We start from the raw sequence: 50,817 nt of genomic DNA, 5'->3' as shown, positions 1-50,817 counted from the left end.
TTGTTGCAACAAACCATTTTGTTGCACTCTCTTATTGGGCTAACCAGCGCCCGGTGGCAAGTGCTGAGGTCATCCATATCTTCTCATGGGGCTAGCCGGCATGGAATCCTTCCGCGTTCCCGCCCAGAGGCGGGCCTCGGCTTTCCATGCCGGCTAGCCCGCATGGGGGCCCCACCGCGGACCCTGTCCTGAGGCTTTGCGAAGGAGCGATGGGTCGGCAAAACCACCTCACCTTCAAAGTCACTTTACTCTCTTTTCATATTTCTCAAATATTTGCAGAAAGTCTTTTCGAGGTAGGGAGAGGCCAAGGGAGAGCCCGCGCCCGGTCGGCCTATGATAGTTTCTGTCATTGCGAACCCAGCAGGGTGAAGCAATCTTCAGTTTTAAAATGTTGGAGATTGCCACGCTCGCCAACGGGGCTCGCTCGCAATGACAGAGACCCTCCTTAGTCCGACCGGGCGCGGGCTCTCCATTGGCCTCTCCCTACCTCGAAAAGACGTGGCTCGATTTGTAGGCGATAAAGGAAAGATTCCTTAACTGGCTAAAATATTCACTAGTAATGGTTTTGACTTTTTGCTTAGGCTAGCTGACTGAGATTGCCACGGCCCCTGCAGGGCCTCGCAATGACAGAGATATAGAGATAAGGAGCACTATGGGCCGATTTATTCATGAATACAAGCGTACGCATTCTTGTGGAGAGCTAACGAGCCAAGACGAAGGTAAAACGGTAGTACTTTTTGGTTGGGTAGACACCCGGCGTGATCATGGCCAGGTGATGTTTGTGGATTTTCGTGATCGGTATGGAATGACTCAAATTGTGTTTAATCCCGAGGTTGATTCTAAAGTGCATGAGTTAGCTAAGCATTTGCGTAGTGAATATGTGATGGGGGTTAAAGGGCGGGTGGCTAAACGGCCTGAAGGTATGGCTAATCCCAAATTAGCTACTGGCGAAATTGAAGTGTTGATTGAAGAGTTTGAGGTGTTTAATCCTGCCAAAAATCCGCCTTTCGAAGTGTTAAATGAATTGAATGTCGCTGAAGACCTGCGTTTAAAATATCGCTATTTAGATTTAAGACGGCCCGTGATGAATCACAACTTAGTATTGCGCCATAAAGTCGCTATGGCCGCTCGCAATTATTTAGCCCGGCATAACTTTTTAGAAATTGAAACTCCCTTCTTAACCAAAAGTACCCCAGAAGGGGCCAGGGATTATTTAGTGCCTTCACGGGTGCATCCAGGCAAATTTTTTGCCCTTCCCCAATCGCCGCAATTGTTCAAGCAATTGTTGATGGTTTCGGGGATGGATCGTTATTTTCAAATAGCCCGCTGTTTTCGCGACGAAGACTTGCGGGCCGACCGTCAACCTGAGTTTACTCAAATCGACATTGAAATGAGTTTTGTCAACCAAGAAGATATTCTTGCCATGATGGAGGGTTTGGTGGCGACGATGTGGCAAGAGGCTTTAGGGGTTCAACTTCAAATTCCCTTTCCTCGTATCAGCTATGATGAAGCCATTGATAAGTATGGTTTAGATGCCCCCGATGTTCGTTATGACCTGACACTTCAAAATATCACTTCGATTTTTAACCAAACTCAATTCAAAGTTTTTGCGGATGTGATTGCCAAACAAGGCATCATTAAGGCCTTAAATTTAAAAGGCAAAGCCGACCTGTCCCGCAGCGAAATTGATGAGCTAACGAAATTGGTTGCGATTTATGGGGCTAAGGGCCTGGCTTACATTAAAGTACTACCTCAAGAATGGCAGTCTCCTATTGTGAAATTTTTTAGTGAAACGGAAAAAAAGCAATTACAAGAAAAGCTAAAACTTGAAGTCGGCGATTTGGTTTTTTTTGTAGCAGATCGTCCTAAGGTCGTTAACGATAGTCTAGGGCAATTACGTAAAAAATTGGCTGAAAAACTTGGGTTGATCGATCCTAAGGTTTTGAGTTTTGTGTGGGTGGTTGATTTTCCCATGTTTGAATATGATGAAAAGATCAAGCGGCATGTTGCCCTGCATCATCCCTTTACCGCTCCCAAAAAAGAATTTTTGGAAACCTTTGCCGAAGCGCCTTTAAAAGCCAAAGCTAATGCTTATGATTTAGTGCTTAATGGCAATGAAATTGGTGGGGGCTCGATTCGTATTCATCAATCTGAAGTGCAGGCTAAGGTGTTTGAGATTTTGGGGATCAGTAAAGAAGAAGCTCAAAGTAAATTTGGATTTTTATTAGAGGCGTTTCAATACGGGGCCCCACCGCATGGCGGGATTGCCTTTGGGTTAGATCGGCTTATCATGCTGATGAGCGGGGCAGAATCGATTCGTGATGTGATTGCCTTTCCTAAAACACAAAAAGCTGCCTGTTTACTTTCTGATGCCCCAAGTGCCGTCGATCCTGAACAGTTAGTAGAGTTACATCTTAAAATTAATCAAAAGGTTTAATCACCCCATGGGGACCTCTAAAAATGGCCCATCTGCAGAGCCTGTCCAGAGCGCAAGCGAAGGATTGCCCACAAAGTCGCGATCCTCACGTATTTTCATATACGCTCCGGTCGCGTCTTTGCGGGCGCCTTGCATCTGGGCCCTTTTTAGAGGTCCCCAAAAATCCAAATTCTTAGAGGTGTCCCAGTGGAATTTGATTTGATCGTCATCGGTGGCGGGGTGAATGGTTGTGGTATAGCCCGAGATGCCGCCATGCGTGGGGTTAAAACCTTGTTGATCGAACGCGATGATTTTGCCTGTGCTGCCAGCGGCAATAATAGTCAGATGATTCATGGTGGGGCTCGTTATTTAACGAGCGATCTTAAAACCACTCAACTTTCTTCGATCGATAGTGGATACATTCAAAAAATCGCGCCGCATTTAATTTTCAGAATTCCCTTCATCTTTCCAATTCTTAAACCAGACCATAAGCGATCGAAATGGAGACTAGCATTACTCGATGCCTATTTTAGAGCCTATGATCGTTTTGGCCGTTGGAAAAATGCCAAACCTCATTTGCGATTGAGCAGGGAAGAAGCCTTAAAATTAGAGCCCGATTTATCCCCTGATATAACGGGTGCAGTAACCTTTGATGAATTTGGCATTGATAGCCCGCGTTTGTCATTGCTCAATGCGCTTTCGGCCCATGAACATGGGGCTACCTTAAAAAATCATACGCAGGTGCTAGGGCTTATTTTAGAAAGCGGTGCCGTAGTTGGGGTAAAAGTAAAAGATTTACTTAAAGGAACCTGTGAAGAATATCGCAGTAAAATTATTTTTAATGCTACCGGCCCCTGGGCCTCGAAGCTTGCTAGGTTGGCGGGTGTAGAGATCAAGGTGCGACCTACGAAGGGGGTGCATATCACCTTTGAGGGGAGGTTTCTCAATACCGCTATTATGACTCAAGCCATTGATGGGAGGACCATCTTTATCATGCCTCATCAAAACACCACGATTTTAGGCACCACCGATGATGATTATTTTGGCGACCCTGGGGATATTCCTATTTTAGAAGACGAAGTGGAATATCTTTTAGAAGGGGTAGAAAGAGTTTTTCCTCGGATTCGGCAAGCCCGCATGTTGCGAGCCTGGGCGGGGGTGAGGCCAACCCTTTACCGCCGTGGGCTATACGAGGATGATCTGTCGCGAGAACATTGGATCATCGATCATGAAACCCAAGATGCAGTGGCAGGCTTGGTGAGTGTCATTGGCGGTAAACTGGCCAGTTATCGAATTTTGGCCGAAGAGGCCACCGACTTGATTTGTCAAAAGCTTAGCCTGCAGGCCGTTTGTCACACCCATGAGGAGCCTCTGCCAGGGGGTGATGCTGCACTTAATATCGAGGCTTTAGCTAAACTTCACGACCTCGATGCTTTAACGGTTGAACGGCTAACCTTTAGACATGGCACCTTGGCAAAAAAAGTTTTGTCGCTTCTGGGAGTGCAGCCTTCGAATGCCAACCGAATCTGTCAGTGCGAACCGGTCATGGCAGCCGAAATACGTTATGCGGTACGTTCTGAATTTTGTCGTAGCTTAGAGGATTTGAGGCGGCGCACTCGTTTTTCCATTGGGGTTTGTGGGGGCAATGATTGTGTTTTTTTAGCGGCAGTCATCTTGGGTGAAGAACTAGGCTGGGAGCCTTTGCGAGTTTTTAAAGAAGTTAATTTATTTTTACAAAATAAATGGAAAGAAACCGTGCCTGTTTTACAAGGTGAACAACTGGCTCAAAGCGAGCTGGCAAGCTTTATGTACTATGGGATGGGATGTATTGACCAAATCTAACTATGGAAAATCATAACGGCCCTTACATTGTGATTATAGGTGGAGGAATAGCAGCCTTTGCAGCCGCGATTGAATTGGCTGAACTGGGTGCCAAGGTTAAACTTGTTAAGGTATCCCCTGGGGCCTCCGGGATTTCGAGTGGGGCCTGGGATATTGCCGATGATCTCAATCGTTCATCTTATGATGCGTGGCAAGACTTAAAACCCATTAGTCACAACATCTTTAATCTCATCAAGAAAAATGAATTTCACCCTTATGCTATTTTAGCTGCGGGGCACGAAAGCAACTCATTTTATCAATATGTTCATCAGGCCGTGGCCAATGCTAGCGACCAACTTCCTTTGCGCATGATGGGAGTAGAAAATCAAAATAAAATTTTTCTTACCCCCATGGGTACTTTAAAATCCACCGCCTGGGTGCAGGCAAGCCAAGGGGGCATTTCTATCAGTGAGCTTAAAGAAGCCAAATTGTTAGTTGCAGGGGTTCGTGGTTATGCCCCATTTCAAGCTAGGTTTATTCGAGATGCCTTAGAAATTTTTTTGGAAAAACAAGCCGACCCACCGATTTCTTTCACCGGTTATTTAGAAATGGAAATGCCGGGTTTTGAAGGGCGAACCAATTTGAGCCCGGCTGAATTAGCCCACTATTTAGATAAAGAAGAAAATTTTGTAAAATTTGGGAAAGCCATTGTTTCTTATTTAGAAGGCAAGGTTTACTCTCATCTCTTGTTGCCACCGATTCTTGGGGTTCAAAATTCCAGGCTTATTGTAGAAGCGCTTAATCAAATAACGGGTTTGCAATGTGCCGAATCATTAGCTTTGCCGGTGAGTATTCCGGGCTTAAGGCTCGAGAATGCTATTAATCGATATATGAATAGCCATAATATCGACATTATTGAAGGCAAAGTGGTAGGTTTTGAACACTTAAGCCGTAGAATTAAATATTTGGATGTTCAGCTAGATGACAGCGTGATTAAAATTCCTGTTAAGGCCGTCATTCTTGCAACGGGTAAATTTATTGGCAATGGTATTCAGCATCAGCAAAAATTTTTAGAACCCATTTTTCATTTACCTCTCTTTTATAAAGACCAACCGGTGCAGGCCTTATCTTCCATGCGCCTTGCCCATGCTCACGTGCAAGAAAGGCAGCCTTTTAATTCGGTAGGGGTTAGAATCAACGCTCAAACTCAACCTTTATCCGAAGATGGGGATGTGGCCTTTGAGAATTTATTTTCAGCCGGGGCAGTGATTGGCGGGGCGGATTTTGCGTTTGAGCGGTGTGGGGCGGGGGTGGCCATTGTCACTGGCCAAGTCGCAGGCAAGAACGCTAAAAACTTTTTATAAATGTCATTGTGAACCCAGTAGGGCTCTATGTCATTGCGAGCGAGCACCGTTTGCGAGCGTGGCAATCTTCCTTTTCGTTCTTCAATTCATCTGCAAATCACCGCACCTAAAAAGTCTTCTTAAAGGGCTGCAAGAGGGCAGCTTGAGAACCCGCACCCGTGAAGCCTACTCGGCCAAAAAAATCCTTTATTTTTGGTTGAATTAGAGTACTCCTCTGTCGTCCTCTAATTCAAAAAAATAATAGGATTTTTTTGACCTCCTACGCCTTCACTCCTGTGCTACAGGTTCTCAAGCTGCCCCCTTGCAGCCCTTTAAGAAGACTTTTTATATCATTTAAATATAGGTTCAGATAAAATTCAAACATACCACATATTGTTCACGGCTGGTGGTGCGGGTGGCTTTGGGGCGTATAATGTGGACTTTTTCAAAATGGGTTTTGAGTTGTTTGCAAAATTCGTCGCTTTCTTTTCCTGGGAAAATTTTAAAAACGAGTGAGCCGCCTTTTTTTAAATATTTTTGGGCGTAGCGGAAAGCGAGTGATGCTAATTCAAATGACAAAAAGGCGTCTTTAAATTGAATGCCGGATAGTTTGGGTGACATGTCTGAAAATATAGAATCTATTTTTCTTGTGCCCAAATATTGGTTTATTTTTTGTTCGATGCTGGGGTGGGTGAGGTCGCCTTGAATAAATTCTAAATTGGTTGGTTTAGTTTGTGACAAGGGTTCTAGATCGCAGGCGATCACGCAACCGAGATTTCCAACGCACTTGGTTAAAAAGACGGTCCAGCCCCCCGGGGCGGCTCCCAGGTCCATCACCCAAAAGTTAGGTTTAACCAGGGGATACCTTTTTAAGAGCTCCTCAATCTTAAAACTGGCTCGGCTGGGGAGGCCTTGTGCTTTGGCCTTTCGGTAGTAATGGTCTTGGCGTTCATAATGAGACATTTTGGGGTGTATAGTCCTAATTTCACTCGATTTCTAGTGTACTTTGGAGACTTTTTACCCCATTTAAAGATTTTAGGGGTATTTTCTGGTTTTTCACAACAAACGTATCCACGCGAAAGATAATATAAAATAGGAAAGTTATTTTTGTTAACGCGCCTTGGCATAAGAATTGCTTTAATAAAACCGCGAGAGGTATGGGGTTTCTAGGGAATTCTAAGCGGGATTATAAAAGTTGAATTTTAAAAGATAAATTGGGAGAATGTATTTATGGTAGCAAATGATGTTAAATGGGCGAAGCCATCTTTACCCATAAGTGATCAAGGACAAATTACTACACTACCGCCTGTGCAACGTGAGGGAGTGGCAATCCCTCCTAAAACGGGTTTTAATAAACCAGTTCCGGGATTTGCAAAATACCAGGGAACAGGGAAAGTTGGTGGAGTATATGGTCCCCAAGCTGCTCCCTTGGTTTTGACTTCCAATGGAGTGAGCGCTGATGTCAAAGGTCATGCGGCACGTTGGGGGGAGAATGGTGTTGATCCTGTAGCTGTTGCCAGCCAAGCCTTTACGGAAGTGATTGGTTTAGATTAATTCTCTTATGGTGCAATTTAAAAACTTAGAAGAATTTGAAATTGCGTTTCGTCGACTCCCTCGAGATAAACAACAACGGGTTCTCGATCGAGCCTACGAATTGGCCTATGCTGGTTTTGATGATAAAGTTTATCGCGTCATGGCCACCGCCATTAAGCATGCCAAAGAAACCGGGATCGAAGGCCACGAAGATATGAATATTACCGATGAAGATTTGAAACGGCTTTCCAGTATTCAAGATACCTACCGACATCAAGAAAAACATAAACCGAAGAAATAAAGCCCCTTTGAAGTAAAACAATCTTTAATGTTTAACCGGTGAGATTGCCACGCCCATTGGGCTCGCAATGACAGCTTTTTCGATTGGTATTCAAGGGCTTATTTGATATTCTACCTATATGGTTGAAATAAAAGGTCCTAAACCCATAGGGGTTGGGCAAGGCCCGTTGCCCCTTGATCCAACGGTAGCCAAAAAAACGGCTAAAGAAATTAGTAAAACGGCCCTTGAAAAAGGCGATGGTTTTGAAGGTAAGCTTCCGCCTCAAATTGGCACTAAACCTAACCAATTTATGGGAGGTGCCTTTAAGGTATTTGGGGATGGGATCTTATTTCCTTCTAATTTACTGGATGTGAGTAATTCTACTAATAATCCAAGATATCTACGTTTGTTAGCAGCGGTGTTGGGGATGGATGACCTGGAGTGGCACTTTAAAACCTTGGCCGAAGAAGACCATCAGGCCTATGTAGAGCGCAAAGCAAAACGCCGCTTAGAACGATTGGAAGAAGAGGAAAGACAGCAAGGTCAAGAAGGGGCTTTTGTTGACGATGAAGAAGAAGGGGAAGAAGAGGGTGAATAAAGTGGGCAGGGACGGGATTGAACCGCCGACACGAGGATTTTCAGTCCTCTGCTCTACCGACTGAGCTACCTGCCCTAAATGAGCTAGGGTTAATAGGAAACAGAACAAGCTCTGTCAATCTAATACTGCTTGGCGGGTTTTATCATGACCCCTGAACCATTATCCCAATCGTAAACATCAACGCTTAAGGCCAAACTATCTTTTGAAATTTTCATAAAGAAAGTATCTTCGCCTTGGTCTTGTTCGGTTCTTTGGAAACCGAGCCCTTCAAAATGTTTCATCATTTTAAGGCTTACGGCAGACACAGCGCCTTTGTAATGCATTTGTAACTTTTCGTTGTTTGATTGGCAAACGGCGGCACCACCGAGCGGCATGCTAAGGGGTTTCCAGTCACTACTCATAGAAATAGACCTGCAAGGGTGCCCAGCACAGGCCGAAAACCCCAGGGCAAAACTCGCCATCAAAAAAAAGTTGATGAGAACTTTCATGCAAACCTCCCAGAAAATAATCTAGCAAATTTTTTGCAAAGAATTAAATTAATTTTTTGAGGCGGTAGACAAATTTCAGTTGTTTCGGTTAAAAATAAATAACTATAGTATTTTAACTTTTTGATAGTATGTTTTCTGTCATCCTCGCGAAAGCGGGGATCCAGTGCTTAGCCCTACTTACAGAACTGGATCCCCGCCTTCGCGGGGATGACAGCCTATTTAAAAGTTAAAACACTATATGAAAATAAAACGATCTTTTCAAAAATTAGGCTTATGTTTTTTGGTGTTCTTGCTTTCGGCTTGTGCGGTTGCAGAGTCTAAGAAGCAAACCATTAGTCAACTTTCTTTATTGTTTGTGGGTGATATCATGCAACATGACCCCCAAATTCAAGCGGCCTATGATCCTAAAACCCAAACTTATTCTTATGATGATAGTTTAAAATACGTAAAATCTATTTTTGAAGCAACGGATGTTGTGATCGGCAACTTAGAACTGACCTTTGGGGGGAAACCCTATAAAGGGTACCCGCAGTTTAGTGCGCCGAGTGAGTTGGCGAGCGGGTTAAAAAATGCTGGGGTTGATTATTTAGTAACTGCCAACAACCATTCTTGTGATCGGGGTAAAAAAGGCATTGAGGGTACTTTAGAGGCGTTGGATAAGGCTAAAATTATTCACACGGGTACTTTTAAAAATCAAAAACAAAGAGAAAAACAATACCCCTTAATCATTGAGAAGAATGGGATTCGTTTGGCGGTGTTGAATTATACTTATGGCACCAATGGCTTGCCCATCCCTGAGCCTAATATTGTTAATCTGATTGACCGCGATCAAATAAAAAAAGACCTGACCCTAGCTAAACTAAAATTGCCTGATAAAATCATCGTGTTTTTTCATTGGGGGGTGGAATATCAGCGTGAGCCTAATCAAGAACAAAAAGATTTGGCTCAATTTTGTTTAGACGAAGGGGCCGATTGGGTGATGGGTTCTCATCCTCATGTGTTGCAGAAAATGGAAAAGTTTAATCACAAAGGTAAAGAAGTATTGGTGGTTAATTCGTTAGGCAATTTTGTTTCGAATCAGCGGGATCGTTATCGAGATGGGGCGGCGATGGTAAAAGTTGTGTTGGAAAAAGTTGGGGGGCTAGCGAAGATCAAGCAGAGTGGCTATTACTTAACCTGGGTTTATGACCCTTATGAAGAGGGTAGGCATCGATTTTATATATTGCCTGTTGCGCAATACGAGAAAGACAAAGAATTTTTTGGGGGGGAGCTTCCCTTTAAGTTTGTTCAGTCAATCAAAGATGCCCGGGAATTATTTTTGAAACAGAATAAAGATATTCATGAATACATTTACAACGCTGAACAAATTGCCTGGCAGCTTGATAAATAGTTTATTTTAAAAAGTTTTTTGAAAAGTCGGCAGAGGCTTCCAGGGGTCCGTGTCGCCCAGGGGTTACGGCCCCTGGGCGCACTCAAAGTCTCGGCTTTCACGGTTATATAGCCATAGAGGTGAAAGCCGGAGTTTACCCTGAGCGAAGCGACAGGGACAAACCCCTTCCAGCCTCAGCCGACTTTTCAAAAAACTTTTTAAAATAAACCTAATAATTTCAATACATTAATAGCATTTGCCTGTTGGGGGTGATTTCGGTATAATTTAAAGAAGGGCCAAACTTAAAAGAAAGGTTTTTTGGGACCTTAATGAAACGAATTTGTGTATTTTGTGGGTCAAACCCGGGGACAAACCCAGCCTACTTAAAAGCTGCTCGTCAAATTGGAACGCTCTTGGCCGAAGAAGGCATAGGGTTGGTTTATGGTGGGGCTAGCATTGGGATGATGGGAGAGGTGGCTGATGCTGCTTTGGAGGTAGGGGGGGAAGTTATTGGGATTATTCCCAAGGTATTGGCGAAAAAAGAAATCGCGCACCCCAATTTATCTGATCTCAAAGTCGTAGAATCAATGCACGCTCGCAAAGCGCTCATGACTGAGCTTTCGGATGGCTTTATTGCCTTGCCGGGCGGGCTTGGTACCTTTGAAGAATTATTTGAAATTCTTACCTGGGCACAACTCGGGCTGCATATCAAACCCTGTGGGTTGTTAAATGTCGCTCATTATTATGACAAGTTAGTGGAATTTTTAAAGCATGCCGTGGGTGAACAGTTCATCAAGAAAAAGCACCATGCCTTACTACTTATTGATAAAGACCCAAAATTGCTGCTGGCTAAATTTGAAAGCTTTCAGGCGCCTAAACTCAAAAAAGTCAGCGGCCTTGTAGGTTAGGTGCTAGAATTAGGCGCCAAAATCTCTGCCCATAACGGTTTTGCGACCGTCATTCTTGGCATTTCCAATGGCCTTTTCAATTGCCTGGGAGACCAGGTTAGAAAGTGCGTCAATGGTGCATTGGCTGGTGTTAAGGCCAGACTGATCACGAACAAATTTTTTCACCCTCGAAACAACAACTAGGGTTTCTGCTGATTCGGCCCCAGTGGTATTTGGATTTTCCATGAAAACTCCTTCCTTCATGAGGTTTAGTAAAAGATGGATACTAATGAAGTAAAGCAGAGATGACAAATAATATTATTAAAATTTTGTAATGCCTCAGCTTTAGGGGTTTAACTTTCCTCAACCCGCGCTCCGCTCCTCGTATTCGCACTTAAAAAACATTGGTTTGTTTGGAAGTTAGTGTATTCCCTCTGGTCATACCCTAACTTCTACAAACCATATGTTTTTTAAGCGCTCATGACTCGTCGCTCTCGCGCAAAGGGTTTCGGAAAGCTAAACCCCTAAAGCTGAGGCATTACAAAATTTTCAAATATCATTATTATCCAATGAATCTTCTCACCCTAGCGGCGTGGAGGATTTCTTCTGGGATTTCTTTTTCTTTGGCTTGTTTCCAATAATGGTAGATATTGCTGGTTAAATTGCGATGAATAAAATGTTCGGAACGGGCAGGGCCTAACTTGACCCCTAAATATTCTTCGATAAAGGCAATGTCTTTTTCAATGGCTTGCCAGGCCATATTTTTTTTGCCCAGAAACTTTAGATTTTCACGATTGAGAAAAAAGCCAGCCGTAACAAAATCGCGCTCCAAACCAGGAATAAATTTTTGAAAATCTTTTTCAAAGCCTCGTTTGATGATTTCTTTTAAACCTCGGCCGGAGCCAATAAACATGGGTGGAATGCCCAATGAATAAAAGACACCGGCAAAAGTTATGGCCCGGGGGAGATTGACTTGCTGACTTCCTACCTTGCGCGAATAACCAAAATGGCCGGTATGAGCGATACGCTCGCGATGGCGTGGAATATAACGGGCAATATCGTTGATCATAGTTGCTAAGCTTTGCACAACCGGGCGGTATTGATCAGAAAAAATTTCACTCAACTTAAAAATGGTTTTTAATTCTGAATTGGTAAAACGTGTCGGGCGACTGCGCGGTAAGGCAGCTTTTAGCCTGTGAATGGCAGCTTTTACGGTTGTTAGGGGGTGATCGTAGATGAAAGCGGATTGTAAAGTTACGGTGCGAATGCCGCCATAAAGTTCTAAGAAACGTTCAATTGTGTAAGGGGATAAACCACCGCGAAAATGGCCACCGCCTACGCCTAGAATAGGAAAGACATGAATTTTTGATTCTTCAGCAAAGCGATAATATTCACTAATGGCGGCTCGTGCCGAAAGGGTGGCGGGAATAAAGCCTGCGTCGAGGGCTGGGTCGGAGCGGGCGATGAAAGGGCGTAAGTATTTAGGCTTAAAACCATACAAAGCTTGGTGCCCTTTTACGTATTGAGTGAGAATTTTGTGCGACTCCATCAGCGTCACACTACCTTCAATTAGGGGGATCATTTCTAAATGATTTTTGGGGATAGATGCCTTTTCAAAAATAGACCGTTCATAAAGAATGCTTTGATTAAATTTTTTCAAAATGGTGAGCAGTTGTTCTGCCTTAGTGGTCATGGGCAAGATCACTTCAAAAAGTGGGGGGCAGTGTACTTTATATTCTTTGGCAATATGAGCGGCCGTGATGATGCTCATGAAGGCACGGGCTACCCGCATGCCTTTTTCGTTCCATAAATTGGGGATACGAAAGGTGAGAAATTTTTCTTTTCCTAATTGATGCTTGCCAAAATATTCGCTGTAAACATTGAACAGGCGATCGATGACCGCTTCGTCGACAAATTTGCCTTCCCAGTCCCACATGTATTCGTCGCATTCTAAATCAGAGAAGACATGGTAACATTCTTCGATTTCATGCAGGGTTGAAATAAAGGGGGCATGGCCCCAATGTGGAGGGTGGGAATTATCGGGGTGTTGAGTGGCCATCACTGCGGGGATTTTTCTCATAAGGCCATTCAATAGTGGATTCTCGAAGAGATGAAAAGAGAAAAGCAGCCAAGGTAAAGACAAGCCAAAACATTGAGGGTTCAAATTCATGAACAGGATTTGCTAGTGAGCATCCACCTGCCGCGCTGGTGGCGTCCATTTGCGAGCCTCCGTCTTCTCCTTCAGTGCCGGGTGTCCCTGGAGTATCAGGGGTTTCAGGGTTATCAGGGGTTTCTGGTGTTTCGGTGGGTTCGGGAGTTGGGGTTGGAGTTGGGCTAGGTGAAGCGTCTATTGTATAGGTTATATTAATACTGGCAGCATTACTCGTATTGTCGTCTTGGTCTCTTGCTGTAAAAGAAAAAGTATTGAGTCCTTCGGTGAGTGTTCCGGAATAGGTCCACGAGCTTTCTCCTGCCGTATATTCAAGGGTTAAGTCTTCTGTGCTGATGACGCTACCATTGAGAAGTATCGTGGTCGTTGTTTTTGCGGTGCGACCGGTGAGGGTAATGCTTGGATTGGTTGTCGAATAATCATTGCCATCATTTGTGGTAATTTCTGGTGCAATAATTCTTACCGAAGAATTTCGAGCAGAACTCATGCCACCATCGGCACCCATATTAATTCGACCACCATGATTGGCGGGTTCACTTCCAACATCGTCATCCCAATCGCCTGCATCAATGGCCGGAGAGCCTTCTTGTAAACGTAAATCAGAATCTGCATCCACAAACAGTGGATCACTTGAAAGCGAGCCGGTTCCAGCACTTGTGCCATCATAGGCTGTGGCAAAGTTATATACTAAGTTATAAGTATTATTAGCGGTGACATTTTCACTACCATTGTAAATCCCGGTTGAATGTGTGCCGCCATCACCCATTAAGGCATTATTTTTTATGGTTAGAGTGTGTTCTGCATAATGAGTCCCTACGCAAATCCCACATGTGTAAATGCTGGCATCCGTGGTACCCAGAGATACACTATTATTGATAATCGTCGTGGCATAATACCTATTGTAAATTCCCGAAAGGCTTCCGTAGCTTCCAGATAAATTCAAATTTGCAATGACGCGATTTTTTGAAAAAGTAGAAGCTTGCCCATAAATACCATAGGTATTTCCATTGGCTGCACTTACAGTAACCTGATTATTGCTGACGGAATCGTCTTGAGACGCGGAACTAGAGTAGATTCCATAGGTATAGGTGCCTCTCGAACTATTCGAACTCACCGTGAGGGTATTGCCCGAAATAGATCCGCTTCCCTTATAGATTCCATAAGTGATGGCTTTACCTTGAATCGTAAGTGTATTGTTGGTGGGATTTCCAGAAGCGCCCGAATTAAAATAAATCCCTGAGGTGTATTCCATCGAGCTGTTGGTAGCTTCGACATTGATGGTGTTGGAATCAATACTAACATTATAACCTAAAGTATTACTGCTATTCAGATACACTCCTGCAATCCCTGAAGTACCACTGGAAGTGACGGTGATGGTGTTGCCACTCAAAGTTAAATCGGTGCCGTCAATATAAATAGCAGCACTGCGATAACTTGACGAACTGCTGGTGGTAAAGTTGAGTTGATTGTTGCGTAAGATTACAGATCCATCGCATTGATTGATAATGTGATTGGCGTAGGTTCTCACTAAATAGATGGCAGAGCCTGTTGCCGTGATCGCACTATTTTCCATTGTTAAATTGGTATTGGAAACAATGAAGGGTGAGACAGAATCGTAGGACATGCTGTTAAAATTGGTCCAATAAATTGCATTATTGTTGGGAGTGCATGCGCTATTGGTAAAGTCGATATATTCCCATGTTCCCGATTGAGGGGTAAAAGTGATATTTTGTGATGAGGTGCCATTGGCAACCAGGGTGCCCGTGATCGTGATATGACCGCTTGATGGGACACGAACCGTCACCCCAGCATCGATGGTAAGTGTTGCACCGCTTTCAACTTCAAAGTTGCTTACATTGATGTTGACCGGGCTATCGCTTGCTGACCATGTGGTATCGGAAGAGATATTACCGTTGACTTCGAGAGCAAAAACTTTGGTAGGTAAAATACAAAAGACAAAGAGGATCCATACCCACTCTTGCCCCGAGGTCCCCTTCCTTAAACCTTCCCCCACCTGCATAAATAAAATTATAACTTTATTCTGTACATAAGCCGAGGGCTAAAATAAAAATAATAAAATTTTTTAATTAATAAATTCAAATAGTTATAAATAGGGTGCTATTTTTGGCGAAGTCATGGTGCAAAATAAAACCCATGCCAAGTCTTAAAGTTCTTAAAATTCTTGAAAGATGGGTTCTGTGGTTGATTTAACTTTCTGTTGAGTTACCATGCCAGGCGGAAGGCAATAAGGAGGTGTTTTATGCGGCGTTTTATTTTAATAGGTTTTTTATTAGGAATTTTTGGTTTATCGTTAGGCTTAGTTCATACCAGTTATGCGGATCCTCCCCCATGGGCCCCAGCTCATGGTTATCGTGTTAAAAAACACCACCATCACCATCATCATAAAAAAGTGGTGCATCGTTATTATTATTATCCCAGTTATCAGGTCTACTATAGCCCGGTGCGCAAACAATATCTTTGGTTGGATGCAGGGGTTTGGAGATTTGGAGTTAAATTACCGGGTAGCATCAAAATAGGTGGCGTTAGCCCGGTTTTGGTTGAAACCCCTTATTATGATCGGCCCTACGCGGAGCATGTAATTATTAAAGGTGACTAGTGCTGAGCGTTTTTTGGTTCGGAAAAAATTCTATTTACCTCGGAAGCGTTGCGGTCGTTGACCAAGGTTAGGACTACATCACCACCATCGAGTGGGGTTGCCCCGCTGGGCACGATAAATTCTTCGTTGCGACAAATCAAGGTGATGAGACTATCTTCGGGGAGGCCCAGTTCTACGATTTTTTTGCCTACAATGTTTGAATGATAGGGGATGATATATTCCACTAAGTTGGTAGCGGCGCCTTCCAGTTGCTCAAACTCGATGGGGTAACGACGCTTTTTTTCTAGAGGCGCGGTGACTTTTAAACACCTTGCCATCAAGGGGACAGTTCCTCCCTGGAGTAAACTCGAAGTTAACACGATAAAGAAGACCAAATTAAAAAAGAAATCGGCCCTAGGGATTTTGGCTACGAGGGGAAAAGTGGCCAAGATAATGGGCACCGCTCCGCGCAAGCCTACCCAAGAAACGAATGCTTTTTCTCTAACATTCATTTTGGAGAAAAGAAGGCTTATCAAAACGCTTGCTGGACGGGCGACGACGATTAAAAATGTCGAAATAATAAAACCTGCCCCTGCAATGGGCATGAGTTGAGTAGGAAATACCAAGAGGCCCAGGGCAAGGAACATTGCAATCTGCATGAGCCACGCTAAACCATCATGGAAACGGAGTAGACTTTTCTTGTGGATAAAATCAGTATTTCCCATCATGAGGCCCGCCACATAAACCGCAAGAAAACCATTGCCACCGAGAGAAGCCGTTAAACTGTAAACTAAAAGAACCAGGGTGAGTGACAAGACGGGATAAAGCCCTTCATATTCCAATTTTAATTGATTGATTAAGAAAAGGACCATTTTAGCAAGACCGTAACCCAAGACGGCCCCCACGATCATTTGGTGAAGGAACATGCTTAGTAAGTTTGCAATAGAGGTGTTAGGATAGGCTAGAAGTGTAATGAATCCTATGGTGAGAAAGACAGCCATAGGGTCGTTGCTTCCTGATTCGAGTTCTAAGAGTGGCCGGAGGTGAGTTTTTAAACCAATATTTTTTGAGCGTAAAATGGTAAAAACAGCGGCAGCATCGGTAGCTGAAACGATGGCACCGAGCAGTAAACCTTCGGTCCACGAAAATTTAAGCAAGAACTTTGCAAATACACCCACGAGAAGGGTTGAAAGGAGCACGCCTAGGGTGGAAAGAGAAAATCCTTTCCAAAGCACAGGGCGAACTGTTTTCCAGGAAGTATCTAAGCCCCCTGAAAAAAGAATAAAGGCAAGGGCGATAACGCCAATCGATTGAGCTAAACCAGGATCATCAAAATGAATACCACCCAGCCCATCAGAACCCGCCAGCATGCCGATACCCAAAAATATAAGTAGGGCAGGGACGCCCAGCCGTGCTGATACTTTGCTGGCGATAACGCTCAATAATAAGAGAACGGAAATACCTAGTAGAATGTATTCAGTCAGCAAAGTCCTCTGTATAGGCTACAGATTGCGAGGATTATGTGGCGAGAGAAGGAAGATGAGCAAAAAGCCCGCAGGCGTACCCTAAGGTACGTCGAGGACTTTTTGCGAAATCTGACGCGCTCGCAGCCCATAAGCCGAAGCAAGATGTAGCCTATACAGAGGACTTGTTAGTAAGTAAAAAACTTGTTAATTTTATATAATCTTATATAGTTGAAATATATGAAACGTTTACATTCTTTTGATAAGCGACTCAAAAGTATTCCACAAGCTTGTTGGTCTCTTATAACCGGAATTGATGAATGTAAGGGGCAGTGGATTGCGGGTGCTAAGCTTAGTCCGCAAGTGCTTGGACGATTGAAGAGATCCGTATTGGTAACATCCACGGGGGCTTCTACCCGAATTGAGGGAGCCAGACTTTCAGACGCAGATATTGAGCGATTAATGCGAGGCATTTCTGTTCAGAAATTCGCTGATCGGGACAAACAAGAGGTCAAAGGTTATTATGAATTATTGCAAAATGTCTTTGAGGCTTGGCGAGGATTAAGATTTTCAGAAAGTTCGATTAAACATTTCCATCACGAATTACTCAAATATGTTTCAAAAGATCAGACTCATTGTGGTGAATATAAGAAACGGGAAAATAAAGCTCATATGATTAACGAAGCAGGTCAGTCTATCGGCATTTTGTTTAATACAACACCTGCTTATCTAACACCTAAAGAGATGCACGAATTGGTAGAGTGGACTGAAAAAGCTTTACAACAAAAGTTATATCATCCTTTGCTAATAATCGGTAATTTCATTGTAGAGTTTTTAAACATTCATCCATTCCAAGATGGAAACGGAAGAGTCTCAAGAGTAGTCACTAACCTGCTTTTTTTAAAAGCAGGGTATCTTTACATGCCGTATGTTTCGCACGAGAAATTGATCGAAGATAATAAACCTGATTATTATCTTGCATTACGCAAAAGTCAGAAAACAATTAAGACAAAGAAAGAGAATATTGTTTCATGGTTACAGTTCTTTTTGACCATTACCCTGAAACAATCTCAAATGGCAGTTAAACTCTTGTCGGATGAAAACATTGAGAAACTTCTTTCCATAAAACAGTTAGCGGTTTGGCGGCATCTCCAAACGGTTGAAGAAGCTTCCCCTCGAGAGGTTGTTCAGAAAACAGGCATTGCACGCCCTACGATTAACCAAGTGATGGATCGACTCTTAAGTTTTAAAAAAATCGAACGCATTGGTTTAGGCAGAAGTACTCGTTATCGAGTTCTGAAAAATTAATGATAGTGGCAGAGCCATATTAAACTTTGTGCCCCTGAGGTGAATCGAACACCTGCACATGGCTTCGGAGGCCAATGCTCTATCCACTGAGCTACAGGGGCTTTTAAGCTCAACTTTCGGATTTTTGCGATTAGGATTAACCAAACGGAATAATTTCACAATGAAGAAATTTTAAGTCATTGATATTCTCCGGTAGTTCGCATGAAATCATGATGCCTGCACAGTCTCCCCGCTGATTGGGGCTACCATCCCCTCCGCAAGAACCCGGAGAAATATCGATGGCACTCCATTGCCAATGTTTGCCTTTCTCAAAGGTAGTATTTGTAGTTTTGTAAGTGGCCTTGGGATAAGCTCGTAGGCCAAGAAAAATCTTTGGGTCACGTATAAAAACCCTTTCTACTTCCGCATCCATTTTGACAGAGCGGCGAAGTTGATCTTCGCGCTTTTGTAGCCGAGTAATACAGGCCTCATGTTCTGGCTTTATTTTAACGTCTGAAGAAGAGCCAGGTTTATACCAGCCATCGTCTTTATTAAAGAGCTCGGTCAGTTCAGGTGAAGTAAAGGGTCGACCTACAATGGCATAGGGGATGTTTTTTAAGATACGAGCTTCGAGTGGCGTTGAGATCCCAAATTGAGTGACATTACATTGCATGGCCATGAGTTTTTCAAATTCAGCCAAGACAGCTCCTGTTTTTGTGGCAGGGTCTGGGTTGCCTACCCTAGGCGACAGTATGACTAGCCAAAGTAAGGCAAGGATTGAGAGGATGTTCCGTGGATACATGTTTGCTCCTTGCGATTATTTTGTTTCAAACACATGGGCAGTCGTGATGCTCACATGGATGTGTTTGCCTACCGAAAAACGGCTTTGTTCAGCTACGCCTTTGGGTACGTAGGCCATGACAACAAATTGATTTTCTAATTTTATTTCTAAACAATCCAAAGCACCGAGAAACTGAAGGGATTGAATGGTGCCAGGTGCAGAACCCTCTTCGGCACGAGAACTTACATAAACATCGTTGGGTCGAAATAAGACAATGGCCTTTTTGCCATCCGGTACATGGGGTGCCCAAAATTTAAAAGGGCCCCACTCGATCAATTGATTATAAGCCGTGCCTGTGACTTGATTGGTTTCGCCTACAAATTTAGCGACAAATTCCGAGGCTGGTTTATTAAAAATGGCCCACGGGCTGTCGTCTTGTTCTACTAGGCCTTTATTAATCACCACAATTCGGTTGGAAAGTTCCAAGGCTTCATCTTGATCGTGCGTGACCATGACGGTGGTTAGGCGAATGCGATCATGCAGGGCCTTTATCCATGTGCGCAGTTCTTTGCGCAAGCGAGTATCGAGTGCGCCAAAGGGTTCGTCGAGCAAAAGTAATTTAGGCTCGGGCGCTAAAGCCCTGGCTAAGGCCACCCGCTGGCGTTGGCCCCCGGAGAGCTGCGAGGGGAGGCGATTTTCAAAGCCCTCCAATTCAAATAAATCAATGAGCTCATCAATTCGGGCTTGCCGATCTTTTTTGTGGGTGCCTTTTACTTTCAAGCCGAAACCGATATTTTCACCCACGGTCATGTGGCTAAAGAGGGCATAGTGTTGGAAAACAAAACCCACTTTGCGATCTTGCACCGAAACGCCGGTTACATCTTCGCCATTGATTTGAATGTGCCCAGACTCAGGTTTTTCTAGGCCTGCAATACAGCGTAAAATCGTTGATTTGCCTGAGCCCGAAGGGCCAAGCAGGGTGACAAATTCTCCGTCTTCTACTTGAAAGGTTACATTGCGTACGGCGATAAATTTGTTAAACTTCTTTTCTAATTTAGAGACAAAAATGCTCATGCCAGAACTTCCCTTTTAATATTGGACTTCCACTCTACTAAGCTTTTGGCAACAATGGTGAACAAAGCTAATAAAGCCAGCAAACTTGCTACAGCAAAGGCCCCTACAAAGTCATATTCGTTGTAAAGAATTTCTACATGCAAGGGCATGGTGTTGGTGTGCCCCCGAATATGACCTGACACCACGGAAACTGCCCCAAATTCACCCATCGCACGGGCATTTAACAAAATGACTCCGTAAAGCAAGGCCCATTTAACGTTAGGCAAGGTGACATGAAAAAATGTCTGCCAAGCGGAAGCGCCTAAGGTTAGGGCCGCTTCTTCTTGATCGTTACCGAGTGATTCCATCAAAGGGATTAATTCCCGTGCGACAAAGGGGAAGGTGACAAATAACGTTGCAATGATAATAGCGAAAGGGGTGAAGATAATTTTAATATTGTGGGCCATGAGCCAGGGGCCTAAGTAACCTTGAGCACCAAAGAGCAACACAAAGATCATACCCGAAATAACCGGTGAAACGCTGAAAGGTAAATCAATCAGTGTGATAAGAAATTTTTTCCCCACAAAATCAAATTTGGCAATGGCCCAAGAAGCCGCGAAGCCAAAAATTAAATTGAGTGGGATGCTGATGCTAGCGGTTAGTAAAGTTAATTTGATGGAGGCCATCGCGTCGGGTTCGGCAATAGAATGAAAATATAATTGCCAACCTTTGGATAAGGCGTTTGAAAAAACGGCAAAAAGCGGCACTAAAATAAATAGTGAAAAGAAACTCAAAGCAAGAATGAACCAAAAGCCGTGCAGCCATTTTTGTTTGGGTTGTATCAAATTATGATTTTGCCTCATTTTGCGAGTTTCCAATTCATGAGGTTAATCGTCATAAGGATAAGAAAAGAAAATAATAACATGACCACCGCGATGGAAGTAGCGCCGGTGTAATCGAATTGTTCTAATTTGGTCATGATAAGTAACGGAGTCATTTCGGTTTTAAAAGGCATATTCCCCGAAATAAAAACCACCGATCCATATTCACCCAAGGCCCTGGCAAAGGCTAAGGAAAAACCGGTGAATAAGGCAGGCCTGAGTTGGGGGAGAATAATATAAAAAAAAGTGGCGAGGCGTTTTGCGCCTAGGCAAGCGGAGGCCTCTTCCATGTCGGGGTCGAGGGTTTCGAGGACGGGTTGCACCGTACGCACAACAAAGGGCAGACTAATAAAGGTTAAGGCTAGGATGATGCCTAGGGGTGTGTAGGCCGCGTTAATCCCGAGGGCCGCCAGATATTTTCCGATCAACCCATTCGGGGCGTATAAGGTTGTTAAGGTAATGCCAGCCACGGCTGTAGGCAAGGCAAAGGGGAGATCAACGAGACTATCCATAATGCGTTTTCCTGGAAAAGAATAGCGAGTTAAAACCCAGGCTAATAATAAACCAAAAACTGTATTAACGGCTGCTGCGATGAGTGCGGTTAGCAAACTTAAGCGATAGGCGGCTAATACCCTTGGTGCGGTAATTATTTCCCAAAAGTCTGCCCAATGGAGGGAAGCTGATTTGAGGAATAAGGTAGAGAGTGGAATAAGCACGAGCAACGACAAATAAAACAAACTATACCCGAGCGTTAACTTAAAACCGGGCAGAATGCTGGGCTTTTTCCACGAAAATTGCATAGCAACCTCATAATCTTTTTACCCTCGAGAAGAAAGGAAATTTCTTATTTCATTTGCATATTGCCGCATCTAAAAAGTTTTACTGAAGTCGGCAGAAGCTTCCAGGGGTCCTGAGTCGCCCCAGGGGTTACGGCCCCTGGGCGCACTCAAAGTCTCGGCTTTCACGGCTATATAGCCATAGTGGTGAAAGCCGGAGTTTACCCTGAGCGAAGCGACAGGGACAAACCCCTTCCAGCTTCAGCCAACTTCAGTAAAACTTTTCACATTTCTCAAATATTTGAGAAGAAGTCTTTTCGAGGTAGGGAGAGGCCAAGGGAGAGCCTTTCAGCGCAGGAGGGCGGCCGTAAGAGGGCTTAAAAATTTTATTGTTTTTTTGAATTAGAGGATGACGAAGGAATACTCTAATTCAATCAAAAACAAAAAATTTTTAAGCCCGACTAGGCCAACCGGGCGCGGGCTCTCCCTTGACCTCTCCCTACCTCGAAAAGACGTGGCCCTAATTGTAAATAATAGGAGCGATTTTTTATTTGCCGGGTTGGTAAATCTGGTCGAAGATTCCTCCGTCGGCAAAGTGTTTGTTCTGGGTTTGTTGCCAGCCTCCAAAGTCATGGCCAATTGTCAAAAGTGTAGTTTTGGGAAATTGAGCAGCGTACTTTGCTGCTACGGTGGCTGATTGGGGCCGGTAATAGTTCTTGGCAATGACTTCCTGGGCTGCATCGGTATAAAGGAAATCAAGATAGGCTTTTGCGACTTCACGTGTGTTGTGACGGTCGACATTTTTATCGACTAAGGTGACCGGGGGTTCGGCCAAGATGCTGATAGAAGGGGTGACAATATCAAATTGCCCTGGGCTTAATTTTTTACTCACCAGCAAGGCTTCGTTTTCCCAGGCGATCAGTACGTCGCCAAGATTGCGTTCAATAAAAGTCGTGGTGGAGCCACGAGCCCCGGAATCTAAAACGGGGACGTTTTTAAAAAGTTGGCCGATGAATTCTTTGGCCTTAGCCTCGTCGTTGCTATTGTTTTTTAAGGCATAACCCCAGGCGGCCAAATAATTCCACCTGGCACCACCCGAGGTTTTGGGATTGGGGGTAATCACCGCAATCCCTGGTTTTACCAGATCGCTCCAGTCTTGAATCCCCTTGGGATTGCCTTTTCTAACTAAGAAAACAATCGTTGAAGTATAAGGTGAACTATTATTGGGTAAACGATTTTGCCAGTCGGCTGGCAAAATTTTTGCTTTTTGTGCGATGCTGTCAATGTCGTAGGCCAAAGCCAGCGTTACAATGTCTGCCTCAAGCCCATCAATGACCGAACGAGCTTGCTTGCCAGAGCCACCATGGGATTGATCGATCTTGATCGTTTGCTGCGTTTTTTCCAACCATTGTTTTGCAAAAGCCGTATTGATTTCTTGATACAACTCGCGCGTAGGGTCGTAAGAAACATTCAGCAGTCGAATGATTCCTTTGTTGTTAGCTTGAGTACATGAAATGACGAGGAGACTTGCTATCAGTACCCCATAGTGGAATAGTTTGTTTAACATAAGATTACCCTAAAACCACATGTCATGTTGAATTACAATTTTTTATCATTCTAAAGTATGCACATAGAGGTTCCAAATTATTTTAAGGATATTCATCGACCCATCGTTTTTTTCGATGGGGTTTGTAATTTGTGTAATTTTTGGGTGCAGTTTATTATTAAAAGAGACCCTCATAAAAAATTTTATTTTGCTTCGTTACAGTCTAAGGCCGGCCAGGCCATCCTTGAAGCGCTGGGGCTTCCAGATAGTGAATTAAATACGATGATTTTTTTAGAGAAAGACCAGTGTTATTTAAAATCTTCAGCCGGGCTTCATATTGCTAGAACGATGGGTGGATGGTTGAGGCTTGGCTATATTTTCATCTTTATTCCGGAAGGCATTCGAAATATCTTTTATCGATTGATTTCTAAATACAGGTACCGTTATTTTGGTAAAAAAGAAACCTGCATGACCCCAACCTCTGATCTGCAGGATCGATTTTTGGATTAGAAGTATTGAATCTTGACTATTGACTTTCAAAAGAGTATTTTAAAGGTGTTTTTAAGAACTTTTAAAGGATTTTTAATGAAACCAAATTTAGCTGAAGATATTATTTCTGTTTCGGAGTTTAGAAAGAAAACTGCTGATTATCTTCAGGAAATTCATAAGAAAAAACGTACGGTTGTGTTGACTCAGAATGGTCATTCTGCCGCAGTAGTGTTAAGCCCTCAAGTTTATGAGAAAATTCAATATGAAAGGGACTTGTTTGCAGCCATTGCTAAGGGGGAAGAGGAAATTGAGAGTGGTAAAGGCATTTCTCACGAAGAAATATTCAAAAATCTTTTTGCTCGTTTGGAAAGATTGTGAAAATTACTTGGTCGCCAAAAGCCTTCAAAGATCTCCTTCATATTACAGAAATCGTTGCTCTTGATAAGAAGAAAGCTGCTTTAAAGTGGGCAGAATCGGTAAGAAAAAAAGTTACTCGTCTTAAGAAATTTCCTAGATCAGGGCGTGTCGTTCCTGAGCTAAAACGGGAAGAAATTCGGGAAATCATTATAGGTAATTATCGGGTGATCTATAAACTAGGTAAAGAAGTTGCCATTCTCACCGTATTTCATGGTGCTCATCAAATGGCTCCACTGACTAAAATCCACCCATTTATCGAAGAATAATCAGTCGATCTAATAAATGTTTAGGTAAATTTTTTTGACAGGCGAGTTCGATTTCTTTTTTGGAATAGCGTTGACTGGTGTGGATCATAATGATGTGTTGGCTTTGAATTTGATCGGCAAAATTTTTCCAGTCGAGGATGTGGGTGTGGCCGTAGTGGCGAACTTTGTCATATTCGGAGAGATCTCCAAAAAAAGAACATTCCATCATCAAATATTGGGCAGTGCTGGCGGGGGTGGCAAAAAATTCACCCTTGGTGTCGCCAGAATAGGCTAATAAGGGGATGGATTCGATGGTTTCAATTGGGGTGCCTTGCATTTTTAGGGCCTTAATTTCAGCTTCACTTAAATTTTTATATTCTGGTTTTAATTTCTTTTTGTGTTGCAAGATTAAATAGCCGCAGCTAGGCACGCAATGATAAGAAGGAATAGAAGTTAGTAGAATGTCCCTTCTAAGCCGCAAGCTGTTTGCGGCATCTAAGACTTTAAATTCAATTTTGCTTTCGCAGACCTGTTTGAGCCCTTCTAAATAATTTTGAGTAGCTGCTACTTTCGTGGATGGAACGATGATATTAAGCGCAGGCAATGAGGCCAAGCGGCGCAAACCCAAGTAGTAGGCTAAACCACCGGCGTGGTCTAAGTGCCAATGGGAAAGGGCTAGGTGATTCATGGGATAGGCAAAAGTGGGGGCCCTGCCGGTGTCAAAGGTTAAGTCAAGCTGGGGGATGGTAATGACCGTTTCGATACCGGCGACGCTTCGGCCCAATAGGTAGAAGGCATCGAATTTAAGCTCGAGGTAAGACTCAATTTCATTTTGTAAAAGCGGGGTTGCAAATTCCATTGACGCAACCTTATCATCGTGGCAGCCGAAAAGAAAGATGTGAGGTGGGCTTTTAAGTCGGTGTATTTTATAAAAAAATGCTGGGCGTTGGTTTTGTGTTTAGCCTGCTTAGGTTGTGGTGCGGCTGAGCCGAGTAGTGATGAGCCTAATAATGATGCCCTTCCGGTCACTAAAATTTCTGCTAACACAAAATTAAGTGCGGTGTGGGCCAACACGGGTGAAGATAAAGTCACGCAAGAAGAATTGCGGGCGAATGGAAATCCCCAAAATGTTTTGAATAGCGTATGGGATGGGCAAAAGATCCAAATCTTTGGTGCCAAAAATGAAGTGGTTGCCTTTAATTTGATTCTTGAATCGGCAAAGCTTGATGTTCCCGATATCAAAGTTTCTCTAGCCGAATTGACCGGCCCGGAGGGGTTCAAGATTACTTCACAGCCGGTCAGCGGTGATGGAGTTTATAATTGGGTGGGGAGAAACATAGAGCTATTCTATGTTAGATATTTACCGATCAAAGGTTTAAGTAAATTTTCTTATGAGTGGTATGATGAACGGCATCTTCCTGAGCGAATGCAAAGGCCCTATACCGGTGAAGGGGCGGGGCAGGGCTTGTGGCAAGACAGGCCCGACCACGACAAGTTTTATCCCGATATTGCAGTGCCCTTGGAATGGAATAATTTATTTTCAATAGGCAAAGGGAAAAACCAAAGTATTTGGGTAGATCTTTATATCCCTAAAGAAACTCCGGCAGGAATTTATTGGGGCAATATTTTAATTTATGAAGGTGGCCTACTCACTTACGAAATCCCGGTGCAACTCAAGGTTTATAATTTTACTTTGCCCGATGTTCCCAATTCTAAAACCATGCTTCACCTAGGTTATGGGGATGTGAATCAGCGGTACGTCGGAGAACCCTTTCCGAGTGACTCATCAAAAGTTTTTGATTTAAAATTGGTAAGGGATCGGCATTTTTTACTGGCCCATCGTCACAAAATTTCTTTGATTGATGCTAATTTTGGAGAAGAGCCGTGGAATATCGATGCCCCCCGGCCTGACTGGCTGCCTCGTTTAAATGGAAATTTATTTACCAAGGCCCATGGATACGATGGCCCAGGTCTTGGGGTAGGCAATAATGTTTTTTCGATTGGAACTTATAGTACTTGGTCTTGGCAGAATGAGGGGCAAGCTGGGATGTGGTTGCATACCAATAATTGGGTGAATTGGTTTAAGGCAAATGCCCCCGAAACCGAATATTTTTTATACCTCATTGATGAGAGTTCAAATTTTGCCCAGATTGAGCAGTGGGCGGGTTGGATAAAATCGAACCCCGGCCCGGGCAAGCTTATGCCCAGCTTTGCAACAATTTGGGCACCTGATGCCAAACAAAATACCCCCAGTTTAGATATTCCAGCCTCAACGATTACCGTGGGCATACCAGCCGAATGGGAACCAACGCTTACTTATTATAAAAACCATCCCACCAAAAAAATCTTTTTATACAATGGTAAGCGGCCAGCTTCGGGCTCGCTTTGCATTGAAGATGATGGTATTGCCTTGCGTGAATTGGCCTGGGGGCAATATAAAAAGCAGATTAATCGTTGGTTTATTTGGGAATCGACCTATTATAATAATTTTCAAGCCGGTGCTGGGCAGACCAATGTTTTTAAACAGGCTAAAACTTTTGGGACCACGAGTTCTGTGGATCCCATAGCCGGAGAGACGGGCTGGAATTATACCAATGGTGATGGCGTGTTCTTTTATCCTGGCACCGATAAAGTTTTTCCTGAAGAATCTTATGAAGTGTTGGGCCCGATTGCGAGTTTGCGGCTCAAACATTGGCGTCGAGGTATTCAAGATGTGGATTACCTAACCATGGCAGCGGCGATTGACCCTGCAAAGGTAGCGGCTCTTGTTGAAGCCATGATTCCGCAAGTTTTGTGGGAATATGGGGTGAACGATTCAACCGACCCCACGTGGGTGTTAACGGATCTTAGTTGGAACAACGACCCGCAAGTTTGGGAAGCGGCGCGCCGAGAACTTGCTGAGATGATACAATCGAACTAGTAATCTTAGAGAGCATTAATTTCAGAACATTGATCTTCTTTTCCAAAACTATCGGTATCGACATGTTCAAGGTTGTCAACCGCCTCAATAATGTCAGCGTCATTACTGAAAGTTGTGTAGGCGTGAATGTCGCAAAGAAAACCATCTATAAATTTTTGTTGATCGACAGAAGAAGCAGCACACCCTGCCTTTAAAGCAGCAATTGTTTCAGCCGAGAGTGGGTCTTTGTCCATTGATTGAATTTTGACAAGAATTTCAGCCTTCGTAACCAGGGTAAAGTTACAACTGTCCCCAGTGTTGGGCATAGGCGAAGTTGCAGGGATCGGGGCTTGACTTGGAGGAGGAATGCTCGGAAGGGCTGGAGACGTAGATTTGGCCTTACATTTTTTTAGTTCATCCTGGTAATACTTTGCCCTTAAGTAGGCGCTAACACAAGGCTTATTCTTCCCACAAAACTTTTTTGCTTGAGCTTCGGTGTCGTCAGCATAGCTTGAGTTTGTAGTGAGGACAGAGCCTGCGATGGCTAGCAATAAAACAATCAATTTTTTCATGAGACCCCCTGGGTTGTTCAGACCATTAGACCATTTCCTGCCATGTGAAGGCAAGTTTTTTAAATATGTTAATTTATATATAGCCGAGCGGAGACGAATTTACTTCGCGCAGCTCGGCGATGCGGCAGGTGGCTAGGTAATGGAGTGGTTGACATAGATCAGTAGAACAATGGGGAGTTCGAGGGGAGATGGGGTCACCCCTCGAATATTAATGGAGCGGAGGAGGATCGAACTCCCGACCTTCTGATTGCGAACCAGACGCTCTCCCAGCTGAGCTACCGCCCCAAAAATTTTCGCAAGAAAATTTTTCCTCTATTTTCGATTTTCTATTTTCCAATGCGAAAATTTTAGAAAATGGCATTAGAAAATGGAAAATAGAGGTATTGACTTTTCATGCATCGGCATTATTAGTAAGGGCAAAGGTTTAAGTAAAATCGAGGTGCAAATGCAAGGAATAAAAATGAAGATTGCTTCGCTTGCGCTCGCAATGACATTATTTTTTTGTGGAGCAAACTTACAAGCCAAGCAACCCGATGAATGTACTTGTTGGGCCTTTGGCTATAAGGCCAAAGTAGTGGGGCATACGGCGGATACAGCCAAGCAAACGACGTTTTTTAAACAATGTGCAGGCCTTGAAAAAAACGAAAACAAAATTGGAACGGAATCGGATTATTGGGCAGGATGGGCTGCAGCCGAGGCCAAAAAAGAAATTGTTTGCCCCTATACTGAATCAATCCCAACAAATTAGCAGGTAATCTTATCATGTCTGAAAAATCTTCTTTTGAATTTCAAGCCGATGTTAAAGAACTTTTAAACTTAGTCACGCACTCTTTATATTCTAATCGCGAGATCTTTTTACGCGAATTGATTTCGAATGCCAGTGATGCCATCGATAAAATCCGTTTTGAGGCCCTCACTAAGCCTGAATTGTTAGAAGAAAAAAGCCAAGAATATAAAATTTCGATTATTCCTAATGCAGAGGCCAAAACTTTAACCATTACAGACAATGGTTGTGGAATGGATGAACAAGAATTGCGGGAGCATTTGGGAACCATTGCTCGCTCAGGCACCAAAACTTTTCTGCAACAACTCAAAGGTACACAAGAATTGTCGTCGATGGATTTTATTGGGCAGTTTGGGGTTGGGTTTTATTCGGCTTTTATTGTGTCGGATCGGGTGGTGGTAAAAACTCGCAAGGCCCAGACCAGAGGCTGTCAGTGGGCATCGCAGGGCCAAGGCAATTTTGAGATCGAACCTACCGGCAAATTTGCTCGCGGAACCGAAGTAATCTTGTATCTTAAAGAAGACGCCCTCAATTTTTTAGAAGAATTTACTTTAAGGGGGGTGGTCAAAAAATATTCTGATTTTATTGAGCATCCCATTGCATTGGTGACTAAAAAAGATGGCAAAGAAACCGAAGAGGTTTTGAATTCCCGCAAGGCCATTTGGTTAAAATCACCCTCCGAAATTGAAGCGAAAGAATATCATGAATTTTACAAACATTTGAGTCACGATTTTCAAGATCCCCTGCGGGTGATTCATTATCGGGGCGAAGGCACCCTAGAATTTAAAGCCCTTATTTATATTTCTGCCCATGCGCCGCTGGATCTTTATTCCCCAGAATTTAATAGTGGGCTGCAACTCTATATTAATCGCGTATTTATTATGGAGGATTGCAAAAAACTCATTCCTCCTTACTTACGATTTTTAAAGGGGGTGGTGGATTGTGGTGACTTAACCTTAAATGTATCCCGTGAGATGATCCAAGAAGATCCACGCCTAGAAAAGATCAAAAAGAATTTGGTTCGTAAAGTGTTAGGCAATCTGGCTGAGTGGATGGAGCAAAATCGCAAGGAATACGAACAATTTTACGCGCAGTTTGGCAAAGTTTTAAAGGAAGGGCTTCACTTTGATAGTGAACAACGAGACAAAATTGCTGATTTGTTATTATTTGAAACTACTCAAACCGAAACCGGCCAATACAAGTCTTTAAAACAATATTTAGAAGGGATGAAACCAACCCAAAAAGAAATTTATTATCTCATTGCTGAAAACAGAACGAAGGCCTTAGCAACTCCCCAATTAGAGGCCTTCAAAGCCAAAGAGGTAGAGGTTTTATTGATGATGGACCCTGTAGATCAATGGGTCATGGGTTCTTTAACCAACTATCAGGAAAAACCCATTAAGTCGATTAGCCATGAGGCCATTGATTTGCATACCGAAGAAGAAAAAAAGTCGGTTGAAGAAAATTTAAAAGAACAAGGTAAGAAATATAAAGATCTACTCAAGGCGATCGGTGAAAAATTAGAGGCTCAAGTTAAAGAAGTAAGATTTTCTCCTCGCTTAACAGATAGTGTTTGTTGTTTGGTGGCCGAGACGGGCACGCTAACTCCACAAATGGAACAAATGTTAAAATCTTTGGGCCAAGCCGTGCCAGTGCAAAAAAAGATTTTGGAGATTAACCCTAACCATCCTCTTTTAGAAGTTTTACAAAGGCTTTATGAGAGCGATCATACCAGTGCGCAATTTGCCGATTATGTTCAATTACTCTTAGATCAGGCCTTGTTAACGGAGGGGGCCGAACTTACCAATCCTAAGGGTTTGAGCAAAAGAATTAGTGATCTTATGGTGCGTGCTGCAACAACTCCAGGAAATCTTTGAGTAATCATTGCCGTTGCTTAACTCTAATGCTCACATTTTTTGATTGCGAGAGTGTGGGCCATGAGTTATAGCTCCCCGCTCAAGTGCTGTTCCGTGAAAACTATTGAGGCTAATGAATGACCATTGAAGCAAAACAAATCAAGCCATCCAAGGGTAAATTGGGTGTCTTGTTGGTTGGTTTGGGTGCTGTATCCACAACTTTTATCGCAGGGGTTGAATCCGCTAAAAAGAAACTACGTAAACCCATTGGGTCATTAACCCAAATGGGCATGTTAGATTTAGGCCAAGGTAAGAATAAAAAATATATTCCCTACAAAGAATTTTTGCCCTTAGCCGGTGTTGACGACTTAGTCTACGGTGCTTGGGATATCTTTCCCGATAATGGCTATGAAGCTGCCATTAAAGCTGGGGTCATTCCACGCGATTTATTAGATAAAATTAAAGACGATCTTAGCAATACCGACCCGATGCCGGCGGTTTTTGATTCGAATTATTGTCGTAAGCTGCATGGTTCCCATGTCAAATCGGGCGCTAATAAAATGGCTTTGGCCGAAAGCCTGATGAAAGACATGGATCAATTCAAAAGTCGGTTTAAATGCGATCGGCTAACCATGGTTTGGTGTGCCTCGACGGAGGCCTATTGCGAAATCACGGAGGCTCACCGTAGCTTGAGTAAGTTTGAAGAGGGGTTAAAAAACAGTGACCCTTCAATTCCTCCGAGTATGATCTATGCCTATGCGGCCATGAAAATGGGCATGGGCTATTCGAATGGGGCGCCTAATCTTACCACCGATTGCCCTGCCTTACTTGAGTTAGCAGAATTGCAGAAAGTGCCTGTTTCGGGGAAAGATTTAAAAACCGGCCAAACTTTACTTAAAACGATTTTGGCACCTGGCATAGCCGCTCGCTACTTGGGGTTGACCGGCTGGTTTTCTAATAATATTTTGGGCAACCGCGATGGTGAAGTTTTAGACGATCCTGAAAATTTTAAGACCAAAGAAATTTCAAAATTATCGGTATTAGACAGTATTTTACGCCCTGATCTTTACCCCGATCTTTATGGCAATCTTTATCACAAGGTGCGCATTAATTATTACCCTCCCCGTGGTGATAACAAAGAAGGTTGGGATAATTTAGATATCTTGGGTTGGTTAGGCATGCCCATGCAACTAAAAGTCGATTTCTTGTGTCGTGATTCTATTTTGGCTGCACCGTTAGTTTTAGATTTGGCGCTGTTGATGGACTTAAGCCACAGGGCAGGTCTTGTGGGGATTCAAGAATGGTTATCTTTCTTTTATAAATCACCCTTGATCATCAATGGGCACTACCCTGAGCACAATCTTTTTACCCAAGAGTTTCAGCTTAAGCAAAAGATGTGCGAAATTATGGGTGTGGAGCGGCTTTAGTTGTTGTTAGCGATCTCCAGGCACCACCTTCGGTAAAGCATTGCCAACCCCAACGAACCCATCTCAATAAGGCAAAACTTAGCCACAAGGCCCACAACAACATAGCAATACGGTAAACATATAAAGGCACAGAAATAATCCAACTCGTGGGTAGAACCCCGGTGGTGCGATCTTGAAACCAATTAAGATAAGAGCTGTTGGACCCGTTGCCAACAATTTGCATGTCGGGATGACCTAGCAAACCTTGTTCGATGGAATAAAGTAAGAGAAGCAAACTGATAAAGGTCCATCCGATAATCACTAATTGGCGCAGATCAAACACATAAGGGTTGATGTCGGTCTTCTTTTTTCGCAAGCCCAAAAATAACAGCCAGCCCACAATAATGATAGAAGCCCAGATGGGAATCTGGGTAAGGCCTAAGCCTAAGAGTAACCATTCATAGCTTTTGATGGGAGTGATCGATAAACGACTCAACGCAAACGCAAAGATGGCCAGAATAATAAGGTAACTCCAGAATAAAACCGCAGGGCCCATCATTGGCCCACCGGCCCAGAGGACCCAACGCCCGACTCCCACCTCAACATTGATCGAAGCGTTGACATTAGGGTTTCCTAAATCGATCTTGGGGTTGCGAAAGAAAAAGTTCATGCCTTGATTTTGGCTCCAGGCGATTTCAAAGTTTTGAGCACCTGGTTTGAGGGGGAGGGTGATTTTGTTTTGGTCCATGCCAATGGGTTGAGTATTGCCATCAATCGAAACAGATTTTAAAACCGAACCGTTGGGTAAGGTGATGCTGTGCTGGCCACCCAAGCTGCTGCGCACGCTAAAACTAAGGGTGTTTTCGCTAGAACGAAGGCCAGGCCGAACAATAAGTTTGCTTTGATCGATCGTTAAAGTTTGCCCAGCGAGCGCTTCAGGTCGAGAAAAGTGCAAACGGACTTTTTCTTGCGACCACGGGCGCCATTCAGGGATCCTTAAGCCTACAGGGTCTTGGGTGTGAATGGGGGGAATGCCTTCAAAAGCTAAATGCCAAATGGGGCTGGCTTCGGCCCTCCAAATTTCAACGTAATTCGAGCTTTGATTGGCAATGAGTTCTAAATCAGGGGTTTCTTGCAAGACCGATTCCCACTCGAATTGGGAATTTTGCGCCCCTAAGGTGATGAGTGCTTTGCCTTTATCAACTTTAATATCTGACGTTGTGATAGACTCACCGGGCAAAAGGGGCACTTCTAAAAAGATGGGTGAACCAATGGGGCTTACCCGACGAATTTTGGTTTCGAGTTTCCACACGAGGCCAATATAAAGGTGACGTTCTACTTCAACAAAGGGTGGGTAATTGCCGGGTTGTAGTGATTGTGTCGCCGTGCTCGGGCTGAGCCTACTCAATTGAATATTTTCTCCCACCTGGCCATTTTCTTTAAGGCCGTCAATCTTCCAACCTGATAAATTGCTGTGAACTTGGAAAGGTTGGGTTGGGAGGGTGAGGTTGACCTGGCTCCTATTGGGAAGGGCTCCTTTCAGGGTGATCTCATTGACACCCGGGGAAACTTGCAGCCAAAGCAGGCCATTATTATCATCATCTCGACGTAGTGCGGGGTTAGTCGGTGCGTTGGTGGTAACTTCTTGGGGGCTCCAATCACTAAGATTGCCGGGTAGCGCAATCGCCGTGGGTGCTGCCACCGATACTTTTAAAGTAAGGACGAGCTGATCGCCTTGGGCACTGATCTGCATGTGTGACACAGTTGCACAGTTGGGAAAACAGCTTGGAGTCTCAGTTAGACGGTCAGCCAGTTGGGTGAGCAATTCATTATTGGGGAGATCGGCTAAGGCCTTAGGGGTTTGTAGGGTGGTCGTTAAGATAAAAACAAGCGGTATGAGAAAGAAAGGAATTTTAGCTTTCACCCAGGTTCCTCCATATTGATCGGGCAATTCCAACAAGCGAAGGATGAGCACGATGAGTAAGAATAATTGAAAAAAGACCAAGATAAGATGCGTGGTTGGGCCCATCAGCCAAAGTTTAATTTGGGCATCTTTTTGCACCGGGCCATTCCACTTGAGGAGCAAAACCTTCCATTCCCAATTGGGTAAGCCAGGCCCCGTTTGAACTTTAGCGCCGGGTTTGTATTTGACTTGATTGAGCAAGAGAGTCTTGCGCTTAAAAGAACGGGCATAGCCGGTATTATCTTGAGCTTGGAATTGGTCTTCTTCCTTCTCGCCCGTGGTAGTCATGGGTAGCGCTTTTTGTTCTACATTAAGATTGGGAGGCGAATCTTTTTTGCCAAAGTCTTGTGGTTGAAAGGCTTCATTGGGTTTATAGGCCCCACCCATGGGGATGTTGTCATTCAAGATCTCGGTGTCAGGTGCTTGTGCCCTATAATTATAAAATTGTGAATAACCCGGCGGCAGGGTGTTTCCTAAAACAGGGTAAATCCCTTGGCGGACCTGTTTGACCATAAAAGGAGTGGTTACTAAAATGAGGGCAAGCAGGGTTGCAAATTTGTAGGCCTTGAAAAATTTCTTTAACCAACCTTGGGCAATAATTCTCAGAAAAACTTGCCCAACGAGAATCAACAACCATAGGTATTGGGGGGCACCCGCTTCTTTGAAAGTTAAAATCATGCCTAATAAGGCGAGTATGCCCCAACGGATCCCCCATAGTTTTAAGAAGATGAGAGCAACCATTAACACAATAAATAAATCTAGCAGTGTCCAGCTACCGACCCAAGTGCCAGTGGCTTCATCAATCCCGGCTGTGGCTATGAGGCGCCAGCCTGGTGGTAGATGTAATTCGCCAGAAAGTTGTTGGAAGTTGTGATCCCAGCCCGTGGCGAGTAACTTGCGTTGTGCACTATCTAGGCGGCTATCTGAAGAAACCCGAATGCTACCTTCGCGTACCTCAAACCCTGATTTTTGCCCATTGGTTTGGGTAATCAATTGAGGTTCCCCATTGACGGTAATGCGCCCTAATTTAAGTGGGGCATTAACATCAAGGCGCCAACTTTGGCTTAAGGTGCCTGAAAGGGTGTCTTGAAAACTATAACCTTTGCCATCAAAATCAAGCCAGATCCGCCGGTGTAGTTGAAGCTGATCGGGGTTTGGATTACCACCTCGGCGGTGTTCTACAATCTTAAAATTTGCTCCTGGAACCAATTGATAGGCTGGCAAATTTTTCCACGCATCGGGTAAGGTGGTTTGTTCAGGATCGACCGAAGGTGCACCTTCCACTTTGGCGAGGCGCAATTGGTTTTGAGCCTCAAAGACCCAAATCTCATCGATGGCTAGTTCAGGGTTGGTAGGTTTGGGTAAGGTCAAATCGTTGATGGGCCCGTCGTGGCGGGCTTGTACTTCAACTGTCCAATTGCCTGGTCGCAATTGAATGCGCAACCGGCCATCGGTTTCAATTTGATTGGCTAAGTCACTCGAGCTCGATAAGGCGATAAAACCGGGGAGTAGAATATTTTCAAGAATGAGTTCGCGGTTTTTTCCTGACACTCGAATATCTAAGTGAGTGGTCATGACCATGGGAATAGAATCAGTGAGTTTGCGATTAATGCGAATATCAAGCGTGTCTTCTTGCGAGGCAACCCCAGTTTCATTTTCTCCTAACCATAATTTCCCATCTGCATTGATATAAGGAAAAGATTCAGGTTTACCATTGATCGAAACTCTCACAATGCCAGCCTCATCAGGTAGGGTGAGCGAATCGGGTAGCGAATCCCAAAAAAATCTACCCGTAATTTCGTAGCTACCCTTTTTAAGGAAAATTTGAGGTAAATTGCCATAAGAGAGCGCGCCCAAGGCTTGGCCATTCACCCGCACTTCTTGCGGCCAATAGTGATCGTCGCCGGGTAGAGTGACCCAACCATCTTGAAAAAGAGTGGCGTGTTGTTTAAAACTTCCATCGTTGTTTGATAAATCTAATTGAATGCGGGAGGCGCCCCACTCGCAAACCCTTGTACTTTGTGAGTTGAAGGGGCACAGGGCCTCGGGTCGGTCATGAAGGGCCCATTCTACCCATGGCTTTAGTTCGGTAGGGACAGCTTCAGGATTTAAGGGAGTGCTTTGTACAATCCCTGTCAGTAAGGTTGTGATTAAAAAGAGCGATAAGAAAGCAAGTTTCTTAAGGTAAACGGGCATAAAAAACTCCCCCGTGGTTGGTGGACTAGTAAGGGTTGACGCTATCCTTTGGATTTTAGATCTGCCTGTTTTGACTTGCAATCATTATTTAAATACTTCGTTTGCCTAAACCATAGGGCAAGCAAGGTGACCCCAGTGAAGAAAATCAAGTTAAGAATACTGAAGATTTTAAAAATAAAATCGCTGCTGGTCCATGCGGCGGGTCCCATCAAAAGAATACAAATGAAAACTCCTAACAGCCAAACGAGGCTTAAATCTTGGGAAGATTTTCGCTTGATCATGCGAGCCATGAGGGGGATATTAAAAAAAGGTAAGACAATTGAGGCTAGCAATCCGATTTTGTAAATCCAAAATTCCATAAGGGAGTGCTTATGACAAAAAAAAATTATAAAAGCAACAACACCGATCCACCTTTTTCGGGGAAATATTACGATTGTCACGAAACTGGGATGTACCATTGCGTTTGTTGTGAGGCGCCACTGTTTAGCTCAGAACATAAATTTGATTCAAGCACCGGGTGGCCTAGTTTTTTTCAGGCCATTGCAAAAAGTAATGTGGTGACTCGTGAAGATATGAGTCATGGGATGCGGCGTGTTGAGGTGCGCTGTGGGGCTTGTGATGCGCATCTTGGGCATGTGTTTCCGGATGGGCCCAAGCCTGCCGGCGTTCGCTATTGTATCAATTCGACAGCTTTGCAATTAAAGAAGCAATAGCCGTGAGGGCGAGCAAGCTTTTGCAGCCCGGCGCTCCAGCGGCGGGGCCCCCTCTGTCATTGCGAGGCCAGCCAGCCGAAGCAATCTCTTCTGTTTAACCGGTGAGATTGCCACGCCCGTTGGGCTCGCAATGACAGAAAGTACATAACGGCTAGCTCGCATTGGGGGCCCCGGCGCGGACCCTGTCCTGAGGCGCATGCGTTGGAGCGATGGGCTGCAAAAGCTTGCTCGCCCTCACGGCTATTGCTTCTTTAAATAGGCGATGAATTGATATTTTAAGTTGTTAGATTTTGAGGTGAGGATAGGGGTTTGGTCGATGATTTGATAATCTTGGTTCCAATCAATTGTGGGGAAAAAAGTGTCGCCGGGGAATGCTTGGTGGATTAGGGTGCGGTAGATTTTTTGCACGTAGGGGAGGCTTTGTTGGTAAATTTCGGCGCCACCGATCACAAAAAATTCTTCGGTTGAATGATATTTTTGCAGGAGTTCATCAAAACTGCCGACGATCTCAATCCCGTCAGCGCTAAATTTGGGGTTGCGAGTTAAAATTAGATTGGTTCGTTCTGGTAGCGGCTTACCTATGGATAAAAAAGTTTTTCTCCCCATGACGATGCTATGACCTAAAGTGATTTCTTTAAAGTGTTTGAGGTCTTCAGGAAGGTGCCAGGGCAATTTGTTTTGGTAACCTATGACATTGTTGAGACTGGTGGCGACTAAAATGGATAGCTTCATATAGCGATGGGAGCTGCAATGGCGGGGTGGGGGTCGTAATTTTCTAGAGTAAAGTCTTCGTATTTGAAATCAAAAATAGATTTTACGTTAGAATTAAGTTTCATGGTTGGCAAGGAGCGAGGGGAGCGGGTGAGTTGTAATTTAGCTTGTTCAAGGTGATTGAGATAAAGATGTACATCGCCGAAGGTATGCACAAACGAGCCTGGTTTAAGCCCGCAGACTTGGGCGACCATTAAAGTTAATAAGGCATAACTTGCAATATTAAAGGGAACCCCTAAAAACACATCGGCACTGCGTTGGTAGAGTTGACAAGATAGCGTTTCATCTTGATGAACATAAAATTGGAAAAGGGCATGGCAAGGGGGCAGCGCCATTTTATCAAGATCCGCCACGTTCCAAGCGCTGACAATCAGCCTGCGAGAGGTGGGGTTGGATTTGATTTGTTCAAGTGTTTGAGTGATTTGATCGAGCGTGCGATTGCCACCCCAAGACCGCCATTGAAAACCATAGATGGGCCCTAAATTGCCATTTTTATCAACCCATTCATCCCAAATTGTGACTTTGTTATCATGCAGATATTGAACGTTGGTCTCGCCTTTTAAAAACCAAAGCAACTCGTGAATAATCGAACGCAAATGACATTTTTTGGTGGTGACCAAGGGGAAGCCATCTTTTAAATTAAAACGCATTTGATAACCAAAGAGGCTAAAGGTTCCCACCCCGGTGCGATCGCTGCGTTTTTCGCCTTGGGTTAAAATTGTATTGAGCAAATCAAGATAGGCCTGCATGGCAGCACCCTAACGCTCTTAGAGATTAGGATCAAGATTTTCTTGATAAGCAAAGGTGATCGCTGCGGTATAATTTAAATTGGGATTGGATAATACAAAAGGTTTGGCCCCTTGCGCATCTAAAAATGTGGCATTGTTGAGGGTGAGGGTGGTGGTGGGATTTTTTACTAATTTATAAAAATCGATTCCTTCAAAACAGGCGATCAAATCATTAAATTTCCCTTCATCACTTTCGATTATTAAAAGACTAAATAAAAATTGATTTTGAGAAATTTGATCAGCGTCCCAGGCCGGTAAATTTTTGTAATAAACCTTGCCAATGCCACCGGTATTTTTATTGTCTTTAACACTTGTGTTATAAAATTCACTTTTAAGGCCACTAGGGCTTAAAAAGGGGCCAGGAATAATCCCGCCATTAACGCCCCCTTTGTTTTGAACAGCGTTGATAAAAGTTTGTTCAAGGGCGCTATTTTGATTTGGCAAATCAGCTAGGACGAGATTATTTTGTAGAAATTTTTTCACTAAATTTTCACTCACGCTACCATCTAAACTAACCGAGGTTTCGGTTTGGCTGCACAGATTTTGCCCTAGGGTAGGGGTGATATAAATTCTTACATTGCTATAAGGGCCGCCTTTAATTTCGCCCAACCCTTCACCAAAATAGAGGCGTTTATCGGTTAAATTTTGAGCCGTGCCATTTAAATTATTCAACGCCTGAGTTAATTCTTTGAGGTTTAAATGAGTGAGCGATTGCAAAAGCGCCCCTTGGCTTTCATAGTCGTAGAGTAGCTCAAAAGAGGCAATGACAATAGCGCCTTGGCCTACTTCAAAATTAGGGGCAGGGAGTTGGGCGGTACTATGAAAATTGCGCGCGCCCTCTTCTGATTTTTGAGGGCTCTTGTTGCTGTTGTAAATTAATTTACCTGAGTCGTCTGTTTCTATGCGATCGAGAGCCAGGGCCGGCAAAATCTTTTCAGGCAATCCAACGTCGTTCTGAGACTCCGAAGAAATTTTAGCCTCAAAATTTAAACTTAAGTCGAGGGTAGAATTTTCGGCTTGGGTTTCAAAATTTAAAGGGCTGCAATTGGTTAATTCATTATTTTCGGGGATGGGGCTATCTACACAAACTTGTGAGGTGATTTGGCTATTTGCTGGAAAGGTGCCACATAATTGATAATTGCCACTGGCATCACTGGTGGTGGTTAGTTCAGCAGCATCGGTTTGCCAATGAATCACGGCATAACTGGCGAGTTCAGAAGATGAAAGCGTGGAGTGCAGACAAGCTTGAGAAAGAGGGCTACCTGAACAACCCACATGAAGCAGGCAAAAAACGAGTAAGAAATAAAAAAGTTTAACAGCCACAAGCAACCGTTGCAGCGTCTTCAAGATCAAGGTCGGCGCTGGCAGTGCCATCAAATTTGTGAATGTTAAAACAGCTCCAATACAAGGGATAGGTCATGTTGGTACAAATGAGGGGTAAGGGGCCGCCTTGAATGGCTAAGATTTCATAATTTTGATTGGTGCATTTTCCAATCTTTTGATCAATCGTATTAAATTCCCATTCAAAACAACTGTTCTCAGCTCGTACCAGAGTTGAAAAACCGATTAAAAAAAACACCACAAAGACAATCTTTTTCATGAGCACTCCTCTCTCGTCCTAATCTTAACAATTCATAAGATGATGGTCAAACAAAGTCTGATTATGATAGAATTAAGCTTCATGGCACCACCCAAACCAATATCTTCCTCTCCCCCACCGGTAGACCCACCACATCGTCGGTTAAAATGTGAGCCCCTTCCTGAAGAACAAAAGCGTTCTCTTACTACCAATCCTCCTGAGGTCATTGATGTCTTTCGGTTGGCGGTTCCGGAGGACCCAGAAGGACAACGAGCCTTTATTAATGACTTGGCCTGCGACATGGTCCAAGTCACGGCAACACGTGCGGCGGCAATTCTTTCGCTGCTCGAACGAAAACATCCTGAGATCTCCACAAAAGTGAGGGAAAGCCTTGAAGCGCTCCTCTCCCCGCGCGACTATAATTGTGTAATCGGATTGGCAGAGGCCCATCTTTTGCTTAGTAATGAGCTAAATGGGTTTCAGCCCGATTTTCTGAGAGAGGCAGTTCTTTTTGCTGCCGGCAGTCGTCCTCTTTCAGCCGGAATGAAAATACCTTACGGACATCGAGCCTTAAGGATTGGGGGAATTCTTTGTTCGCATGAAGAATGTTGGGTTGCATTGGAGGATGAGCGTTTCCAAGAGGTAAGGAGTATGCGCCAAGCATGGGTTGACAAAGCGAGAAAAGGTTCTCACGACACCGTAAATGAGGTGCTTGGTTACCTTATCAAATTAAGAAAACTTCCTCCCGATGTTATCATGCGTGAAATAGAAGAACTCAAGGGGATGTATACTAATAAGGCTACGTATCCTGATGCAGACTGGAACCTAGGAAGTTGGATTCTGTTCGCGTTCAGCGATCTGTACTCCTCGCCATCTCCTCAAGGTATTCCGACGGAGTATCTGGAGTCACTCGAGGAATTTGTGAAGAGTAATCCCCATGATTTGTGATTTTACATTTAATCATTAATTGGCCTCTCCCTACCTCGAAAAGACGTGGAGATAATTGGAAGATAAAAGTCTGATGTTCGTTGACAGTTTTCTATGGGCTAAGTTAAGGTGGCCTATCTAAAATTTGGAGGAAAAATTCATGATGCGTCAACTTACTTTAGTTTTATTGGTTTGTTTAGTTTTGCCGGCATCTGTTTATGCCGCCACCCTTAATAAAGAGGTCACTATGCCCGATGGCTTAAAATATACTGATTTAAAACTTGGAACGGGTGTTGAGGCCAGTTCGGGCAAAAAAGTAACCGTGCACTATACGGGTTGGTTAGACCAAAATGGAAATAAAGGTAACAAGTTTGATAGTTCGGTTGATCGCGGCCAGCCCTTTGAATTTTTGCTAGGCGTAGGGCAAGTGATTGCAGGGTGGGACAAAGGTGTTGCGGGCATGAAAATCGGTGGCAAGCGACTTTTAAAAATCCCCCCTCAGTTAGGTTATGGCGCGAATGGTGCAGGTAATGTTATTCCTCCCAATGCGACGTTGCTCTTTGAAGTTGAATTGTTAGGTGTGAAATAAATCTTGGGTTTTAAAGTGATAAAACTAAAAATCTTGTGCGTGGGTATTGTTGTGGGGGCATTGCTGGGTTGTAAAAATCCCCTTGCCCTGTTGGTGCCTAAAATTTTTCAAAAGAAGGACAAAGCTAAAATAGATCAACCTGCTCATCATGATGGGCTTAAATCCGAATCTCAAACCCAAACCCTCAATGGAAATATTTTGAAGGCCTCCGATGGGCAGTCGCAAATTACCTTGCCCGAAGGTTGGATTCCTATTTCTAGCCTTAATGAAAAGGCAGAGCTTCAAGCCGGAAACCGAGCGTCCATTATGTACGTGGCGGTTCTCACTGAGTCACGGGCTGATTTTGAGAACATGGATATTCAAAAACATTCTGATACCACGCGAGATAGTTTGAAAAGTGCGCTGACTGCGATCAATGAACAGGGGCCTTTTAAAATCACAGTTGGTGGTTTTTCGGCCATTCAATATGAAATTATTGCTACGTTTGAAAATGTAAAACTTGGGTATTTACATACCACGGTTGAGTCTTCCAAAAATTATTATCAAATCATTGCCTGGACGCTTTACTCCAAGTTTGTCTCTCAAAAAAATGTGCTCAATTCGGTCATCGCAAGTTTTAAGGAACTTTAGTGTTTTAACTTTTAAATAGGCTGTCATCCCCGCGAAGCATGCCCTCGACCCCGATCGGGGTCGAGGGCATGCTTCGCGGGGATGACAGAAAACGTAAACCCTATACCCCGCCCAATTTTTTCCATTGAGCTTCTCGGTCGGCATCTCTCGTTAAAAACGAACTTCCCCCCATCCTTGGTTTGTAAAGAAAAGGGAGAGGATCTTGTGGCACAGAGTTTTGTTCATTGAGGGTACGTACTTCAAAGTGGAGATGGGGTTTGATGGACTTGCCGGCGGCATTTCCGGTTTTTCCAACCGTGCCAATGAGTTCGCCCTGTTCGATCCATTGATTGGTTTCAACATTCAGAGTTTGTAAATGAGCGTAGCGGGTTTGTAGGTTGTTAGCGTGGGCAATATAAACCACATTGCCGTAGCCTTTGGCCCACCCCGCGTAAACAACCTTGCCTCCCCCAGCGGCAACGACCGAGGTGCCCAATGGTGCTTTCAAATCAACCCCAGCGTGAAACTTTTTACCCCCACTGCGGGTGTAACCAAACAACCCACCTTTTTTGGGTGAGCCTGGGGTATTACGGATTTCGAGTGAATCAATCCCTGGTAGGGGAAATTGTAAGCGTGGCATAAAGCCTCCTTTCGTCATGAAAGGAATACAAAAACAATGCCAACTTTAGACTTCGCCTAATTTCTTTTTAAAAGATTCAACAAGTTCAACCGGGGTTGGGTCGATGTGGTAGGCCTTGGCTAAATAATAAGACATGAAATCCGCTAACCATACGGCTTCGAAGGTTTCTTCCAAAAAGGTTTTTCCATCTAATTCTACCCAAACCACGGGAATTTTTTTAGCGAATAATTCAGCCATAATTTTCATGCGCTTAAGAATGCGGGGGTGCATCAGTCTGCTTTTGAGACACACCATCGCAAATTCGGCCATATTTTGAGTAAAACCTACCATTTCATTGTGGTTGAGTTCGGGAAAAACATTGTAAAAACTGGGGGCCTTGGCGTTTTCGTTGATTTTAATTTTCCAAAGACGACAGGTGCCTTGCAAGTGAGGAGGGCCGTAGATCAGCGGGATTTTCCCCACCAAGGTTTCAGCGAGTTGTTTGCCTTTGTGATCGAGGTTGTTTTGTTTGTTTCTCAGGTAATCGGCTAATTCAACCAGTAAGCTTGTGGGGTGGTTAAGCTTGCCCAAGCGATACAGACTGGTGAAGATGCTTGCAAAAAAATGCCCAACCGCACACCGTGGCTGAATACAATCGGGAATGGGAAGATAGGTGAGATTATTTTTTTCAGCCAACTCTTTTAATTTTCCACCATGGCTTAAACACAAGAGAGATGCCTTTTTTTTCAAAGCATCGGCCATGGCTGAAAGTGTTTCTTCGGTCTTGCCTGAAAATGAGGCGACAAAGACTAAGTCTTGCTGATTGACCGTAGCGGGCACTTGGTAGTCTCGCAAAATAGTTAAAGTTGATTCGTTTGGGTAAAGGTCGTTAAACAAGTCAGCGGCCAAACAAGAACCACCCATGCCCGCATAATAAAGCTGGCGGAATTGAAAACCGCTGAGGCGCCTAAAATCAGTTTCTTCGACGATGTGAAGGCTGGTTTCAAATTGGTTGGGGAAATTTTTGATGGTATCGTACATGGCAAATCCTATTTCAATGAAGGGTAACTTGGGTGTGAGCCAAGGTAAACGGGGCAATGGTGGCGTCAAATTTTTCACCCGTTTCGGTGACCATTTGATAAGTGCCATGCATGGTGCCCAAGGGAGTTTTTAAGGGGCAAAAGCTGGTATAATCAAAAGATTCGCCCGGTTTTAAAACGGGTTGTGCACCCACCACGCCCGGGCCTTGCACTTCTTCTTTTTTACCATTGGCATCGGTGATCACCCAATGGCGACTGATGAGCTGAACCGTTTGCTTGCCTTCATTTGTGATGGTGATGTTGTAAGCAAAAAAATATTCGTTTTTTTCAGGGTAGGATCGTTCTGGGACATAAAAACTGTTTACTTGAACTCGAACACCTTTGGTTATAGCCTCAGACATGCATGAAGACTTAATGGATTTAGCTTCAATTGTAAAGTAAGGCCTTTTAAATTAGGTGCAAAGCCACAATGGCTGCAAAAAAAAACAAACCACTTGCCAAACCCCGTGATCCCGTCAAAACCAAGGCTAAAATTTTAAGCGAGTCTATTCGCCTGTTTGCGAGCAAAGGCTATGAAGGCACGCCGATTAGTGCCATTGTCAAGGCAGCGGAGGTCAATAAGCGCATGATCTATCATTACTTTGGCGACAAGTCGGGTTTGTATCGCGCCATCTTTGTAGAACTTTGGGGGCAATATAAAGATTGGATGGATCAACTCTATCGCGAGCATTTAAGAAAAAAAGGTTCAGTGCCGCAAGATGCCAAACAACTTTTGCTCATGGCCATGGAAGTGATGTGCGATATTTTAAGTCAGCATTCCAATTATGTTCGGCTGTTGCTGTGGGAGGTGTTGGAGGGAGGGATGATTTCACGAAGTATTTGGACCGAATTGCGCGGCCCACTTTTTGCCCAAACCGAATTTCTTATTAAACAAGCGCAAAGCAGGGGCGAACTCGATGCCAAGCTTGACCCCGCTCATATTATTGTGAGTTTATTAGGGGCAGCCTTTTTTTATTATGCCTATGCCCCAACCCTAGAAGACATGTTGGGTAAGCATCCGCTGTCTGCAGCGGCGCTCCAAGAACGCAAAAAACAAATGGAGCTGTTGCTTAATAATTTATTTAAGGGTTAACAGCTAGAGATTGCTTCACCCCTGAAGGGGTTCGCAATGACAGGGGAACCGTGAAGGGGTTTGCAATGTCTGTCATTGCGAGGCCAGCAGGTCGAAGCAATCTCCTCTGTCTAACCGATGGGATTGCTTCACCTCGCTGGGTTCGCAATGACAGAGGGGTTTGCAATAATAGGCTATGGTTGCATTTGGTTTAGGCGAGCATCAAGAGTGACGAGGTCGGCGTTGGTAAGGTGATGGGATTCAAAGGGGCCTTGAAGTTGGGCGAAGAGTTCGGCGAATTCAGGCAGTCCCTCTAATTGCGGTTTTAATGCCGTTGCTTGCTTGGAAAGATCTTGCCACAAGCGAATCGTGATAAACCTTTGTTTGGCCTCAAGCTCTGGATGGTTTCCGGGCGAATTAATTTCTTTAGCCAGTCGGATCGCCCGGCTGAATTCTTGGGCATTGATGGCCTGAGCTCGTTTAAAATATCCATTGAGCAAATACCATCGGCCTTCGTGGAGGGTCACAAATACCCTTAATCCTGCCGTGCCGGGGTCGCGAATTTCGTAAAGGTCAACAGCTCCCGTATCGTTGATTTTTCGAAAACGATCTTTGGTTAGGTTGACTTCTCTGGTGGCGAGTAGATGAGCCATGCGTAAGATCTTATTTTGGTTAGGGGGTTCAAGGCCCTCAAGAAAGTCTAAAGCATGGCAAGAGTTTTGCGAGCGAGCGATATAAAATACCACCCCTTCTTCTCTCAATTGGGCGACTTTACCGGTTGCTGATAACTCGGCCCAAGGGATGGGTGAAGCACCCTCATCAGCACTAGGGGCTGCATCCTCGGGTCTGGCTAGTTCGCTGCGTTCGAGGCGGCGTTGGATCCTTGTATCAATTTTAGGCAGCTCTGCCTCGGCTAATCTTAAGAGGGCTTCATTTTCAAGCGAGCCTTCCTCGAATTCGCGAAGCAAGCCTCGGGTTTCATGGATGGCATCTGAGAGGGACTGGCGGTGTTGAACGGAGATTTCGGGGCTTTGATTTTTATGAATAAGTGTTTCATAAAAATCAAGGGTTGCGTGTGCCTCAGCCATACGTGCTTGTCGTTGGCCCCGAGTGGCTTCATCTAAGATGGGGGCTTGTAGTTCTGGATTGGCCGCAAGTAATTTGGCCTCAATGCGACGGTCTAAGGCCAAGAGGTCTTTTTCAAGACCCTGAAAGGCAACATCCAAGCCCACAAGATTTCTTTGGTAGGCTTGGAGTTGAGGGGGTGATAGTAAACGTCGGCCCCCTAATTTTGAGTAAGTAGGGGCAAGGGTTTGTAGAGTCTTGGTTTCAAGGTCGTCGATTTCCGCGGTCACCTCTGTTTCAACGGGTTCAGATCGCTTTTGTATGTAGCCACGAATGGCGTCTAATCTTTCAAGCGTTTTGGTTAAAGCAGCGGGGGTTTGTAAATCTACCTCAAAGATTGCACGAAACTTTCTCCACGCTGGTGCAGACGGCATTTTTTGAAAGCTTGGGGTCCTTTGTAATAAATCACAAAGACCATAGGCCGCGCGGGTTTCTAGGGGAGTCCAAGCCTCGCGTTCGGCCAATGTACTCAGATTATAATTAAGCCAGGCCTTGGTTTCCTTGGCTTGAAAACGATCAACCATAAAATGCGCCGCCTTAGTTCCATCAGGTCTTTCTAACACCGCAAGGACATGAGGATGGTGTTTTACCATCCAATGCACATAGGGTAGCTCCGGGGTACTACCTAAGGTCGAAGCCATAAACCAATTAAGTTGGTGTTTGCTGGCAGGATAAGGGGTCAGGTCTCCCCTATGAATATGACGTGCTATTTCTAGGGTACGATAAAGTAAAGGGTCGTTGCCAGCAAATACTTGGCTTTCGCGTTCTTGTTTCACAAAGGCTCGTGGGTCACAATCTCTTAAGTCAGGCCTACGAATGCGACCTGCGGCAGGTAATAAGCCCATGTTCCTTGCATAGTAATGATAATTTTGGCGGGCCAGATGAAGGGCCTTTCCATCTGGCACCGCCCCTTGGCTCAAATGATCAGTATAAAAAAGAATTCTCACTAAGGTTGAGCTTACGGCCTCTCGTTTGGCTTCAAGCCGAAAGGCCTCCGAAGTTTCTTCTGCCATGAGATCCATGCCTCGTCCTAGACGATTGACTAGAGGGTTTGAATAATCCACAAGGTCTGCCGTTTGGGCCACCCATTGGCAAAGATCCAAATCACAAGCGGTAAGCCTAGTTTGTTGAGGTCGTGGTAGCGAAGCAAGAAGTTGTGGATGGTCATCCATAAATTTCAAGGCTAGGGCATGAAGATAAATTCGATGTAATCTATTTCTGACAAATTGATCTCTTGCTGTTGTATTGTTAGTCTGTCTTGGGTTTTCATGGATAAACTGTCGAGCAAGCTCAGTGCGAACCACGCCTTCCCATTCCGTGTAAAGTTGAAGCCAATCTTGTCTCCAAACCGCATCTAGTTCCATCTTGGTTTTGCGGTATGCCTTTAGTTCAACTTCAGGGGTCTGGCTTAGGATAGCAGGCCCAAGATAAAGCCTTTTATTATAGAGAGGAAGGTGAAAATCGATTAATAAATTAAGTAGTGCCGTGTAACCATCGCTATCCCCTGGAGTAGTTAGGGTGCCCATCAATTCTGGGGTTGGGTTATATTTGAAAAGCAGCCGAGCAAGTTCGCGACTGCGCGCCCTGCCTGAAAGGGCTTCTACGGCAGTTAGTTCAACCTCGGTAATTTGTTTGAGCAAACGCTCACGAATGTTAGTGGTATTATCGTCAGTGCCTACGGATTTTATTCGCGGATGTGAATCCGTGCGGAGTAACATGGCAAGTGCGGCCTTCCGGTTTGGGCGTAGGCGCCTGACGCTTAAGCCACGGCCACCGCCTTCACCCGCCGCCATGGCCATCACGGTAGGGCGCCGAAACGGTTCGGGCAAAAAAACGCCTGCATAAGCTGGCCTCAGGTGAGCAGGTCTTGGAACGCTAGGTAAACGAAAATTCCATGGCCAACCTTTTTTAGAAAAATGGCTTCGGGTTAATAGGCGGCGATTGAAAGGTTCAGTGATTCCCCCGGTGGCCCTACCGGCCAGATTCATTTCAACCAAAGAAACAAACGATTCAGCCCAGAGATTGCTACCTGGCACAGAAGGCACCAGCTTGGTTTTGGCTTCAATCGAGTGAGCCGTAACCAGCGCGCTGTATTGCGTGCCGTATTGAAAAAAAGGCCGAGTCCAAGGTGCTTGGGCAATAAAACGCCCGGGTAGTTGAGTGACGGGATTCACCCCATGGGTTAAACGAAATGCTCCAATGCCAAGCGGCGAAGTAACACGAAAGAGCGAGGCCACCAGGCCAAAACGCAGCATGTCATCCCCCAAGTTGCCAGGGGCATCAGCGCCTGAAAGTTTGAACAGACCGTGGGTTGATAAAGTCACGGTGGGTACTTCAAGTCCCAAACCGGTTAAGGTGCCCCACCATTTTTTTCCGGCAAAGGCTCGACCGATGGGGAAGGCCAGGCCTCCCAACAACCAAGGTACCGAAATTCGGTAGTCACCCAAACTTTTTAGAGCTTCATTAGATAAGAATGCAAACCTTCCAAAGGTAAGCCCTTGCGACCCTGTGATGTCTTCGATTTTTTTTCGAGCGATCGCTCCATAATAAGAATGCGGTTCTCGTTCGGCTAAAAATTCATAAAAAGATAAAGCGGCACTTAAATTAGAGTTGCTCAAATCGCCAGCTCGGCTTAGCAATCGGGGTGCAACAAAGGCTGGATCAGCATCGTACAGCCTAGCTAAATCTTCAAAGGGCGAACGGGTTTCGACCGTTAAGCTCATATTGCGACCTGACCTTTATCATTGATCCCCAGGGCAAAATCTGTTTTTTATCGAATTAGTTTGAAATTGGTTGCATCTTAAGTCGTTACGTATCATGAATAAGAAGTTTTGATTCATGAAAGCTATGATCTAAATCAGCGAATTGGCTGATCATTTTAACTTTAACATAAGGCGGTGAGTTATGGGAACAACAGCAAAAATTGAGATCGAAGGCAAGACCTATGAATTTCCTGTGGTGGTGGGGACAGAAAATGAAAAAGGCATTGATATTCGAACGCTTCGAGATAAAACCGGCTATATCACTTTAGACCCTGGTTATCCCAACACGGGTTCTTGCCTTTCGGGCATCACTTACATCGATGGTGAAAAGGGAATTTTGCGTTATCGTGGCATCCCCATCGAGGATTTGGCTGAAAAGTCAGACTTTGTTGAAGTGTCTTATTTGCTGATTTACGGGCACCTCCCCACTAAAAAAGAGCGGGCCTGGTTTAGCAATGGGTTGACTCGCCACTCATTGATTCATGAAGATCTCTTGCGCATTTTGTCGGATTTACCTCCCAACACTCATCCCATGGCAACCTTGAGTGCGGTGGTATGCGCCATGTCGGCTTACTATCCGCAATTTTTGGATCCTGATTTGAGTAAAGACAAGGTCGATGCATTAATCCTCAGTATGCTTTCCAAAGTTCGTACCATCGCGGCCTTTGCCTATAAAAAATCCATTGGGCAGCCGATTATCTATCCAAAAAATGATTTGAGCTATTGTGGTAATTTTTTGCGCATGATGTACGGCGTACCAGCAGAACCTTATGTTGTTGATCCTGACTTAGAAAAGGTCATGAACCTTCTTTTGATTCTTCACGCCGATCACGAGCAAAACTGTTCCACCTCCACGGTACGTTTGGTGGGTTCTTCGCGTGCCAATTTGTTTGCCTCGCTTTCTGCAGCCATTTTGGCCTTGTGGGGGCCATTACATGGTGGTGCAAATCAAAAAGTCATCGAGATGCTAGAACTCATTCAAGCCGAGGGTGGCAATTATAAAAAATTTATGGAGATGGCTAAAGATAAGAACTCTTCTTTTAAATTATTTGGGTTTGGGCATCGCGTGTATAAAAATTACGACCCACGGGCCAAGATCATTAAAAATGCCTGTGATTTGGTGCTGAAAAAATTAGGCGTTGATGACCCCATCCTCGACATCGCGAAAAATTTAGAAAAGATTGCCTTAGAAGATTCTTATTTTATCGAAAGAAAACTTTATCCCAACGTCGATTTTTATTCGGGCATCATTTACCGAGCCATGGGTATTCCCGTGAACATGTTTACGGTGATGTTTGCCTTGGGTCGTTTGCCAGGGTGGATTGCCCAATGGAAAGAGATGATCGAAGAGAACGCCAAGATTGGTAGGCCAAGGCAAATCTACGTTGGTAATGTAAAGAGCCCTTACGTTCCAACCGATCAACGTAAATAATGAATCTCAATCATGAACCTCGCTTTGTGCTTCCATCAATCTCGTGATGGCTGTACGGACTTGTCTGACCTGGTAAGATTTAGCCGTGTTGCCATCGCTTTGGATAGTTAATAGCTCACCCCACGGCGTCGGGAAAGTGTTATGACTACCGGCTTTTCTAGGTTTTCCGAAGTAATGAGTGCAAATTTTCAGCAGATCATGGAATTTTACATTCCTCGGATTTGCCAATTCCTTTGGAAGCACTACGGGAGTGGGTGGGGGTGTTTTTTCCGTAAGTGCAACGGGAGTTTGTGGAACGGGAACCCCTGTATGAGCATAGGCCAAACCTTTTACAAACAAATCAATAAGCAGCTCCCCTTCAAATATTTCTTCAAAACTAGTTGATCCTGGTTCTTCCATCCATAATCCAAGGACATCTGCCAGTGTTTTCAAGCGCGCAACATTACTGGATCTGAGTACCATGATGATACGTTGAAGTTTTTCTTTATGGGTTAACTCCGAGGCATTGATGTTTCGTAAACGTTTTACGATTTCTTGGGCCTGGCCACGATTAATACGATAGGTCTCTTGAATTTTAGCTACCTCAGGGTCTACCTCGGGCACTGCGGTTGGGGGTTTTAGCCTTGTAGCTCCACTT

General features: G+C 44.3%; 46 protein-coding genes and 3 tRNA genes. 23 read left to right on the top strand and 26 right to left on the bottom strand.

What is annotated here, in order from left to right; all coding sequences use genetic code 11:
- Window positions 1–652 precede the first annotated feature (652 nt).
- The 3 genes from aspS (at window position 653) to glpB (ending at window position 5,601) form a co-directional block, all read left to right on the top strand.
- Window positions 653–2,437: an aspartate--tRNA ligase gene (gene aspS, locus HYU97_05155; protein ID MBI2336130.1), complete on the top strand. Its 1,785-nt coding sequence runs from the start codon at window positions 653–655 to the stop codon at window positions 2,435–2,437.
- A gap of 186 nt (window positions 2,438–2,623) precedes the next feature.
- A complete protein-coding gene (locus tag HYU97_05150) occupies window positions 2,624–4,258 on the top strand; it encodes a glycerol-3-phosphate dehydrogenase/oxidase (protein ID MBI2336129.1) in 1,635 nt (544 codons plus the stop codon).
- 2 nt (window positions 4,259–4,260) lie between these two features.
- A complete protein-coding gene (gene glpB, locus HYU97_05145; GenBank protein MBI2336128.1) occupies window positions 4,261–5,601 on the top strand; it encodes an anaerobic glycerol-3-phosphate dehydrogenase subunit B in 1,341 nt (446 codons plus the stop codon).
- A 345-nt stretch (window positions 5,602–5,946) separates the two neighbouring features.
- On the opposite strand, the gene HYU97_05140 is transcribed toward glpB, so the two are convergent.
- Entirely contained in the window at window positions 5,947–6,543 is a 597-nt protein-coding gene (locus HYU97_05140; protein MBI2336127.1) for an RlmE family RNA methyltransferase, read from the bottom strand.
- A 267-nt stretch (window positions 6,544–6,810) separates the two neighbouring features.
- Between HYU97_05140 and HYU97_05135 the strand changes: the two genes are divergently transcribed.
- From HYU97_05135 to HYU97_05125, 3 genes are all read left to right on the top strand, one after another.
- Window positions 6,811–7,134: a hypothetical protein gene (locus HYU97_05135; protein MBI2336126.1), complete on the top strand. Its 324-nt coding sequence runs from the start codon at window positions 6,811–6,813 to the stop codon at window positions 7,132–7,134.
- 7 nt (window positions 7,135–7,141) lie between these two features.
- Window positions 7,142–7,414 (top strand): hypothetical protein, encoded by a 273-nt coding sequence (locus tag HYU97_05130; GenBank protein ID MBI2336125.1) that lies wholly within the window; start codon window positions 7,142–7,144, stop codon window positions 7,412–7,414.
- A gap of 118 nt (window positions 7,415–7,532) precedes the next feature.
- Window positions 7,533–7,991, top strand: a complete 459-nt coding sequence (locus HYU97_05125; GenBank protein ID MBI2336124.1) for a hypothetical protein — start codon at window positions 7,533–7,535, stop codon at window positions 7,989–7,991.
- A gap of 2 nt (window positions 7,992–7,993) precedes the next feature.
- On the opposite strand, the gene HYU97_05120 is transcribed toward HYU97_05125, so the two are convergent.
- Both HYU97_05120 and HYU97_05115 read right to left on the bottom strand, forming a co-directional pair.
- Window positions 7,994–8,066, bottom strand: a tRNA-Phe gene (locus tag HYU97_05120).
- Between the two features lie 44 nt (window positions 8,067–8,110).
- On the bottom strand, window positions 8,111–8,479 hold the full coding sequence (locus HYU97_05115; GenBank protein ID MBI2336123.1) for a hypothetical protein: 369 nt from the start codon (window positions 8,477–8,479) through the stop codon (window positions 8,111–8,113).
- Between the two features lie 238 nt (window positions 8,480–8,717).
- Here HYU97_05115 and HYU97_05110 point away from each other — a divergent pair, with 238 nt between their 5' ends.
- Both HYU97_05110 and HYU97_05105 read left to right on the top strand, forming a co-directional pair.
- Window positions 8,718–9,869, top strand: coding sequence for a CapA family protein (locus HYU97_05110; protein MBI2336122.1), 1,152 nt, complete (start codon window positions 8,718–8,720; stop codon window positions 9,867–9,869).
- A gap of 308 nt (window positions 9,870–10,177) precedes the next feature.
- Window positions 10,178–10,756, top strand: coding sequence for a TIGR00730 family Rossman fold protein (locus tag HYU97_05105; protein MBI2336121.1), 579 nt, complete (start codon window positions 10,178–10,180; stop codon window positions 10,754–10,756).
- 9 nt (window positions 10,757–10,765) lie between these two features.
- Here the strand turns inward: HYU97_05105 and HYU97_05100 are convergent, their stop codons facing one another.
- Entirely contained in the window at window positions 10,766–10,981 is a 216-nt protein-coding gene (locus tag HYU97_05100; GenBank protein MBI2336120.1) for a hypothetical protein, read from the bottom strand.
- Window positions 10,982–11,297: 316 nt separating this feature from the next.
- Complete coding sequence (gene ppcA, locus HYU97_05095; GenBank protein MBI2336119.1) at window positions 11,298–12,905, bottom strand: phosphoenolpyruvate carboxylase; 1,608 nt, start codon at window positions 12,903–12,905, stop codon at window positions 11,298–11,300.
- Between the two features lie 2,260 nt (window positions 12,906–15,165).
- Between ppcA and HYU97_05090 the strand changes: the two genes are divergently transcribed.
- Complete coding sequence (locus tag HYU97_05090; protein ID MBI2336118.1) at window positions 15,166–15,522, top strand: hypothetical protein; 357 nt, start codon at window positions 15,166–15,168, stop codon at window positions 15,520–15,522.
- On the opposite strand, the gene HYU97_05085 is transcribed toward HYU97_05090, so the two are convergent.
- A complete protein-coding gene (locus HYU97_05085; GenBank protein MBI2336117.1) occupies window positions 15,519–16,985 on the bottom strand; it encodes a potassium/proton antiporter in 1,467 nt (488 codons plus the stop codon). The genes HYU97_05090 and HYU97_05085 overlap by 4 nt on opposite strands.
- 219 nt (window positions 16,986–17,204) lie before the next feature.
- Between HYU97_05085 and HYU97_05080 the strand changes: the two genes are divergently transcribed.
- On the top strand, window positions 17,205–18,272 hold the full coding sequence (locus HYU97_05080; protein ID MBI2336116.1) for a Fic family protein: 1,068 nt from the start codon (window positions 17,205–17,207) through the stop codon (window positions 18,270–18,272).
- A gap of 29 nt (window positions 18,273–18,301) precedes the next feature.
- Here the strand turns inward: HYU97_05080 and HYU97_05075 are convergent.
- The 6 genes from HYU97_05075 to HYU97_05050 form a co-directional block, all read right to left on the bottom strand.
- Window positions 18,302–18,373, bottom strand: a tRNA-Arg gene (locus tag HYU97_05075).
- Window positions 18,374–18,408: 35 nt separating this feature from the next.
- A complete protein-coding gene (locus HYU97_05070; protein ID MBI2336115.1) occupies window positions 18,409–19,053 on the bottom strand; it encodes a YARHG domain-containing protein in 645 nt (214 codons plus the stop codon).
- Window positions 19,054–19,068: 15 nt separating this feature from the next.
- Window positions 19,069–20,106 carry an ABC transporter ATP-binding protein gene (locus tag HYU97_05065; protein ID MBI2336114.1) on the bottom strand — a complete coding sequence of 346 codons (1,038 nt, stop codon included), beginning with the start codon at window positions 20,104–20,106 and terminating at the stop codon, window positions 19,069–19,071.
- A complete protein-coding gene (cysW, locus tag HYU97_05060; protein MBI2336113.1) occupies window positions 20,103–20,948 on the bottom strand; it encodes a sulfate ABC transporter permease subunit CysW in 846 nt (281 codons plus the stop codon). The genes HYU97_05065 and cysW overlap by 4 nt, the downstream gene beginning before the upstream one ends.
- Window positions 20,945–21,766: a sulfate ABC transporter permease subunit CysT gene (gene cysT / locus HYU97_05055; GenBank protein ID MBI2336112.1), complete on the bottom strand. Its 822-nt coding sequence runs from the start codon at window positions 21,764–21,766 to the stop codon at window positions 20,945–20,947. Before cysT ends, cysW begins: the two co-directional genes overlap by 4 nt.
- Window positions 21,767–22,289: 523 nt before the next feature.
- A complete protein-coding gene (locus tag HYU97_05050; GenBank protein MBI2336111.1) occupies window positions 22,290–23,309 on the bottom strand; it encodes a sulfate ABC transporter substrate-binding protein in 1,020 nt (339 codons plus the stop codon).
- 57 nt (window positions 23,310–23,366) lie between these two features.
- Here HYU97_05050 and HYU97_05045 point away from each other — a divergent pair, with 57 nt between their 5' ends.
- The 3 genes from HYU97_05045 to HYU97_05035 all read left to right on the top strand — a co-directional run bounded on the left by HYU97_05045 (window position 23,367) and on the right by HYU97_05035 (window position 24,460).
- Window positions 23,367–23,798 (top strand): DUF393 domain-containing protein, encoded by a 432-nt coding sequence (locus HYU97_05045; GenBank protein MBI2336110.1) that lies wholly within the window; start codon window positions 23,367–23,369, stop codon window positions 23,796–23,798.
- 75 nt (window positions 23,799–23,873) lie between these two features.
- On the top strand, window positions 23,874–24,155 hold the full coding sequence (locus tag HYU97_05040; protein ID MBI2336109.1) for a type II toxin-antitoxin system Phd/YefM family antitoxin: 282 nt from the start codon (window positions 23,874–23,876) through the stop codon (window positions 24,153–24,155).
- Entirely contained in the window at window positions 24,152–24,460 is a 309-nt protein-coding gene (locus HYU97_05035; protein ID MBI2336108.1) for a type II toxin-antitoxin system RelE/ParE family toxin, read from the top strand. Before HYU97_05040 ends, HYU97_05035 begins: the two co-directional genes overlap by 4 nt.
- Here HYU97_05035 and HYU97_05030 read toward each other — a convergent pair.
- Window positions 24,447–25,298, bottom strand: a complete 852-nt coding sequence (locus HYU97_05030; protein MBI2336107.1) for a hypothetical protein — start codon at window positions 25,296–25,298, stop codon at window positions 24,447–24,449. The genes HYU97_05035 and HYU97_05030 overlap by 14 nt on opposite strands.
- A gap of 39 nt (window positions 25,299–25,337) precedes the next feature.
- Between HYU97_05030 and HYU97_05025 the strand changes: the two genes are divergently transcribed.
- Window positions 25,338–27,359, top strand: coding sequence for a DUF4091 domain-containing protein (locus HYU97_05025; protein ID MBI2336106.1), 2,022 nt, complete (start codon window positions 25,338–25,340; stop codon window positions 27,357–27,359).
- A 5-nt stretch (window positions 27,360–27,364) separates the two neighbouring features.
- On the opposite strand, the gene HYU97_05020 is transcribed toward HYU97_05025, so the two are convergent.
- Window positions 27,365–27,910 carry a hypothetical protein gene (locus HYU97_05020; GenBank protein MBI2336105.1) on the bottom strand — a complete coding sequence of 182 codons (546 nt, stop codon included), beginning with the start codon at window positions 27,908–27,910 and terminating at the stop codon, window positions 27,365–27,367.
- 212 nt (window positions 27,911–28,122) lie between these two features.
- Window positions 28,123–28,195: transfer RNA gene (locus HYU97_05015), tRNA-Ala, on the bottom strand.
- Window positions 28,196–28,277: 82 nt separating this feature from the next.
- Here HYU97_05015 and HYU97_05010 point away from each other — a divergent pair.
- The 3 genes from HYU97_05010 to HYU97_05000 all read left to right on the top strand — a co-directional run bounded on the left by HYU97_05010 (window position 28,278) and on the right by HYU97_05000 (window position 31,977).
- Window positions 28,278–28,658: a hypothetical protein gene (locus HYU97_05010; GenBank protein ID MBI2336104.1), complete on the top strand. Its 381-nt coding sequence runs from the start codon at window positions 28,278–28,280 to the stop codon at window positions 28,656–28,658.
- A gap of 14 nt (window positions 28,659–28,672) precedes the next feature.
- Window positions 28,673–30,571 (top strand): molecular chaperone HtpG, encoded by a 1,899-nt coding sequence (htpG, locus tag HYU97_05005; protein MBI2336103.1) that lies wholly within the window; start codon window positions 28,673–28,675, stop codon window positions 30,569–30,571.
- Between the two features lie 116 nt (window positions 30,572–30,687).
- Window positions 30,688–31,977, top strand: coding sequence for an inositol-3-phosphate synthase (locus tag HYU97_05000; protein ID MBI2336102.1), 1,290 nt, complete (start codon window positions 30,688–30,690; stop codon window positions 31,975–31,977).
- Here the strand turns inward: HYU97_05000 and HYU97_04995 are convergent.
- Window positions 31,955–36,115: a hypothetical protein gene (locus tag HYU97_04995; GenBank protein ID MBI2336101.1), complete on the bottom strand. Its 4,161-nt coding sequence runs from the start codon at window positions 36,113–36,115 to the stop codon at window positions 31,955–31,957. The two genes, HYU97_05000 and HYU97_04995, sit on opposite strands and share 23 nt — an antisense overlap.
- A gap of 41 nt (window positions 36,116–36,156) precedes the next feature.
- Entirely contained in the window at window positions 36,157–36,474 is a 318-nt protein-coding gene (locus HYU97_04990) for a hypothetical protein (GenBank protein MBI2336100.1), read from the bottom strand.
- 12 nt (window positions 36,475–36,486) lie between these two features.
- Here HYU97_04990 and msrB point away from each other — a divergent pair, with 12 nt between their 5' ends.
- A complete protein-coding gene (gene msrB / locus HYU97_04985; GenBank protein ID MBI2336099.1) occupies window positions 36,487–36,828 on the top strand; it encodes a peptide-methionine (R)-S-oxide reductase MsrB in 342 nt (113 codons plus the stop codon).
- Between the two features lie 240 nt (window positions 36,829–37,068).
- Here the strand turns inward: msrB and HYU97_04980 are convergent, their stop codons facing one another.
- Genes HYU97_04980 through HYU97_04965 form a run of 4 tightly spaced genes read right to left on the bottom strand, consistent with a single transcriptional unit; the run spans window position 37,069 to window position 39,987 of the window.
- A complete protein-coding gene (locus tag HYU97_04980) occupies window positions 37,069–37,560 on the bottom strand; it encodes a dihydrofolate reductase (protein ID MBI2336098.1) in 492 nt (163 codons plus the stop codon).
- The gene (locus tag HYU97_04975; GenBank protein MBI2336097.1) at window positions 37,557–38,348 is read right to left on the bottom strand and encodes a thymidylate synthase; all 792 of its coding nucleotides are present in this window, start codon (window positions 38,346–38,348) and stop codon (window positions 37,557–37,559) included. The genes HYU97_04980 and HYU97_04975 overlap by 4 nt, the downstream gene beginning before the upstream one ends.
- Window positions 38,349–38,366: 18 nt before the next feature.
- Complete coding sequence (locus tag HYU97_04970; protein MBI2336096.1) at window positions 38,367–39,710, bottom strand: hypothetical protein; 1,344 nt, start codon at window positions 39,708–39,710, stop codon at window positions 38,367–38,369.
- Entirely contained in the window at window positions 39,700–39,987 is a 288-nt protein-coding gene (locus tag HYU97_04965; GenBank protein ID MBI2336095.1) for a hypothetical protein, read from the bottom strand. The genes HYU97_04970 and HYU97_04965 overlap by 11 nt, the downstream gene beginning before the upstream one ends.
- Window positions 39,988–40,068: 81 nt before the next feature.
- Here HYU97_04965 and HYU97_04960 point away from each other — a divergent pair, with 81 nt between their 5' ends.
- From HYU97_04960 to HYU97_04950, 3 genes are all read left to right on the top strand, one after another.
- Window positions 40,069–40,914, top strand: coding sequence for a hypothetical protein (locus HYU97_04960; GenBank protein MBI2336094.1), 846 nt, complete (start codon window positions 40,069–40,071; stop codon window positions 40,912–40,914).
- A 142-nt stretch (window positions 40,915–41,056) separates the two neighbouring features.
- The gene (locus HYU97_04955; GenBank protein ID MBI2336093.1) at window positions 41,057–41,482 is read left to right on the top strand and encodes an FKBP-type peptidyl-prolyl cis-trans isomerase; all 426 of its coding nucleotides are present in this window, start codon (window positions 41,057–41,059) and stop codon (window positions 41,480–41,482) included.
- Between the two features lie 15 nt (window positions 41,483–41,497).
- On the top strand, window positions 41,498–42,112 hold the full coding sequence (locus tag HYU97_04950; GenBank protein MBI2336092.1) for a hypothetical protein: 615 nt from the start codon (window positions 41,498–41,500) through the stop codon (window positions 42,110–42,112).
- A 100-nt stretch (window positions 42,113–42,212) separates the two neighbouring features.
- On the opposite strand, the gene HYU97_04945 is transcribed toward HYU97_04950, so the two are convergent.
- Genes HYU97_04945 through apaG form a run of 3 tightly spaced genes read right to left on the bottom strand, consistent with a single transcriptional unit; the run spans window position 42,213 to window position 44,151 of the window.
- Window positions 42,213–42,749: a M23 family metallopeptidase gene (locus HYU97_04945; protein MBI2336091.1), complete on the bottom strand. Its 537-nt coding sequence runs from the start codon at window positions 42,747–42,749 to the stop codon at window positions 42,213–42,215.
- A gap of 27 nt (window positions 42,750–42,776) precedes the next feature.
- Window positions 42,777–43,751 carry a bifunctional phosphoglucose/phosphomannose isomerase gene (locus HYU97_04940; GenBank protein MBI2336090.1) on the bottom strand — a complete coding sequence of 325 codons (975 nt, stop codon included), beginning with the start codon at window positions 43,749–43,751 and terminating at the stop codon, window positions 42,777–42,779.
- Window positions 43,752–43,764: 13 nt separating this feature from the next.
- Window positions 43,765–44,151 (bottom strand): Co2+/Mg2+ efflux protein ApaG, encoded by a 387-nt coding sequence (gene apaG / locus HYU97_04935; GenBank protein MBI2336089.1) that lies wholly within the window; start codon window positions 44,149–44,151, stop codon window positions 43,765–43,767.
- A gap of 68 nt (window positions 44,152–44,219) precedes the next feature.
- Here apaG and HYU97_04930 point away from each other — a divergent pair, with 68 nt between their 5' ends.
- On the top strand, window positions 44,220–44,882 hold the full coding sequence (locus tag HYU97_04930; protein ID MBI2336088.1) for a TetR/AcrR family transcriptional regulator: 663 nt from the start codon (window positions 44,220–44,222) through the stop codon (window positions 44,880–44,882).
- A gap of 173 nt (window positions 44,883–45,055) precedes the next feature.
- Here the strand turns inward: HYU97_04930 and HYU97_04925 are convergent, their stop codons facing one another.
- Complete coding sequence (locus tag HYU97_04925) at window positions 45,056–48,709, bottom strand: hypothetical protein (protein ID MBI2336087.1); 3,654 nt, start codon at window positions 48,707–48,709, stop codon at window positions 45,056–45,058.
- A 181-nt stretch (window positions 48,710–48,890) separates the two neighbouring features.
- Here HYU97_04925 and HYU97_04920 point away from each other — a divergent pair, with 181 nt between their 5' ends.
- Window positions 48,891–50,180 (top strand): citrate synthase, encoded by a 1,290-nt coding sequence (locus HYU97_04920; GenBank protein MBI2336086.1) that lies wholly within the window; start codon window positions 48,891–48,893, stop codon window positions 50,178–50,180.
- A 6-nt stretch (window positions 50,181–50,186) separates the two neighbouring features.
- On the opposite strand, the gene HYU97_04915 is transcribed toward HYU97_04920, so the two are convergent.
- A complete protein-coding gene (locus HYU97_04915) occupies window positions 50,187–50,423 on the bottom strand; it encodes a toxin HicA (protein MBI2336085.1) in 237 nt (78 codons plus the stop codon).
- Window positions 50,424–50,817: the final 394 nt, after the last annotated feature.

This window comes from Deltaproteobacteria bacterium, from assembly GCA_016183235.1.
Classification (GTDB): Bacteria; UBA10199; UBA10199; order DSSB01; family JACPFA01; genus JACPFA01.
The sequence above is the reverse complement of the archived record's forward strand: the minus strand, read 5'-3'. Positions and strand labels throughout refer to the sequence as shown.

Coding starts and splice junctions, on each gene's coding strand:
- aspS (MBI2336130.1), top strand. CDS start 653: ATGGGCCGATTTATTCATGAATACAAGCGTACGCATTCTTGTGGAGAG.
- glpB (MBI2336128.1), top strand. CDS start 4,261: ATGGAAAATCATAACGGCCCTTACATTGTGATTATAGGTGGAGGAATA.
- HYU97_05140 (MBI2336127.1), bottom strand. CDS start 6,543: ATGTCTCATTATGAACGCCAAGACCATTACTACCGAAAGGCCAAAGCA.
- HYU97_05135 (MBI2336126.1), top strand. CDS start 6,811: ATGGTAGCAAATGATGTTAAATGGGCGAAGCCATCTTTACCCATAAGT.
- HYU97_05130 (MBI2336125.1), top strand. CDS start 7,142: ATGGTGCAATTTAAAAACTTAGAAGAATTTGAAATTGCGTTTCGTCGA.
- HYU97_05125 (MBI2336124.1), top strand. CDS start 7,533: ATGGTTGAAATAAAAGGTCCTAAACCCATAGGGGTTGGGCAAGGCCCG.
- HYU97_05115 (MBI2336123.1), bottom strand. CDS start 8,479: ATGAAAGTTCTCATCAACTTTTTTTTGATGGCGAGTTTTGCCCTGGGG.
- HYU97_05110 (MBI2336122.1), top strand. CDS start 8,718: ATGAAAATAAAACGATCTTTTCAAAAATTAGGCTTATGTTTTTTGGTG.
- HYU97_05105 (MBI2336121.1), top strand. CDS start 10,178: ATGAAACGAATTTGTGTATTTTGTGGGTCAAACCCGGGGACAAACCCA.
- HYU97_05100 (MBI2336120.1), bottom strand. CDS start 10,981: ATGGAAAATCCAAATACCACTGGGGCCGAATCAGCAGAAACCCTAGTT.
- ppcA (MBI2336119.1), bottom strand. CDS start 12,905: ATGAATTTGAACCCTCAATGTTTTGGCTTGTCTTTACCTTGGCTGCTT.
- HYU97_05090 (MBI2336118.1), top strand. CDS start 15,166: ATGCGGCGTTTTATTTTAATAGGTTTTTTATTAGGAATTTTTGGTTTA.
- HYU97_05080 (MBI2336116.1), top strand. CDS start 17,205: ATGAAACGTTTACATTCTTTTGATAAGCGACTCAAAAGTATTCCACAA.
- HYU97_05070 (MBI2336115.1), bottom strand. CDS start 19,053: ATGTATCCACGGAACATCCTCTCAATCCTTGCCTTACTTTGGCTAGTC.
- HYU97_05065 (MBI2336114.1), bottom strand. CDS start 20,106: ATGAGCATTTTTGTCTCTAAATTAGAAAAGAAGTTTAACAAATTTATC.
- cysW (MBI2336113.1), bottom strand. CDS start 20,948: ATGAGGCAAAATCATAATTTGATACAACCCAAACAAAAATGGCTGCAC.
- cysT (MBI2336112.1), bottom strand. CDS start 21,766: ATGCAATTTTCGTGGAAAAAGCCCAGCATTCTGCCCGGTTTTAAGTTA.
- HYU97_05050 (MBI2336111.1), bottom strand. CDS start 23,309: ATGTTAAACAAACTATTCCACTATGGGGTACTGATAGCAAGTCTCCTC.
- HYU97_05045 (MBI2336110.1), top strand. CDS start 23,367: ATGCACATAGAGGTTCCAAATTATTTTAAGGATATTCATCGACCCATC.
- HYU97_05040 (MBI2336109.1), top strand. CDS start 23,874: ATGAAACCAAATTTAGCTGAAGATATTATTTCTGTTTCGGAGTTTAGA.
- HYU97_05030 (MBI2336107.1), bottom strand. CDS start 25,298: ATGGAATTTGCAACCCCGCTTTTACAAAATGAAATTGAGTCTTACCTC.
- HYU97_05020 (MBI2336105.1), bottom strand. CDS start 27,910: ATGAAAAAATTGATTGTTTTATTGCTAGCCATCGCAGGCTCTGTCCTC.
- HYU97_05010 (MBI2336104.1), top strand. CDS start 28,278: ATGGAAAATAGAGGTATTGACTTTTCATGCATCGGCATTATTAGTAAG.
- htpG (MBI2336103.1), top strand. CDS start 28,673: ATGTCTGAAAAATCTTCTTTTGAATTTCAAGCCGATGTTAAAGAACTT.
- HYU97_05000 (MBI2336102.1), top strand. CDS start 30,688: ATGACCATTGAAGCAAAACAAATCAAGCCATCCAAGGGTAAATTGGGT.
- HYU97_04995 (MBI2336101.1), bottom strand. CDS start 36,115: ATGCCCGTTTACCTTAAGAAACTTGCTTTCTTATCGCTCTTTTTAATC.
- HYU97_04990 (MBI2336100.1), bottom strand. CDS start 36,474: ATGGAATTTTGGATTTACAAAATCGGATTGCTAGCCTCAATTGTCTTA.
- msrB (MBI2336099.1), top strand. CDS start 36,487: ATGACAAAAAAAAATTATAAAAGCAACAACACCGATCCACCTTTTTCG.
- HYU97_04980 (MBI2336098.1), bottom strand. CDS start 37,560: ATGAAGCTATCCATTTTAGTCGCCACCAGTCTCAACAATGTCATAGGT.
- HYU97_04975 (MBI2336097.1), bottom strand. CDS start 38,348: ATGCAGGCCTATCTTGATTTGCTCAATACAATTTTAACCCAAGGCGAA.
- HYU97_04965 (MBI2336095.1), bottom strand. CDS start 39,987: ATGAAAAAGATTGTCTTTGTGGTGTTTTTTTTAATCGGTTTTTCAACT.
- HYU97_04960 (MBI2336094.1), top strand. CDS start 40,069: ATGGCACCACCCAAACCAATATCTTCCTCTCCCCCACCGGTAGACCCA.
- HYU97_04955 (MBI2336093.1), top strand. CDS start 41,057: ATGCGTCAACTTACTTTAGTTTTATTGGTTTGTTTAGTTTTGCCGGCA.
- HYU97_04945 (MBI2336091.1), bottom strand. CDS start 42,749: ATGACGAAAGGAGGCTTTATGCCACGCTTACAATTTCCCCTACCAGGG.
- HYU97_04940 (MBI2336090.1), bottom strand. CDS start 43,751: ATGTACGATACCATCAAAAATTTCCCCAACCAATTTGAAACCAGCCTT.
- apaG (MBI2336089.1), bottom strand. CDS start 44,151: ATGTCTGAGGCTATAACCAAAGGTGTTCGAGTTCAAGTAAACAGTTTT.
- HYU97_04930 (MBI2336088.1), top strand. CDS start 44,220: ATGGCTGCAAAAAAAAACAAACCACTTGCCAAACCCCGTGATCCCGTC.
- HYU97_04925 (MBI2336087.1), bottom strand. CDS start 48,709: ATGAGCTTAACGGTCGAAACCCGTTCGCCCTTTGAAGATTTAGCTAGG.
- HYU97_04920 (MBI2336086.1), top strand. CDS start 48,891: ATGGGAACAACAGCAAAAATTGAGATCGAAGGCAAGACCTATGAATTT.